Source organism: Ralstonia sp. UBA689, from assembly GCF_002298975.1.
Taxonomy (GTDB): domain Bacteria; phylum Pseudomonadota; class Gammaproteobacteria; order Burkholderiales; family Burkholderiaceae; genus Ralstonia.
This window is the reverse complement of record NZ_DBMV01000011.1, coordinates 170,452-228,122: the sequence shown is the minus strand read 5'-3', so window position 1 is coordinate 228,122 and position 57,671 is coordinate 170,452. Positions and strand designations below refer to the sequence as shown.

Genomic DNA, 57,671 nt, shown 5'->3' with positions numbered 1-57,671 from the left:
GTGTGGCCCAACACGGGCGATTTCCCGAGCCTCGACGCCATGGCTGTCGGCATCAAGCGGATGGCCGACGTCGTGGGCGTCGCGCACGTGGGCTTGGGGACCGACATGCTCGGCTTCATCAGGCCGCCGGTATTCACGAGCTATGCGCAACTGCCGGAGTTGGCTGCGGCCTTGCTGAAGGCGGGCTTTACTTCGGCCGAGGTCGGGCAGATTCTGGGTGGCAACTACCGGCGCGTGTTCGAGGCGACGGTAGGTTGACTCTCTACCAGGAGGACGAAAACGGTGCCGGGCGCGCTGGCCCAGCACCGAGTCCGCTTAGCGGTCGTACTCGACCGAGTTGGTGAAGTTCAGGTCAAACGGATCAGACCACGACAGGTTGGTGAAGGAGAAGTCCGAACTGCCCGTCCAGCCCGTCACCGCCGGGAAGGCCGTGCTCTGATCACCCGGTACGTTGACGGTGAGCGTGGTGCCGGGAGTTGCAGGCGTGGCGCGTGCCGTGCCGTTGACGAAGACGGCCTGGCTCTGGCCCGACGCCGTGGCGCGAATCTGCACGTTGGCCTTCTTGACGAAAGGCACACCGGCCTTCGTCGTCCAGGTGACCGGCAGGGTGGCGCCGCCCGCGAAGGTGGATGCCGTGCCCGGCGTGAGGATGTCGCGCGTGGCTTGCGACACGTCCTGCCACGTGTACTGGCGCAGCGCGTCTGGCGATGGCGACGGCGTGCGCAGTCTCACGGTGTAGGTCTTGGTGAGCGTCGATGGCACCGCTGGCGTCGCTGTCGGCTGGCCATTCTGGTAGATGTCGATCGTGTAGGCGCTGAACGGCGTGATGGTCGCCAGCTCCGACGCGGTCAGTTGCGGCTGGGCCCACGCGCTGTTGTTGGGCCAAGTGAAGGCGCTCTGGTTGGCCGGGTCCTGCGCCACACCGGCCAGACGGAAGTTGTTGCGGCAGGAACCCAGTTTGCTCAGCGCGGCGAGCTGCGCCACCGTCTGTCCCGAGGCGATCTGAGCGCGGATATTCAGCGTGTCGCACACGCCGGAAGAGGGTTGCAGAAACACCCCATTGCGCAGGCCGGGGCCACGGACGATCGCATAGTCGACCGGCGTGCCGCCGGCATCGACGGTACCCACCTGCATGTTGATCGAATCGACAAACGCATTGGTGCCGGTGGTTGGCTTGGCCGCGTTCAGCCAGTCCCACTTCTGCGAGTTGGCGTTGACCTTCGTGAGCACGTCACGCCGGTTGCCGACCACGCGCCAGCCGTTGTCTCCGCTGGCACGCGAGGCGGCCTGCACCGCAATGCGCACATGCTGCTGCATGCCGTCGCGGATGCCGTCGGTGCGGGTCCAGGCCAGCTTGATCCACAGCGTGTCACCGGTGCTCGACATCACGCGGATGATCTCCGGCAGGCTGAAGCTGGCGTTGTTCATCGCATCGTCAGCGAACATGCCGGGTGTGCCGCCCGACGTTGTGGCGAACTCCTGGTTGGCGTTCAACCCGTTGTTCAGGTAGCTCGCCGGCACGCCGCCGATTCGCGCACCGGCGGCCACGTCATCCACGAAAATCTGGGCGCAGGCAGGCACACTGCCGCCGATGCGCGCAGCACCCGTCGATCCGGCAAAGCACTGGTTGAGCGCGGTCTGCAGCGCGGCCAGGTCGGTGGCCGTTGGCACGTTGGAAACGGTGGTACCACCGATGGTCGCCGTGCTCGGCAGGTTGGATGCATCGCTGGCCTGCGGTGCGACGCCGGGGGAGAGCTGCAACTGCATCGGCGTGTCGCTCGATGCGCCCGCCACCGAACTGATTTGTACGCTGCCGTCCGGCAGCACATTGACCTTCACCTGATCGAGCAAGCGATCGAGCCCCGGCGCACCGGCCGTCAGCGGGCCGGAGATCAGGTCCACCCCCGTGTTGCCCGTGGAGGCCAGCAGGTTGGCCAGCGCGGCGGAATACGCTGCCACCGTGCTGGAGACGGCCTGCGCGGTCACCTTGCTCTGCAGCAGGCCCGTGTTGCCCAGGAGCTTGCCGGGGTTGTCGCCCACGATGGTGGCGGCGATGGCGTTGGTAATGGGTGTGATGTTGATCGTCTGCGTGCCGCCGGTGGCTGAGAGCGCGATCAGCGTGGCTTGCGAGTCGGCCACGTTGCCGGTGGCGGACAGTGCGAACGGCGCGGTCATGCCCGTCACCGTACATTGGAAGGCCCCCGTTGTGGCATTGGCCGGGCAACTGGCCGTTTGACCATTGGCATCCATCAACGTGACGGTGGCGCCTTGCATGGCGGCGCCGGTGGCCGCCACGCCGCTGACGGTCTGCGCCGCGGGCGTGCCGCCACCGCCGCCGGACGATGCGTTGCTGCTGCCGGAATCGCCGCCGCCGCAAGCCGACAAGGCAAGCGTGGTCAACGCAAGTGCAATTGGGGTGAGTTTCATGAGGTCCTCCGCTGGTTGTTGTTGTGGGCGTACCGTGCGTGCGGCCGCGAGTGTTGTGCGGAGATTCTGGAAGGGAGTCCTGCCGCGGGCATCCTCCATATGAGGGAAAAACCCGACGAATTGACGATACCCAGGAAAAAAATCGGGTGCTATTTTGGCGCACACAACATGTCCGAGCCGACCATCGAGGCGAGCGCGACGGGCGTCATGGCCAGACAGCCATCCTTCGGAGGAGGGGAGTGTGCTCAACGACCAGCTCATTGGTGATCTGTACGAAGCCGCCGTGACGCGGGACGGCTTTCTGGAGGTGTTCCACGACGTCACCGAGGCACTGGGTGCCAACGTGTTCCACATGTTCAGTTGGGACCCCATTCGCAACGCACCGCATCTTTCGACTTACTCCCCCGGGAGGGGGTGGGACGATGTGATTGCGCGCTACGACGCGTACTACGGCGCGCTCGATCCACGCCGCGGTTTTGTCGAGCGCGCGGGCCTGTGCGAATTCGCCTTCTGTCAGGACCATGTGTCCGACGCCTATGTCGAGCGCAGCGAGTTTTACCAGGACTACCAGATACCGTCGGGCTTCCGCTACCTGATGGGCGTGCGTCTTGCGCGTCCGGGCAGCAGCGACATCCTGCTGGGTATGTTGCGAGCCAATGGGCGCACGCCTTACTCGGACGAGGATCGCGCCAACGCGACCGGCATGGCGGGTCACCTGCAGCGCACGATCAACCTCTGGCAGGACACGCGGGCACTCCATCGCGACGCCGCCTTCGGCACGGAGCTGATGGAGCAGCTTGGCCTGGCCGTGTTTGCGCTGGGGCGTGACCAGCGTGTGCTGTTCGCCAACGCGCAGGCCGAGGCTTTGTTGCGTGCGTCGACGTGTCTGCGGTTGGAGCATGGTCGCCTGAGCGCCACGTTTGCCGCTGACAACGACGGCTTGCAGGCCGCGTTGGCGCGCGTGGCGAAATCCCGCAAGGGCGAGAGCTTTGCGGTGCGCCCCGCGCTGGGTGCCGCGCACGAGATCTTTCTTGGCATCTCGCTGCTGCCGGCCAATGCCGTGCAGGCGGCCTTTGGTGATGCTGCACTGATGGTCACGGCACGTCGGCGCGGCGCAGCCAGCCCTGTGACAGCGACCCAGTTGCGCCAGGCATTCGGCTTGTCGGCGGCGGAAGCCGCGGTGGCCGAGGCGTTGATCGCAGGCAAAACCCCCGACGAATACGCGGCTGGCGCCGGTGTTGCGCTGTCGACAGTGCGCTCGCAGTTGCGCGCCGTCTTCGAGAAGACGGCGACGCGCTCACAGGCGGAAGCCGTTGGGGCGATGCTGTGGGTGTTGTCGCAGCGCAAGTCCCAGGGTTAGGGGCGCAGCGGTATCGGGCCGTTCGCCGCGCCGTCGTTACGGTGCGGCGTGAGCGGGATGCTTGTGGTTGTCGGCGTCTTGCAGATGAAGCCACGGCCTCACTGTGCGCGCCATGGCGTTGCCCAGCGCAACGTGCTGGTCCGCATCCAGATGGATGCCGTCTACACGGCTGGCGTCTGTGGCGGTATTCGCATCAAACAACGCGCAACCCAACGCTTCGGCCACCTCCTGATACGCCTGCGTGAGGCCGGCAGCCTTGCCGGCAGCGCCCGCAAATTTCTGAGCCATCGCACGGGCCGGCATGCGAATGACCGGCGGCACCACGATCAACACAGGCGGTATGGACATGCCGGGTTCGATGGGTGCCTGGCGGATGGCTGTCACCAATTGCGCGACCCCTTGCGCGGCATCGCGGGCATCGTGTTGAAAGATCGCCTGAAAATCATTGGTGCCCAGCATCAGGATGACGAGGGCGAGCGGCGAATGCGTTTCGATGCGTTGCGCCAGGCCCTGCAGGCCGCTGCGCCCGGAGCGGCCCGGATCCTCCAGCGTTGTGGTGCGTCCGTTGAGGCAGTCTTCGATGATGCGCACGGCGTATCCCCGCGCCCGCAGCGCGGCTTCCATCACGCCCGCCCAGCGCTGGTCAAACGGTAGGCGCTGTCGCGAGCCGGGGACGATGCCCCACGAAAGCGAGTCGGAATAGAGCAGGACGTGCTGCATGCGCGTGGTCAGGCAAAGACCGGGCGGAAGAAGCTGCGTTCGTAGCTGACAAAGCAGCCGGTCTCGTCTGCATACTGGAAGGCGGCGATGCAATCGGCGTCGCTCTTCGAGCGCTCGCGATCAACCTCATAGGCCGCCAGGCTCGGGAATGAGAACAACGCCAGCGCGACGTTGTTGGCCCCTTCGGACGGCAGGAAGTAGCCGTGGTGCCTGCCGCCAAACTTCTCGACCAATGGAATCCACATCTTTCCGTAGGTCTCGAATTCCTGGAGTCTGGCTGTGTTGACGATGTAGCGGATCGTGCAGGTGATCATGTCGAGTGCGGGCAGATGTGTGAGCCAATGAGCCTAAACGCCTGCCCGCTAGCGGGTCAATCTCAGTAGTACCGCAGCTCCGTCGCCTTGCCGTGGAATACCTTGTACGAGTAGATGGTGTACGCCACGATGGTCGGCAGCACGATGGCCACGCCCACCAGCATGAATTCGAGCGACTCGGGCGCGCTGGCCGCTTGCCAGATGTCGAGCCGATCGACCACCAGATACGGGAACAAGCTGTACGCGAGGCCGTTGAAGGCCAACAGAAAGATCGCACCGGTGCCGACAAAGGGTGCCCAGATCAGGTGTTCATCGCCCTTGGCAATCTGCTGCGGCAGGCGGCGCAGTACCCAGTCGATCAGGCCGAACAGCACCACCGTCACCAGCGGCACGGGCGCCAGCAGGATGATGTTGGGCAACGCGAACCACTTGTCGAACACGCGCGTGCTGACCCACGGCGTGGCCAGCGACACGGCTGCCACGCCCAGCGCCGTGAACCACAGACTGCCGCGCGCCCACTGCACGGCGCGCAACTGCAGCGCGCCTTCGGTTTTCATGATGAGCCATGTGGCGCCCAGCAGCAGATAGCCTGCGATGAGTCCGCCCGCCGTGCAGATGGCGAACACCACGTTGGCCGTGTCGTACTGGAAGCCTGTGATGTACAGCCCCAGCATCAGGCCCTGCGCCGCCGTGGCGATGACCGAGCCCGCATAGAACGCGCGGTTCCACCACGGTTTGTGGTGAGCGCGCGCCTTGACGCGAAAGTCGAACGCCACGCCACGCAGAATCAGGCCGAACAGCATCAGTGCCACCGGAAAATACAGCGCGCCCAGGATCTCGCCATGCGCGGCCGGAAACGCCACCAGCAGCAAGCCGACGCCGAGCACCAGCCACGTCTCGTTTGCATCCCAGAACGGGCCGATGGACGCGATCATCGTGTCTTTCTCGGCGTCATCGGCGCGGCGCAGCAGGATGCCGACGCCGAGGTCATAGCCGTCCAGGACCACGTAGGCCAGCACGGCAATGCCCATCAGGGCCATGAAGACCACCGGCAGCCAGCCGGCGGGTTGGGTGAGGTCGGGAATGGCGTTCATGCTTGGCTCACGGCGGCGGAAAGTTGCGGGGCGGGAATGTCTGCGTCGGTCGGGTCGATGGCGCCGCCGGCCTTGCGGGCCAGGTAGAACACCACGCCGACATACGAGCCGATGAGGAAGGCGTACAGCGCCAGGTACATCGCCAGCGTGCTGCCGATCATCCTTGCGGGCACGGAGGACGCCGCCTGCGCGGTGGTCAGCACGCCATAGACCAGCCACGGCTGCCGGCCGATTTCCGTCACGTACCAGCCGGCGACCACGGCCACCCAGCCGGAGAACGTCATGGCGACCAGCGTACGGGCAAGCCAGCGCGGCAGCTCGCCATTCCGGCGCAGGCGCCACGCGCTCGCCCATGACACGGCCAGCATCAGCAGGCCCACGCCCACCATCAGGCGGAAGGCGAAGAACACCGGCAGCACGGGCGGATGCTTGTCGAACTGGTTCAACCCCTTCACTTCGCCATCGAGCGAGTGCGTGAGGTACAGCGAGGCCAGCTTGGGCACGGCAATCTCGAAGCGGTTGCTACGCGAGGCCTGGTCGGGAATGCCGAACAGCACGGCGGGCACGCCGCGCTCGGTCTGCCAGATGCCTTCCATGGCGGCCAGCTTGGCGGGCTGATGCTCCAGCACGTTCAGGCCGTGCGCATCGCCGGCGACGATCTGCAGCGGAATCAACATGGCGGCCAGCACCACGCCGGTCTTGAGCGTAGCGCGCACGTCGGCGCCGCGATCGTTGCGCAACCAGCGGTAGGCTGACAGCCCCGCCAGCAGGAAAGCCACCGTCAGCCCCGAGGCCAGCAGCATGTGCGTGAAGCGATAGGGGAACGACGGGTTGAAGATGATCGCCAGCCAGCTTGCCGGATGCGCGCGGCCGTCGATCATCACGTACCCGGCAGGCGTCTGCATCCACGAGTTCAGCGCGATGATCCAGAACACCGAGATGGTTGTGCCCAGCGCCACGAGGAAGGTGGCGAAGGTGTGGACACGCTGGCTCACTCGGCCCGTGCCGAACAGCATGATGCCGAGGAAGCTCGCCTCCAGAAAGAATGCGGTCAGCACCTCATAGGCCAGCAGCGGCCCGGCGATGTTGCCCACGGTATTCATATAGCCCGGCCAGTTGGTGCCGAACTGGAAGCTCATCGTGACACCGGACACCACGCCCAGCGCAAAGGTGAGCGCAAAGACTTTCACCCACAGGCGGTATGCGGCCATCCAAGCCTCGTCGCCGGTCTTGCGATAGCGAAGCTTGAAGAACAGCAGCACCCACGCCAGCGCGATGCTGATGGTAGGAAACAGGATATGGAACGTGATGTTGGCGCCAAACTGAATGCGCGCCAATACAACAGGATCGAGTGACATGGTTCTTCTCGGGGCGTGACTACTTGTTCTTGCCGCTGCCGCCGCCTACGACGACAGCAAGCTTGTTCTTCACTTCCAGCAGCTTGTGCACCTTGGCGCCCATCTTCATGAGCTGCTGCAGGGCGTCCACGTCCAGCTTCTGCACGTCGTCAAACCACGTGGTCATGAGCGTGATGAGCTGGTACATCTCTTTCATGCGCGCCTGGGCGTGGCGGTCGTCGGGGTCGGTGGGGGATTCGAGCATCACGTCGCGCAGCAGCGTGAGCGTGGGGTCGATCTCGCGCTTGCGGCGCTCTTCTGCCAGCGTGCGGAAGATGGTCCAGATGTCGTCGGGGGCGGAGAAGTATTCGCGCCGGTCCCCCGGCTTGTGCGAGAGCCGCACCAGCTTCCAGGACTCCAGCTCCTTGAGGCCGATGCTCACGTTCGAGCGCGAGAAGCCCAGCGCCTCGGCAATCTCGTCCGCGTTGATCGGCTCGCGCGCCGCGTAGAGCAGCGCGTAGATCTGTCCGACTGTGCGGTTGATGCCCCAGCGGCTGCCCATCTCGCCGAAATGCAGGACGAAGCGCTGTTTCAAGGGGGAGAGTTGCATTGTTTTGATTTTTCTCAATTTTTAGGAATTTTTGAAAGTTTAGTCCTGCCGTGCTGCAGTGCAATGCGGCGCGCTGTCGCGCCTCTGGCTGGCCTCAAGGTTCGAACGCTGCAGAACCTTGTTGCGGCAAGGGATTTTCACGACTATAGTTAGCCAAATGGATAACAATGGAATTGCGCTAGACGCGGTTTTTCACGCGCTTGCAGACCCCACGCGCAGGGCAGTTATTCAACGGCTCGGTAGCGGGCCTGCGACTGTGAGTGAACTGGCAGAACCATTCGACATGGCGCTGCCGTCGTTCATGAAACACGTGCGGGTACTGGAAGTGACTGGGCTGATCCGCTCGAAGAAGAGCGGTCGAATCCGGACGTGCACGCTCGAGCGCGCGAGGCTGGCGGCCGCCGAGCGCTGGTTTGAAGAGCAGAGCGCGATCTGGGCAAGTCGTTACAACAATCTGGACAACCTCTTAGAGAAGCTCCAAGGAGAAGACAATGAAAGCTAACCTTCGATTCGATTTCCTCGTCGACATGCAAAAGAACAGCATCACCGTGAGGAGAGAGTTCGCGGCGAAGCGCCAACTTGTGTGGGATTGCCATACGAAGCGCGAATTGCTCGATCAGTGGTTTGCGCCCAAGCCCCTGACCACCAAGACAAAACACATGGAGTTCAAGGACGGCGGCTATTGGCACTACGCCATGATCACCCCCGATGGGCAGGCATTCTGGAGCCGTCTGGACTATCAGACCATCAGCCCGATCGACGGCTACGCGGCCTTGGATGGCTTCTCCGACGAAAACGGCGCCGTGAATCCCGACTTGCCGCGGGCACGTTGGGACGTCGCCTTTACCGATGCGAAGGAACGGACCCTCGTGACGACCGTTGTTCAGTACAACTCGCCCGAGGATGTGCAGAAAGTCATCGACATGGGATTGAAGGACGGCATGGCCTCCACTCTCGAACGACTCGACGAACTGCTGTTGGCCATGGGCGTGTCCGAAGCCCAGGCATAAGGCATCGCTCAAGACTTTCCCGGCCAAGAGCGGCGCATTTCTGCGACCTTCCGCTCTTGGCTGAACGTCGACATACCGATTGGCTGCGCATTCCTGATTCTTAGTGGCGATCGTGGCGATGGTCGATATGGCGGATCGGATGATGGATGACCGCTGCGGATGTCGGCCCATCACCTCGATGCCGATGCCTTCCAGCAACCCGTGCCGTTGCTTGACCATCAGCGTCGCCACCGCCGGCCCCGTACTGTGAGCAACCGCTCAGACGCCGGTATTTCGCCCGTCTCGACCTGGATCGGGATGCGTGCTGCTTGCTCGTCTGGCACACGGACAGCGGACCTGAACCACCACGTTCCCCTGCCTGCTCTCGCGTGACCAGGCAACTTGCTCCAACAGCACGACGGCCCGGCAACCCGCCGGGCTGGTGGCAGGCTTTCCGGACACGCCACGCCCCTGGGGGGGATTCTCGTATGTGAAGAATATTGTCAAGCAAACGTGTGGTTACGTACTATTTTTGGTTGATTTTCCGGTAATGAAGCAAAAACTACCGCAAATGAGTGATTATCGTCGGAGCGGTTTCCAGATGACAGACGCTGCACTGTGTTGCAGGTAACGGAGCTGGCAGAGTTCCGCTCTGCGTATCGTGTTTCATTAGAGGAAAATCAATCTCGTCTGAAGGTGGCTTCGGTGCGATTTGCGGCGCTGGCCGTGCATCCCAGATCAAGACAGGGTTATCTCGTACTTAATAAATCCGGGTTTCTGCCGAAATTGTGTTTGCAAAGCAAATCATCAAGGAGAAGCCCCCGCAATGCGTGTCAACGAACCTGTTACCCAGCGCGAATACGAGTTCCCGGACAACGCCACGCTCATGTCGACCACTGACACACAGAGCTACATCGCCTATGCGAATGCGGCGTTCATCGAGGTCAGCGGTTTTTCGCGCGAAGAGATCGAAAAGCAGCCGCACAACATCGTGCGCCATCCAGACATGCCGCCCGAAGCGTTTGCCGATATGTGGGCGACGCTCAAGGCCGGGCAGCCTTGGACGGCGCTGGTCAAGAACCGCCGCAAGAACGGCGATCATTACTGGGTGCGGGCCAATGCCACACCGGTCGTACGCAACGGCCGGCCAACCGGCTATATGTCGGTGCGGACCAAGCCCACGCGTGAAGAAATCGCGGCCGCCGAGTCGCTTTACAAGGACTTCCGGACCGGCCAGGCCGGCACCCGCAAGTTTCACAAGGGGCTGATCGTGCGGACCGGGTTGATGGCCTGGCGCTCGGTGTTCCAGGTGATGCCGGTGCGCTGGCGCATTCGGCTGACCTTCCTGACGTTGCTGCCAACCCTGCTGGTGGCGGCGTGGGCGTGCGGCTTGTCCGGCGCGGCACTCGGTGGCTTTGCCGTTGCGGAGTTGGCCGCCCTGGCGCTCGCTTCATGGTCGCTGAAGGTGCAGATCGCCACGCCACTCGAAAGGCTGCAGGAGCAGGCCCTGAGCGTAGCCTCGGGCGAGAACCAGAAGGTCGCAATCGCGAACCGCGTCGACGAGATCGGCATGACGCTGCGCACGATCAGTCAGCTCGGTTTGATGTTCCGCTGGCTGATTGACGACGTGGCCGAACAGGTGATCAGCGTGCAATCGGCCAGCCAGGAGATCGCCAAGGGCAATGGCGACATCAACATGCGTACCGAGCAGGCCGCAGCCAGCCTGGAGGAGACTTCCAGCTCGATGACGCAGATGACGGCCACGGTGGCCAGCAATGCGGAAACCGCCGGGCAGGCCAACACGCTGTCCGGCGCGGCCACGCAGGCCGCGCTCAATGGCGGTCGCGCCATGGCCGAGGTGGTGGCCACGATGGGCACGATTACGCAGAGCGCCAAGCAGATTGCCGACATCATTGGCGTGATCGACAGCATCGCCTTCCAGACCAACATCCTGGCGCTCAACGCCGCCGTGGAGGCCGCGCGTGCAGGGGAGCAGGGCCGTGGCTTTGCCGTGGTGGCGGGCGAGGTGCGCGCCCTCGCGCAGCGCAGTGCCGGCGCGGCAAAGGAGATCAAGGAGCTGATCGGCGCGAGCGTCGACAAGGTGGAATCCGGCTCGCGGTTGGTCGACGAGGCCGGCAAGACCATGGACGACATCGTCGACCAGGTCAAAAAGGTCTCGGCCATGATCGCCGACATCAGCCTGGCCACCGCGCAGCAGACCGACGGCATTACGCAGGTCAGTCAGGCGGTCAACCATCTGGACCAGGTCACGCAGGAAAACGCCACGCTGGTGGGCCAGAGCGCGGCGGCGGCAGAGGGCTTGCGCATTCAGGCCTCGCGCCTGGTGGAGGCGGTGAACGTGTTCCGCTGAGCTGCACTGCAGCGGTGTGCACGCCGCTGCACGCAATTGCAAAAACCGCGTCTACCGCACACGGAGATTGTGCCGTCTTCGCCTACTATGCCTGTGCTGCAGTATTCCTCAGAACGCACATTTACAGGAGCATGGACATGGCCTCACACGGTTTGATTGCCTGGCTGATCATCGGCGCGGTGGCGGGTTGGCTGGCCGGCATGCTGGTCAAGGGCGGCGGCTTTGGGTTGTTCGTCGACATCGTCGTCGGCATCGTCGGTGCGTTCATCGGCGGGTGGCTGGCCGGTGTGCTGCACATCTCGTTGGGCGGTGGATGGATCGGCTCGATCATCACGGCGGTGATCGGGGCGGTGATCCTGCTGTTCTTGATCCGGCTCATCAAACGCGCGTAGCGCTGTTCATGGTCGGCCAGGGCCTCCGGCGGGCCCTGGCCGCCGTTATTCATCATCCGGATCGCCGGTTTCAAGCCTCACTCCATCACCTAGACTGGTTGGTACAAGGACAACCGAGCCACGCCACAAGCGCTGGCGCGGCACGCACACGCTATACCCGAGCGAGACCCACCATGTCTGACCAGCCATCCCCTCCCCAAGAGCTCTACGAAGGGTTCGAGATTCACGTGTCGCCCAGCCCAATTTGGGCCGACAGCGGGCGTTACACCTACACGGGCTATGTGTGCCACCCAGGCGCCAGTCCGCAACAACCCGGCCACGTGGTGTCATTCCATGCCGATGGCGACGACAGCTTTCGCAGCCCGGAAGATGCCATGGAGGAGGCCGTGCATGTGGCGCGCAGCATCATCGACGGCACACATCCGGATTTGTCCGTGCTGTCGATCGTGACGCACGGGTACTGAACCCTCCCGCCTTTCTTTCGACCGGCACGTCGCGTGATGTGCCGATCGTCTCCTGTCGGCATCGGCCGCGTTTGCTGTGCCGCACCATCTCGAATCGTGCGCGCACCGAAACCGTGCGACCGCGCGCCCACGGGTGAAGCACACGAGCGGTGCTCATTCCTGATAAACGGCGATAGATCAACGCTTTCCGGTCCTGGCACACCTGTTGCGTAGCACCATTGCGCGGGTCAATGGCGACTCGCTCTCTTCGTGGTGAAGGCCCTGGTGCTCAGGGCTACTTGGACAACGGCGTCCCGGATCCTGGCCAATGCGGCTGGGTTTTCGGACGCCTTTCTTTTTTTCGGAAGCGGGATTCGATATGACCGGCAAAGCCACCCGAATCGATCTGTTCAGCCTGCGCACGCCTCAGATGCGCGCCTTTCACCTGACGTGGCTGGCGTTCTTCGTCTGCTTCTATGCGTGGTTCGCCTGCGCGCCGCTCATGCCGGTGCTCAAGGGTGAGTTCCACCTCACGCCAGGGCAGATTGCCAACATCAACATCGCCGCGGTGGCGGTGACGATCCTGGTGCGGCTGATTGTCGGCCCGCTGTGCGACCGCTTCGGTCCGCGCAAGACCTATACCGGCCTGTTGGTGCTGGGTGCCATCCCCGTGCTGGGTGTGGCGCTGGCGCAGAGCTACGAAGCCTTCCTGTTCTTCCGCCTGGCGATCGGGGCGATTGGCGCGAGCTTCGTGATCACGCAGTACCACACGTCGGTCATGTTCGCGCCGAACGTGGTCGGTACGGCCAACGCGGCGGCGGCCGGCTGGGGCAACGCGGGCGGCGGTGTGGCACAGGGCACGATGCCGCTACTGCTGACCGCCATCGTGATGATGGGCGTGACGCAGGGCCTGGGCTGGCGCATTGCCATGGTGGTGCCGGGCGTGGCGATGCTGATCGTCGCAGCGCTGTACTGGCGCTATACGCAGGACTGCCCGGAAGGCAACTTCGATGCGCTGCGCGCGGCAGGCAAGACCATCGACAGCGGCAAGAAGGGTGGCTGGGGCAGCTTCGTGACGGCTGCCGGCAACTACCGCGTGTGGCTGCTGTTCATCACCTACGGCGCGTGCTTCGGTGTGGAGATCTTCATCCACAACATCGCCGCCACGTATTACGTTGACCACTTTGGCCTGTCGCTCTCGGCAGCGGGCATGGCGGCCGCGAGCTTCGGCCTGCTGGCACTGTTTGCCCGCGCATTGGGCGGCATCGTGTCGGACCGCGTAGCAGCCCGTCGCGGCTTGGACGCCCGTACCCAACTGCTGTGCGTGCTGATGCTGGGCGAGGGCCTGGGCCTGTTCGGCTTCGCGCATGCCGGCAGCATCACGGTGGCGGTGCTGGCCATGCTCGGCTTCGGGCTGTTCACCCACATGGCGTGCGGTGCGACCTACGCGCTGGTGCCGTTCATCGACCGCCGCGCGCTGGGCGGCGTGGCCGGCATCATCGGCGCCGGCGGCAATGCCGGCGCGGTGGCCGCGGGCTTCCTGATGAAGGGCCTGGGCGATACGCAAGCCACGCTGTCGATGCTGGGCGTGATGGTGGCGATCTCGGCCATCTGCGCCGTCGCCGTGCGCTTCTCGGCAGAACACAAGGCGCGCGAACAAGCGCTGTACGACAACACGCTGGCAGCGGCCGGCAACGCTTGAGCCAACACTAAGGAGATCGCCATGACCATGAAGATCGTCGTCATCGGCCACGGCATGGTGGGCCACAAGTTCCTGGAGAGCTTGCTGCATGCCCCGGGCCACGATTTGCACGTCACCGTGCTGTGCGAAGAACCGCGCCCGGCGTACGACCGCGTGCATCTGTCGGAATTCTTTACCGGCAAGACTGCGCAAGACCTCTCGCTGGTTGCGCCCGGCTTCTTCGACCGCGACGACGTAGTGCTCAAGCTCAACGCCCGCGCAGTCTCCATCGATGTGGCGGCCAAGCTGGTGACAGCCTCCACCGGCGAGGTGCTGCCGTACGACAAGCTGGTGATCGCCACCGGCTCCGCGCCGTTCGTGCCGCCGATCCCGGGCAAGGACCGCGAAGATTGCTTCGTCTACCGCACCATCGAAGACCTGGAGGCGATGGCCGAGTGCGGCCAGCGCGCCAAGACCGGCGTGGTGGTGGGCGGCGGCCTGCTGGGCCTGGAATGCGCCAAGGCCCTGCGCGACATGAATCTGCAGCAGACCCACGTGGTGGAGTTTGCCGGTCGCCTGATGGCCATGCAGGTGGACGACGGCGGTGGCCGCATGCTGCGCCGGAAGATCGAAGACCTGGGCGTGACGGTGCACACGCAAAAGAACACGGTGGAGATCGTCGATGGCGAGGATGGCAAGCACCGCATGAATTTTGCGGACGGCACGCATCTCGATGTCGACATGATCGTCTTCTCCGCCGGCATCCGCCCGCGCGACGAGCTGGCACGCCAATGCGGCCTGGAAGTGGGCGAGCGCGGCGGCATCGTGATCGACTCCGACTGCCGCACCTCGGTGCCGGACGTGTACGCGATTGGCGAATGCGCGCTGTGGGGCGGCAAGGTGTACGGCCTGGTCGCGCCGGGCTATGAGATGGCGCGCATCGTCGCCAAGCAGATCCTGGCGGCGGAGGAGGAAACGTCCTTCAACGGCGCCGACATGAGCACCAAGCTCAAGCTGATGGGCGTGGACGTGGCCAGCCTGGGCGACGCGCAAGGCATCACCCCCGGCAGCCGCAGCGTGCTGTTTACCGACGAGCGCAAGCAGATCTACAAGAAGCTGGTGCTGTCGTCCGACGGCAAGTACCTGCTGGGCGGCGTGCTGGTGGGCGATGCTTCCGAATACGGCACGCTGCTGCAGATGATGCTCAACCGCATCGAGTTGCCCGAGGCGCCGGAATTCCTGATCCTGCCGCAGGCCGATGGCAATGCACGTCCGGCGCTGGGCGTGGATGCGCTGCCCGACGGCGCACAGATCTGCTCGTGCAATGACGTGTCGAAGGGCGCGCTGTGCCAGGCCGTGTGCGCCGGCGCCACCACCGTGGGCGCGCTCAAGGACGCGACGAAAGCCGGCACCTCGTGCGGTGGCTGCGTGCCGCTGATGACACAGGTGATGAAGGCCGAAATGAAGAGGCAGGGTCTGGCCGTCAACAACCACATCTGCGAGCACTTCGCATACTCGCGTCAGGAGCTGTATCACCTGGTGCGCGTGGGCCGCTTCCAGACCTTCGAAGCGCTGCTGGAAGCGCACGGCCACGGCATGGGCTGCGACATCTGCAAGCCCGCCGTGGCAAGCATCCTGGCCTCGTGCTGGAACGATTTCGTGCTCAAGAAGGAGCACGCCGGCCTGCAGGATTCGAACGACTACTTCCTCGCCAACATCCAGAAGGACGGTACGTATTCGGTGGTGCCGCGCATGCCGGGCGGCGAGGTGACGGCGGATGGCCTGATCGCCGTCGGCCAGGTCGCCAAGAAGTACGGTCTGTACACCAAGATCACCGGTGGCCAGCGCGTGGACTTGTTCGGTGCGCGCCTGGAACAACTGCCGCTGATCTGGGAAGAGCTGATCGCCGCCGGCTTTGAGTCGGGCCATGCGTATGGCAAGTCGCTGCGCACGGTGAAGTCGTGTGTGGGATCGACGTGGTGCCGTTATGGCGTGGGCGATTCGGTGGGCTTTGCGATTGCGCTGGAGAACCGCTACAAGGGCCTGCGCTCGCCGCACAAGCTCAAGTTTGGCGTGTCGGGCTGCACGCGTGAATGCGCCGAGGCGCAGGGCAAGGACGTCGGCATCATCGCCACGGAAAAGGGCTGGAACCTCTACGTGTGCGGCAACGGCGGCATGAAGCCCCGCCATGCAGAACTGCTGGCCGCCGATCTGGATCAGGCCACGCTCATCAAGTACGTCGATCGTTTCCTGATGTTCTACGTGCGCACCGCCGACCGCCTGCAGCGCACCAGCACCTGGCGCGATAACCTCGAAGGTGGGCTCGACTACCTGAAGGACGTGATCGTGAACGACAAGCTGGGCATTGCCGCCGAGCTGGAAACCGAGATGCAGCACGTGGTCGACACCTATCAGGACGAGTGGAAGACCGCCGTGACCAACCCCGAGGTGCGCAAGCGCTTCCGCCACTTCGTCAACAGCGACGCGGCCGATGCCAACGTCGTGTTTGTCGAAGAGCGCGGGCAGATCCGCCCGGCTACGGTGGATGAGCGCAGCAAGACCCGCCCGGTGCGGATTCCCGTTGTTGCTGAGGCTGCCTGACCCAGAAGGAGATCACCATGCAAGCCAACCACTGGACCCCAATCTGTGCCCTGGACGACATCGTGCCCAACACCGGCGTCTGCGCGCTGGTGGGTGATGAGCAGGTGGCCGTATTTCATGTCGCCGGCAGCACACCGCAGCACGTCTACGCCATCAGCAACTACGACCCGAACTCCGATGCTGCAGTGCTCTCGCGCGGGCTGGTCGGCAACCTGGGGGAGCGCATTGTCGTGGCGTCGCCGATTTACAAGCAGCATTTCGACCTGAGCACGGGTGAGTGCCTGGAAGCGCCGGTCAATTCGGTGCATGCGTACGCGACCAAAGTTGAGAACGGCACCATCTGGGTAGGGGTGTAAGCATGACGTCCGCGCGCTCCAAGCTCGTCGTCATCGGCAACGGCATGGCCGGCATGCGCACGGTTGAGGAGTTGCTCAAGCTCGCGCCGGACCTGTACGACATCACCGTGTTCGGCGAGGAGCCGCACGGCAACTACAACCGCATCCTGCTCTCGCCGGTGCTGGCAGGCGAGAAGCGCGTGGATGACATCATGCTCAACACGCGCGAGTGGTACACGCAGAACCACATCACGCTGTACGCAGGCGACCCGGTGGTCGCCATTGACCGCCCGCGACGCACGGTGCGCTCGCGCGATGGTGTGGAAGTGCAGTACGACCGCCTGCTGATTGCGACCGGCTCGCGGCCGTTCATCCTGCCGGTGCCGGGGCACTTGCTGCCGGGCGTGATCGCCTTTCGCGACATCCAGGACGTGGAGACCATGCTGGAGGCGGCGCGCAACCACCGGCATGCGGTGGTCATCGGCGGGGGGCTGCTGGGGCTGGAAGCCGCCAACGGCCTGATGCGCCAGGGCATGGACGTGACCGTGGTGCACTTGCCCGATACGCTCATGGAGCGCCAGCTCGACAAGCCGGCTGCCCAACTGTTGCAGAAGGCGCTGGAGGCCAAAGGCCTGCGCTTCCTGCTGGGTGCTCACACGGCTGAACTGCTGGGTACAGACCGCGTGATCGCCGTGCGCTTCAAAGACGGCACGGAGATCCCCGCCGATCTCGTCGTCATGACGGCCGGCGTGCGGCCGAACACCGAACTGGCCCGCTCAGCAGGCCTGCATTGCGAGCGCGCCATCATCGTCGACGACACGCTGCAGACTTACGACCCGCGCATCTACGCCGTGGGCGAGTGCGTGCAGCACCGCAGCGCCACCTTCGGGCTGGTCGCACCCATCTGGGACCAGGCCCGCGTGTGCGCCGCACACCTGGCGGGTGCCGGTCACCGTCGCTACATCCAGCAAGCCACTGCGACCAAGCTGAAGGTGACGGGCGTCGATCTGTATTCGGCCGGTGACTTCATCGGCGGCGAAGGCACCGAAGACATCGTGCTGCGCGACCCGCGCCGCGGTGTCTACAAGCGCCTCGTGCTCAAGGACGACCGCGTTGTCGGCGCGGTGCTGTATGGCGACGTGGCTGACGGCCCGTGGTACTTCGACCTGATCCAGCGCGAGGTGCCCATCACATCGATCCGTCAGCGCTTGCTGTTTGGCCGCGCGTTGTGCGAAACCGAGGCTGCCTGATTTGCCTGATAGCGAAGGCCACTCTATGACGATGACGACCATCCCCATCCATCCAGTCACCGAGTCGGTGCGCACCACCTGCCCGTACTGCGGCGTCGGCTGCGGTGTGCTGGCGACCCCGCATGCGGATGGCAGCGTCGGCATCGAGGGCGATCCGGCGCACCCGTCCAACGCGGGGCGCCTGTGCGTGAAGGGCTCGGCGCTGGGGGAGACCGTCGGCCTCGATGGCCGTCTGCTGTACCCGGCCATCCGCGATCGCTCACACGATGTGGATGCCGCGCCTGCGCCTTTGCACCGCGTGTCATGGGACACCGCCCTCGATACCGTCGCGCAGGGCTTCCGCCGCATCGTCGATGAGCACGGCCCCGATGCGGTGGCGCTCTATGTTTCCGGCCAGTTGCTGACTGAGGATTACTACGTCGCCAACAAGCTGATGAAGGGCTTCATCGGCACCGCCAACATCGATACCAATTCGCGGCTGTGCATGTCGTCGGCGGTGGCGGGGCACAAGCGCGCGTTTGGCGAAGACCTCGTGCCCGTCTGCTACGACGACCTGGAAGAGGCCGACCTGATCGTGCTCGCGGGCTCAAACACCGCCTGGTGCCACCCGATCCTGTTCCAGCGCATCGTGCGCGCCAAGGAAGCGCGACCCGAGCTGAAGGTGGTGGTGGTCGACCCGCGCCACACGGCCACATGCGAACTGGCCGATCTGCATCTGCCCGTCAAGCCCGGCACCGACGTGTGGCTGTTCAACGGCTTGCTGTCATTTCTCGCGCGGCAGGGTGTGGTCGACCGGAGCTTTGTCGACCTGCATACCAGCGGCCTGGACGATGCACTGCGTGCCGCCGATGTCGACTGTGGCGATGTGGAAGCCGTCGCCCGCGCGTGCAAGCTCAAGCTGGACGACCTGCTGACCTTCTACAACTGGTTTGCCGACACGCAGCGCACCATCACCGCGTTCTCAATGGGCGTCAATCAGTCGACAGCGGGCACGGACAAGGTCAACGGCATCATCAATTGCCACCTGCTCACGGGCCGCATCGGCCGTGCGGGCATGGGGCCGTTTTCCATTACCGGCCAGCCGAATGCAATGGGCGGGCGCGAGGTGGGCGGTCTTGCCAACATGCTGGCCGCGCATCTGGAACTGAACGAGCCGACGCATCGCGCACTCGTGCAAAGGTTCTGGAACGCGCCGCGCATGGCTGACAAGGTGGGCCTGAAGGCGGTCGACCTGTTCAACGCCATTGAGGCCGGACGCGTGAAGGCGGTTTGGATCATGGGCACCAACCCCGTGGTCAGCCTGCCCGATGCCGACCAGGCGCGTCGTGCGCTGGCCAAGTGCGAACTCGTTGTCGCTTCCGACATCGTGGAGGCCACCGATACCACGTTGCTCGCCGACATCGTCCTGCCCGCACTCGGCTGGGGCGAGAAGGACGGCACGGTGACGAACTCCGAGCGGCGCATCTCGCGCCAGCGCGCCTTCCTGCCTGCACCCGGCGAGGCACGTGCGGACTGGCTCATCATCGCCGACGTGGCTCGCCGCATGGGCTACGACGGTTTCGATTTCAAGAGCCCGCGCGATGTGTTTGACGAGCACGCACGCCTGTCGGCCTACGCCAACGATGCACGCGGTGAGCGTCGCGCCTTCCACCTGGGCGGCCTGACCGGGCTCAATGCCGACGCCTATGACGGCATGGCACCCGTGCAGTGGCCCGTCACGCTGTCTGGCAATAGCGAAGTGCGTCTGTTCAGCGACGGCCGCTTCGCCCATGCAGACGGCCGCGCGCGTTTCGTGTCGACGCCGGCCCGCGCGCCCGTGCACGCCACCGATGGCGAATTCCCGCTCGTCCTCAACACCGGCCGCGTGCGCGACCAGTGGCACACCATGACGCGCACCGGCCGGGCCCCCAAGCTGGCGGACCACGTGCCCGAACCGTTTGTCGACCTGCACCCGCAGGATGCGCTGCTGGCCGGCGTGCGCGAGGGCAACCTGGCGCGCGTGTCGTCGCGCTGGGGCAGCGTGGTGGCGCGCGTGCGCATGAGCGGCGGCATCGCGCGCGGCAGTGTATTTGTGCCGATCCACTGGAACGGTCAGTTTGCGTCCGATGCGCGGGTGGGCGCGGTGGTCAACCCGGTGGTCGATCCGGTCTCGGGCGAGCCCGAGTTCAAGCACACGCCGGTGATGGTCGAGCCGTTTGACGTGGCGTGGCACGGCTTCGTGCTTTCACGCCGCGCACTCGACGTTGACAACGCAACATGGTGGACGCGCATCCAGGGCAGGCAGTTCGTGCGCTACGAACTGGCCGGGCGCCAGCAACTGGGTGGATTGCACGACTGGGCGCGCAAGCTGCTCGGCGTGAGCGACCCGCATGCCGACTGGCTCGAATACGAAGACACCACCGCGCGTGTCTACCGTGCCGTGCACGTGGTGGACGATCGCATCGAGGCCTGCGTGTTCCTCTCGCCGCGTCCGGATCTACCGTCTCGCAACTGGCTGGCGGGGCTGTTTGCACAGGAGCGCCTGGAAGACCTCGACCGCTCGGGCGTCCTGCTCGGTCAGCCGATCGAGGCAGGGGCGGACGTGGGGCCGACCGTGTGCTCGTGCTTTGGCGTAGGCCGCAACACCATCTGCGACGCCATCCGCACCAAGGGCCTGCAGTCCACGGGCGAAATCACGGCCTGCCTGAAGGCTGGCGGCAACTGCGGCTCGTGCGTGCCGGAACTCAAGCGTCTGCTGGTGGAAACGCGCATGCCGGTGGAAGAAGCTGCCTGACGCCTCGTCTGACGCACCATTGATTGGATTGCCCCGGGCAATATTGTGGTTCTAATTTAACCCGGGTAGAATTGGCTCCTTGTTTTCCCGGAGCCTCTTCATGCATCCCGCATCGGTTGTGACCTGCACGGCATTTGCCGGCGTGCAGCGTATCGCCGCCGGCCCGTTGCGCGAGGTTGCGCAGGCGGTCAAAGCCTACGTCGACCGCCATGCCGATGCCGCTGTGCTCGTCTTTGACGATGCCACCAGCAATGTGGTCGAACTCGACCTGCGCGGCACGGCCAAAGATGTGCTGGCCCGGCTTCCCTCCCAGTCTGTTCCCGAAACGCCAGAAGAACCCGCGCCGCCGCGGGGCCCCGGCCGCCCCAAGCTGGGCGTGATCGCGCGCGAGGTCACATTGCTGCCGCGGCATTGGGAATGGTTGGCCTCGCAACCGGGCGGGGCATCGGTGACACTGCGCAAGCTTGTGGAGGCCGCGCGCCGTGCCACCGAGGCACGCGATCGCCAGCGTGCCGCCACCGACGTGGCCTATGGCTTTCTGTCGACCATGGCCGGCAACGCGCCGGCCTATGAAGACACCTTGCGCGCCCTGTTTGCTGGCGACGCTGAGCGCTTCCATACCTGTACCGAGACTTGGCCGGCCGATGTGCGTGACCACGCGCGTTGGCTGGCCCAGCGCGCCTTTGAGGCCTTTGACGCAGCGGCGCATTCCATACCAGAAGAAGGACAACAAACTGTATGAGCGCTTCCCAATCCAATGCCGATGTCGCCGCCCCCGTGGCAGCGGCGCCGCGTCCGCTGTGGCGCACCTTCGTGGCCTTTCTCGGGCCGCTGATTCTCGCCAACATCCTGCAATCGTTGTCGGGCACGCTCAACAACGTCTACGTCGGGCACATGCTGGGCGTGAAGGCGCTGGCCGCGGTGTCGGCGTTCTTCCCGATTCTGTTCTTCTTTATCGCCTTCATCATCGGGCTGGGCTCGGGAGCGGCGGTGCTGATCGGGCAGGCGTGGGGCGCCAAGAAACCCGAGGCAGTGAAGACGGTGGCGGGCACCACGCTGTCGGTTAGCTTGATTGCAGGCCTAGCGGTGGCGCTGCTGGGCGGGCCGTTTGCGCAGGCGCTGCTGCGCTGGCTCGGCACGCCGGCCGACATCCTGCATGACGCGACGGTCTACGCCAGCGTGATGCTCTACGCCATGCCGGGTCTGTTTGTCTTCCTGCTCGCCACGGCGATGATGCGCGGCGTGGGCGACACGCGTACCCCGCTGCGCACGCTGATGCTCTCTACGTCGGTCGGGCTGGTGCTCACGCCATCGTTCATCCGCGGCTGGTTTGGCTTGCCACAACTCGGTGTGGCCAGCGGCGCCGCTGCGACAACGATTGCGTTCCTGATCGCCTTGGCATGGCTGGCGTTCTTCCTGCGCCGCCGGAACCATCCGCTCGCACCCGATGCCGTGCTGGCGCGACACCTGTGGGTCGACTTTGGCGTGCTCCGGACGGTGCTCAAGATTGGCGTGCCGACCGGCATCCAGCTTGTGGTGATCTCGATTGCAGAACTGGCACTGCTGTCGTTCGTCAACGGCTTCGGTTCGGACGCCACCGCCGCCTACGGCGCCGGCACGCAGATCATCAGCTACGTGCAGTTTCCCGCCATGTCGATCGCCATCACCGCATCGATCCTGGGTGCGCAGGCCATCGGCGCGGGCAATACCGACCGGCTCGATGCCATCACGCGCACCGGGCTGATGCTCAACGTGGCCATCACGGGAGTGCTGGTGGTGCTGGCGCTGCTGTTCTCGCGCGCGGTGATCGGCTGGTTCACGACCAGCACCGAAGTGATGAGCCTCGCGCAGAGCTTGCTGCACATCTCGCTGTGGAGCTCGGTCATCTTCGGCATGGCGGGCGTGTTCTCGGGCGTGATGCGCTCCAGCGGCACGGTGATGGCGCCCACGGCCATTTCCATCCTCGCCATTGCGGCAGTGGAAGTGCCGGTGGCATGGATGCTAAGCCGGCGTATCGGCACGGATGGTATCTGGGCTGCTTACCCGGCTGCGTTCATCGCCATGTTCGTGATGCAGGGTCTCTACTACACCTTCGTGTGGCGCCGCCGCGCGCAGCGCTTCGGCATCCGTCGCATGGTGTGATGGCGTGCCTGCCAGGTACCGCCCAAGGATGGCGTGCAAAACGCGCACAGGCGAAGCCATTCAAAGGAGTGGTTTGCGAAACGGCACAACATGCGCGCCGGACACCGCAGGGCTTGCTCCGCATCGGCCTTGCGTGGCCCGCAGGCCTAGATGACCTCATCTTGTGTCCAGTCATCAATAGCGCTTCGCGCTTGGCTTGCGGGCTTGTTGCTTCCGGGGCGCAGCGATGGCACCAGACTCAGTTCCAGATCGGGTTTTCTTGCTGCATGTGTGCCTTGGTCACCGCGCTCCAGTACGCGCCGATTTGCCGTTCAGTCACGTAGCCCCGCTTTCTGGCGTCGATTTCATTGAAGTGTTTATAGACTTGCGGCATACCAGCCTCCGCTTCTTCGCGCGTCAGCTTGCCGTCGTGGTTGGTATCGGCAACAACGAAACGCTTGTGAATCATGGCGCGAGCCTCTTTAAAACTGCCAGGAATGTCGGGCACAGGCTGCGCCTTGGCAGCCACGCTCGCCATTGCCATCAGCAAGGCCAAACTGATCGCATGGTGACGAAATTTCATACGTCCTCCTTCAGATAGGAACAGATACACACGAGAAAACTGGCTTGAACGATGAGGCTGGATTCCAGGCCATACGGTGTCTAGGCAGGTGCTCCTCGCCGGTGAATCACCAGTAGAAAACTATCTAGATCACGGCAAACGCTCGCGCAAGGCTTTCTTGTTGATTTTGCCGACGCTCGTCTTCGGGATCTCGGTCACGAAGGCAATGCGGTCCAGTTCCGGCACGGCGTATTTGCTGATGCGCTTGGCCTCGGCGTGCATCAGCAGGCAATCGCGGATGGTCTCGGCCGTCAGCCGGGCCCCCGACTTGCCGACAACGAATGCCATCGGCCGCTCGCCCCACCTTGCGTCGCGCACGCCGATCACAGCGCTTTCCAGCACGCCGGGCACCTCGGCAATCAGGCTTTCCACCTCGATCGATGACACCCACTCGCCGCCGGTTTTGATCACGTCCTTGATGCGATCGACGATCTGCACAAAGCCATCGGGCGTCATCACGGCAATGTCCTGTGTATGCAGGTAGCCGCCAGCCCACAGTTCTTCGGAGGCCTCCGGTTTCTTGAAATAGCCCTGCGTGAGATAAGGCGCGCGTAGCACGATCTCGCCCTGGCTTCTGCCATCGTGGGGTACGTCGTGCAGGTTCTCATCGACGATGCGCAAATCGGCCAGCGGCACAGGACGCCCCGTGGCGCAGCGCATGCGGATTTCTTCCTGCCGGTTTGCCGGCTTGAGGCCTGGCGGCAATTGCGCAAGCGAGACGACCGGGCCGGTTTCCGACATGCCATAGCCGGCAAACACGTCAATGCCACGCTCAAGCGCCGCGTCGCAGAGCGCCGGAGACAGCGCGGAGCCGCCGATCAGGACTTTCCAGCCCGACAGGTCAACCATGCCGCCTTGCGAGGCCTGCAGCAGCATTTGCAGAATGGTCGGCACGCAATGGGAGAAGGTGACCTTCTCCGTGTCATGCAGCTTGAGCAGGAGGTCCGGCACATAGCGGCCCGGCAGCACAATCTTGAGGCCCAGCATGACGGCGATGTACGGCATGCCCCAGGCCAGCACGTGGAACATCGGCGTGATTGGCATGTACACGTCTTCGCGGTGCAGGCGTTGGCCTTCGCGCGGCGCGCACAGCGTCGTGGCGGTGGCCATGGTGTGCAGCACGATATCGCGGTGGCTGTAGCTCACGCCCTTCGGGTCGCCGGTGGTGCCGGTTGTATAGAAGGTGGCGGCCTTGGTGCGTTCGTCAAAGTCGGCAAACACGAAGTCGGGCGAGGCCTGCGCGAGCAGTGCCTCGTATTCGCCCGCCACTGGCAGGCCGCCCTGCGGCATGGGTGCGTTGTCGGCCAGCACGACAACCTGGCGCACGCTGGTCAACTGCGCCCAGATTTCTTCCAGCAGCGGAATGAAGTCGGCATGCACCAGCACGATCTCGGCCTGTGCATCGTTGAGCGTGTAGAGAATCTGCTGGGCTGACAGGCGTACGTTCACAGTGAACAGCGTCGCGCCCATCATCGGCACGCCGAAGTAGCACTCCAGATAGCGATGGCTGTCCCAGTCCATGACGGCCACGGTCGAGCCATGCCGGATGCCAAGCGCGCCCAACGCCGAGGCTAGCCGCCCGATGCGCTGCCGAAACTCGCGAAAGCTGTAGCGCAGGGCACCGCGATAGGTGATTTCCTGCTCGCCATAGAGGCATTGCGCATTGGTTAGCAATTGCTTGACGAGCAGCGGGTACGGATAAGCCGAAGGTGTCGGTGCGATCAGGTTGTCTTGCATGATGAGGGTTGCCTTGGTACAGGCATAGGTTTTCGTTGGGCGTGATGTGTCAGGCGTCGTCCAGTTGCACGACGACCTGGCCGTCCAGTTCCTGGACGGCGTATGTCTTCAGGCACAGGCCGCCTGCACCCGGTGTGCAACCGGTGGTGAGATCGAAGCGCAGGCCATGTGCCGGGCATTGCAGCACGCTGCCATCGAGGCGGCCGCCGGCCAGCGACGCACCGTTGTGCGGACAACTGTTCTCGACGGCATGCAGGGTGCCGGCAACGTTGAATACCACGATGCTGCGGCCGTCGACAAAGGCCAGCTTGCGTTGACCCGGCGGCAGTGCATCGGCGGACGCGACGGTAATGCGGCGTGACATACGGGTTCCTTCAGGCCGGTAGCGGGATCGACTGCAACATGGCGTCCAGCAGCGCGCCCGGTGGGTGTGCGCCGGAGACGGCCATCGCCGAGTTGAAGACGAAATAAGGCACCGCCCGTACCTCCGCGCTCAGGGGCGGCGGCTTTTGGACGTCGACAAAGCCGTTTGCCGGTGCGTTGTGTTGCGCTTCGCTGTCCGACGCGAGGCGCTGCAGCACCGCTTCGTTGCCAATGTCTTCGCCTTCCAGGAAATACGCGCTGAACAACCTGTCGATGAGCGGAGCGGGCTGCCCGCCGGCGCCATGTTTGCAGAGCGCGTTGATCAGGCCGTGCGCAGCGCGGGTGTTGGGTAGCACGCTGATCCGTGCGAAATCGAAATCGATGCCTGCGGCCAGGCCGGCGCGCTGCACCTGCTCACGCCGCATTGCAACGGCCGTGGGGCTGCTCAGGCGGCTCAGGTAGAACGCCTGGTAGGGCAAGCCTTCGGCGGGGGTTTCCGGCAGCAGCGGATACGAGCGCCATTGCACTTTGGCTTTCACGTCCGGCCGCAGGGTTGCCAACGAGTTCAGTGCGCTCGCCAGATGGCGCGTGCCGATCCAACACCATGGGCAGATGAGATCGAAGAACACGTCGATCGTGAGCCAGATGCGCCGGGGGTGCGGGCCGGCATGGCGGGCGGAACTGCGCGGGTTAAACGAGTTCATGGATCAACGATTCCGCCAGCGGCCATGGGCCGAACCCCGATGCGGGGTTCAGGTGCCCGACTTCCCCCAGGTCCACCAGCCGGCTGCCCCACGTGGCAGCCATGTCCGCCACGCGCTCGAACGACGCCAGCGGGTCATTGCGGCTGGCCGCAACAATGCTCGGAAACGGCAGCGGCCGGCGGGGGCAGGGCAGCCAGCCGTTTTTCTGCAGCACGTCGCGTGTGGGGTAACCCGATGGCAGCGGCGTGTCGAGGTCGGCCGGTGTGGCCAGCAGCGCGCCGTGAATCTTGCGCGCGTGCCGCCTGGCCCAATGCACGGTGATCATCACGCCGGCACTGTGCGCCACCAGGATCACCGGACCCTCAATGGCGCTGATGGCCTCGTCCAAAGCCGCTACGCGTGCCGCGCAGCTCAGCTTGTCGATCTCCAGCGGCGGGACGGAGGCAGCCACGTGCCCCTTTGCCTGCAGCTTGGCTTCCAGCAGCGTTTGCCAGTGTTCGGCCACGTGGTCGCGCAGGCCCGGCACCATGAGGATCGTGGGAGCGGTTTTGGATAAGGTCATGACGAAGAACAGCTTGGAAAAAAACGAGGAGGTCGCCCTCCTCGAATGCCGGCCGGGGAGACGGCGGAGCCCGCCTCCCGTGGTGCGGGCCGCCTAGAACTTGTGACGAATGCCGATGGCCGCGCCAAGCATGCTGGTCTTGCCGGCAGCCAGGCCGTAGCCGGTGGCGTTGAGGTCCACCGAAGCCTGGTCCAGCGCCAGGCCGGCATTGCGGGCGTAGGCGGTAGTCAGGTACAGGTCGGTGCGCTTGGAAAGGGAGTAGTCGGCAATGAACGCCACCTGCCACGGATTGGGCTGTGTGGAGGGCGCGCTGTTGATGGTCTTGATCTTCTGGTACGAGTATTCGAGCGAGAGCATCAGTGCGGTTGTCGCCTGGTAGTTCACGCCGGCCCAGTAGTAGTCATCGCGCAGCGCCACGGTGTCGTTGGCGTTCTTGTTCTGGCCCCAGCGATAGCCGCCCATGATCTTGATCACGTTGCCGAACAGATAGCTGCCGGCCACCGCCGCCTTGCGCACCGTGCCTGAACTGAACGCGCCGCCACCCAGCGGAGTGCTCGGGTTGTACTGGTCAAAGGCCAGTGTGGCCCCGATCGGGCCGGCCGAATACGCCACGCCTGCGCCGTAGCCGCTGTCGCGCCGGCCTTGGCCCGGCACCTCGCCGCTGCCGCCGCCGGTGGGGTTGGCGCTTGGTGCGCCGGTGCCGAACGAGTAGTGCGCCTGGGCTGTCACCGGGCCAAAGTTGCCCGTGTACATGGCCGTGTTGTCCGAGCGGAAGTTCACGCCGGTCTGCACCGTGGCCGGTTCGTACTGCGTGGAATACGCCATCGGCTCGAAGTTGGCCAGCAATTGGAACAGCGTCGTGTACTGCCGGCCGAGGGTGAGCTGGCCCGCCGTGTTGCTCTTCACGCCCACGTAAGCTTGGCGCCCGAACAGGCGGCCACCTTGCTGCGATTGGCCGGTGTCGCTCGCAAAGCCGCTCTCCAGCACGAACAGCGCGCTCAAGCCCCCGCCCAGGTCTTCCACGCCGCGCAAGCCCCAGCGCGACCCCGACAGGCCGCCGCTCTGCATCGCAACGCGGTTGCCGGAGCTGCCCGGCGTCGAGCCCGGCAGGTTGGTGGCGTATTCGAGGTTGGTATCGATCACGCCGTACAGCGTCACGCTCGATTGCGCCCAGGCGGTGCTGGCGCAGGCCAACAGTGCTGCGGGGGCGATGTACTTGTTCTTCATGCTGCAGGGTCTCCTTTTGGTGTGGTTGCCGCCGGGTGCGGTGTGTGCCCCGGTGGTCGTTAGAACGGCGTGCTGCCGATGATCCCGGCCCGTTCCATCTTGCGATGGCACGGCGGGTAATCCATGACCGCGTAGTGCTGCGTGGCGGTGTTGTCCCAGATGGCGACGCTGTTGGGCTTCCAACGCCAGCGCACCTGGTATTCAGGAATGTAGGCCTGGCTGATGAGGTAGCGCAGCAGATCGGCGGCGCCTGGGTTGGCGTCCTGGCCGTAGCGCACGCGCGCAGGCGTGTGGTAGTTCGTGAAGTGCGTGGTGAAGCCATTCACGTACAGCACCTTCTCGTCAGTCTCGGGGTGCGTGCGCACCACGGGGTGTTCCGGATCGGGGTACTGGGCTTTCAGGGCGAGGCGCTTCTCGATCGGCATGACCGCGCCAAAGCTGGCTTCAATGCTGTGGCGAGCGCGCAGGCCGGCAATCTCCGCCTTGACGTGTTCCGGCAGCCGTTCGTAGGCCAGCACCATGTTGGCCCACATGGTGTCGCCGCCCACGGGCGGGCATTCCACGCAGCGCAGCACGGCGCCAAACTGCGGGGCTTCGCGCCATGTGGTGTCGGCATGCCAGCAGTTTTCGTAGCGGTCGTTCGGCTGGTCGGGCGTCTTGTAGATGCGCACGAGGCCGGGGTGGTCTGGGTCGCTGCCGGCCACGGGGTGGTCTTCCAAGTCGCCGAAGCGGCGCGCGAAGGCGACATGCTGCGCGCGGGTCAAGTCCTGATCGCGCAGGAAGATCACACGGTGCTTGAGCAGCGCCGTGCGGATTTCGCCGAACAGGCCATCGTCTTCGATGGCGTCAGCCAGTTGCACGCCGGTCAGTTCGGCACCCAGGGCGTTGTTCAGTTGTTCGATACGCATGGTGGTGCCTCAGATGACGAAGACCGACGAACCGGTCGTCTTGCGCGCTTCCAGATCGCGGTGTGCCTGCACGGCGTCTTGCAGTGCATAGCGCTGGTGGATCTCGATGCGGATACGGCCGGCTGCGACGTGGTCGAACAGCTCGCCGGCCAGCTCGGCCTTCTCGGCCGGATCGGCGATGTAGTCGGCCAGGGCCGGGCGCGTCAGGTAGAGCGAGCCCTTCATCGCCAGCAGTTGCGGGTTGAACGGCGGGATCGGGCCCGACGCCGTGCCCACGCACACCATCAGCCCGCGCCGCTTGAGCGAGTCGAGCGACGCTTCAAAGGTGGCCTTGCCCACGCTGTCGAACACCACGTTCACGCCCACGCCGTTGGTCAGCTCGCGCACGCGCTTGGCGACGTCTTCGTGCGCGTAGTTGATGACGTGGTCACAGCCGTGCGCGCGCGCGACGTCGGCCTTGGCTTTGCTCGATACTGTGCCGATCACGGTCAGCCCGAGCAGCTTGGCCCATTGCGAGACGATCAGCCCGACGCCACCGGCAGCCGCGTGCAGCAGGAGGGTATCGCCGGGCTTGAAGTTGTAGATGCGGCGCAGCAGGTAGGCCGAGGTCAGGCCGCGCATGGTCATGGCGGCAGCGGTTTCGCAGGCGATGGTATCCGGCAGTTTGATGAGCGGCGCAGCCGGGATCAGCCGCTCGGTGCTGTAGGCGCCCAGCGTGTTGATGAAGCCGGTATAGGTCACGCGGTCACCCACGGCGACGTTGGTCACGCCCTCGCCCACTGCATCGACCACACCCGCCGCTTCGACACCCATGCCGGCAGGCAGTGGCACCGGATACAGGCCGGAGCGGAAGTACGTGTCGGCAAAGTTCAGGCCGACGGCTTCGTGGCGCAGGCGCACTTGGCCGGGGCCGGGCTGGGCGATCTCGACGGTCTCGCAGCGCAAGACTTCGGGGCCGCCGGTTTCGTGAAAGCGGACTGCGGTTGCCATGGGTTTCTCCGATGTTTCAGCAAGATTCAGGGTGCGCGCCGCCTGCGCTGCTCGCTTGGCGAGTCGCGGTCAAAGCGGAGATGGGATGGGGTGCCTTGGGTGGCGGCGCGCAGTTAAAGGGGGCCAAGGGGTCATGCAGACGCCACGGCGGATGGGCTGGCAGCCGGCTCGGCGTCCATGGGCACGGTGGCCACGCGCTTGAGTTCCGTCTCGTAGCTGCGCGCGGCCAGCAGGAAGCAACCCGCCGCAACCACGCCAAAGAGCGGCATCACCGCCAGCGCTGTCTGCAAGCCCCACGCATCGGACATCGCACCGCCCACGAACGGCCCGATCGCCAGACCGAAGAGGTTCTGGAACAGCGAGAGCAGCGCCGCTCCGGTCGAACGCACACCCGGATGGATCACATCGAACACCACGCTCGACGCCGGGGCCACCGTGCACGTCATCAGAAAGCCGCCAATGGCGATGAGCAGGAACTGCTGGTTGGGCGGCATGGCTGTGCCGAAGGCGGTCATGAACACCAGCAGGGCGACGATGGCCAGCATGGCGACCGCGATCAGCCGGTTGCGCTGGCGGCGTGCCGCCACCACATCTGCCACCACGCCCCACACGAAAGCACCCAGCGCGCCGCACAGCACCACCAGTGCCGCCTGCATGGCCGCACGGTCCGGCGGCGTGCCGTGGTAGCGGTTCAGGTAGCTCGGCAGCCATGACCACAGCGTCGACACGACGATCAACTGGAACGCCGCACCCAGACACGTCCACCACAATGTGCGCGAACTGGTGAGTGCCGTCACCACGCGCTGCAAGAGCGTGCCAACGGATTGCTGCGCTTGTGCGCCGCCCGGCGCCATCGCCACCGTTTTGTAATCCGGTACGAACAGGTAGAGCAGCGCCAGCAGCAAGCCCGGCAGGCCGACCACGCCAAAGGCCGCCTGCCAGCCCCAGTGCGTGGAAATCACGCCGCCCAGCAGCACGCCAAGGACCGCGCCGATCGATCCAGCGGCAAAGAAGGCACCCATCAGCGTCGCACGCAGGCGCTTGGGAAAGAGGCTGGCAATGAGCGCCGCACCTACCGAACCGTAGCCGGTTTCGCCCACGCCCACGATGGCGCGCGCGGCGAAGAGCTGCCCATAGCTGCGCGCAAACATGCACGAGATGGTGGCCAGGCTCCACACCGTCGCCATCACGACGATGCTCTTGACGCGGCTGAAGCGGTCGGCCAGCAGCGCCACCGGCAGCCCGCCCACCGCCACCACGATCGAGATGACCGAGACGAGTGCGCCGAGTTGCTTGTCCGACAGCGCCCAGGCTGTCTTCAGGTGAGGGAACAGCGAGACGATGACTTGCCGGTCGATGTAGTCGAACAGCATCAGCGCAAAGGTCATCGCAAACGCAAACCACGCTTGGGGCCGGCTGACGAGGTAGCCGTCGTGGTCGCCATCGTGCCCACCCTTGCGTGGGTCGGCGGCATGCAGATTCATGGGGTGTCTCCGAGTGGCGGCGCTTGCGTTGAGCGCCGCCTGTGTTGGGCCCGGGTGTTGGTGTGCTTTCTAACCTTCTAGTTTAGGCAGCGCGCAGCGGAAGGTTCCTCACGTTCGGCTCGCGATTGGGCGCCATGCCGTTCTTCGCCAGCGTCTCTTCCACGCTGTCGTACTGCACACCGATGCGGTAGATGGCGCGCGCCTCCTTGCCGCTGGCGATCTCGCGGCCCAGCTCGTGCGCCACGCGCACGCATTGCTCGATCTGCTGCACCGAGGTCATGCGGTTGCCGTGCTGGTCAATGATCGTGTCTTCAATGCCGCAGCGCGGGTGCAGGCCCATTGCCATGGCCATCATGTTGAACGGCAGCACGTTCTTGAGCAGCGATTCGGCCGTCAGCGTGCAGCCGTCCGGCGCGCGGTGGATGAAGTTGAAGAAGTTGAACGGGTTGGGGCCGTCGAAGCCGCCGCCGATGCCGATCCACGTGAGGTTGAGCGGGCCCTTGTAGACGCCCTTGCGGACCACGCGCTCCAGCGTTTCCAGCGCGTGGATGCCGGTCAACTGGAAGTGCGGTTGCACACCGGAGGCCTGCAGGCGGCGCAGGTGCTCCTCCAGCCAGGCGGGGCCGGCGGGCACGGTCATTTCCGCATAGGCTGCGGCCAGCGCGGGATTGGCCAGCGACGTGCCTTCCAGGTACGCCGGATACAGCAACTCCATGATGTTCATCTGCGTGGTGTTGACCGCCACCGTCACCTGGTCCGGCGCCGGGGTCAGGTCGGCCAGCATGTGGCGCGTGTCGTCCGACAGCCACTTGGCGGCTTGCCCTTCATCTTCCGGCGCAAACGAGATCGAGCCGCCCACCTGGATGATCATGTCGGGCACCGCCGCACGCACGCCCGCAATCAACTCGTTGAACTTCGACAGCCGCTTGGAGCCCTTGCCGTCCAACTCGCGTACGTGCAGGTGCAGCACCGTGGCACCGGCGTTGTAGCAGTCCACGGCTTTCTGCACCTGTTCCTCCATCGTCACCGGAATGTCTTCCGGAAAGTCTTCCGGCATCCATTCCGGGCCATATGGCGCTACGGTAATGACGACCTTGTCCTGGTTTTCGGGATGGAGGGAATCGTCGAGGAACTGCATCACTGTCTCCTGTAGGGGATATTTTTGATGGACTCCACTATAGGGAAGCGGTACGGTTCTATTTCTCATTTGGCGCCAAGTTTTTCTCATTTGACGCCATTCGGTGTAAACACCAACAAGGCGGAATACTGGCGGAATCCCATGGAAACGATGGTGCGCGTGCGATCGCTCAACGGCTATTTCCAAGTCGTGCGGCGGCTCGGTTTCAACCCGCAGGAGGCGCTGCGGCAGGCGGGTCTGGAGCCCGCCAAGCTGGCCGACCCCGAGCAACTCGTGCCGCTGGTGGCGACGTGCCGGTTGATGGAAGTCACCGCCAACAACGCGCCGTGCCCAACGCTCGGCCTGCAGATGGCGGAGGCGCGGCAGGAACTGGACTTCGGCGTGCTCGGGCTGCTGCTTGGCCACAAGCGCACATTGCGCGAGGCACTGCAGGCCATCATCCAGTACCGGCACATGCTGAACGAGGCGCTGGCGATCTATCTGGAATCGGATGGCGACATGGTTGTGATTCGCGAAGAGGTCATCACCGAGACGCCGGTGCCGCTGCGCCAGGCCAACGAGCTGGCGGTGGGCGTGCTGGCCCGCACGTGCAGCGCGTTGCTGGGCGTGCATTGGAAGCCGCGCAGCGTTCACTTCACACACGCCGCGCCGGCCGATGTGAGTCTGCATCGGCGCGTGTTCGGCTGCCCGGTGGTGTTCGACAGCGATTTCAACGGCATCGTCTGTGCCGCAGCCGATCTGGAGACGCCCAACCCGGCTGCCGATCCGGCGCTGGTGCGTTACGCGGAAAGCCTGGCCGAGCCGCTCAACATGTCGGGGCCCGCCGCGGTGGTGCAGGAGGTACGGCGTGCGGTGTATCTGCTGCTGCCGCTGGAGCGCACGTCGGTGGAGGAGGTGGCGGAGCACCTGCACCTGAGCGTGCGCACGCTGCAGCGCCAGTTGGAGTCGGCTGGCGCAACGTTTTCCGAGTTGGTAGAGGAGGTGCGCCACAATCTCGCCATCCGCTACATGGCGAACCCGAGTTACCGCATCGGGCGTGTGGCGGCGCTTCTGGGCTATACGCGGCAGGCGTCGTTCACGCGCTGGTTCGTCGCACACTTCGGCATGACGCCGCGCGCCTGGCGCGGTACGCAGTCACAGTCGCAGCCTCAGTAGCGTCAGGCCGGTTTGAGCGCAGTGCCGCTGTCGTCTGTCTGCGGTTGACGCGCGAGCCGCACCGCCGGCGATTGCAGGATGCACAACAATTGCAGCGCAAAACCCGCCAGTGCCACCAGCAGGCATGCACCCATGCCTGCCTGTGCCGCCAGCCACGCGGCCAGCGCGGCGCCCACCGGTCGCGCACCGTATGACATCACGTTCACCGCCGATACGCGTGCCAGCAGTGCTGGCGGCGTCACCGTCTGCCGCAGCGTGGTCGTGCTCACCACCCATAGGATCGGCCCGCAGCCCAGCAGAAAGAACCCCGCGTGCGCCAGCGCTGGCCACGGTTGCCAGAGCGTTGCCGCCAGCAGCACGCCGCCCGCCAACCCGCATACCGGCCCCGTCGCCACCACATGCCCGAAGCGCCAGCGCGCCAGGATGCGCGCGGCCAGCAGCGCACCGATCACCATGCCCGCGCCGTACATTCCGAGCGTCAACCCGATGCCTTGCGCCGACAGCCCGAGACGATGCGCGGCATACGGAACAAAAATGGCGAACACCATGAAGATGGCCATGGTGAAGACGAACTGCGTGACGAACACCGGACGCAGCAACGGATGATGAAACACGAAACGCGCCCCTTCTGCGATGTCGCGCAGCGGATGCGTCGCGCGTCGTGCCGTCGGTGCAGACGACGGCACGCCTGCCAGCAACGCTGCTGCCACTGCCGATAGTGCCGCTGCCAAAACGAATGCCGCCATGGCCCCCGTCCAGCCGATCAGCGCACCGCCAATGGCCGGGCCGCAGGCAAAGGCGACGGTGCGCGCCAGTTCGATGCGGCCGTTGGCACGCGCGAGCATCGTCGCCGGCACGAGCGCAGGCACCAGCGCCGGCGCCGCCACGCTGAACATCACCGTGCCGCAGACGGCCACGAAGCCCAGCCCGCCCAGTGCCGTCAGGTTCAGGTGGCCGGCCGCCAGCAGCCCCGCCACGACCAACAGCGCCGCTGCGCGCATCGCCTCCGCACCCGCCATCAGCGTGCGTTTGGGCCACCGGTCCGCCAGCATGCCGATGGGAATCGCAAACAGCACGAACGGCAGCGTGAGCGCCACCTGCAGCCAGCTCGCCGTGCTGGCATCGGCATGCAGCGAGAGCACGGCCACCATGGGCATGGCCGCCAGTGCAATCTGCTCGGCCGACTGCGCGGCCAGGTTGGAGCCCGCCAGCCGGTTGAAGCCGGACGGCAGGCGGCGAGTCATCGCATCAAGGGGATCGGGCATCGCGCATCTCCTGAAGATATTGGGCTTCAGGTTAGGGATGGCGATGCCGCGGCGCGCTCCGCTTCTTGCGGGCGAATTTCGGCGATTGCGGCGAGCTGTTACAGGATCGGGGCGAACAGTTTGGCCACGTGCATGATCACCCGACGCAGCGGGTGCGCGTGCTCGTATTCATCGCGGCCAATGCGTGTCGCTTCGGCAAAATCGGCTTCGAGCATCTTCGCGACGTCATTGGCGAAACGTTGGTCGGCGGTCATGACCATCAACTCGAAGTTCAGCCGGAACGAGCGGTTGTCGAGGTTGGCGCTGCCCACGGCGGCGGCCTCTTCGTCGATCAGCACGACCTTCTGGTGCAGGAAGCCGGGCAGGTAGCGGTAGATTTTCACGCCTGCACGAATGGCCTGGTACGCATACAGCGTTGATGCCAGGAACACCACGCGATGGTCCGGCCGCGACGGAATAAGGATGCGCACGTCCACGCCACGGAGCACGGCCAGGCGCAGCGCGGCAAACACCGCTTCGTCGGGGATGAAATACGGCGAGGTGATCCACAGCCGCTTGCGCGCCGACTGGATGGTCTCCATGAAGAACAGCGAGCAGGTCTCCTGTTTGTCGGCGGGGCCGCTAGCGACCACTTGGCAGACCATGTCGTGTTCAGGGCGCAGCTGGGGCACGATCAGTTGCGGGACTTCGCGCGCGGCCCAGTACCAGTCTTCGGCAAAAGTGAGTTGCAGGTCCATCACCGCCGCGCCGGTAATCTCGATATGCGTATCGCGCCACGGCGAGAGCGGCGGCTTCTCGCCCAGGTATTCGTTGCCGACGTTGTGGCCGCCCACATAGGCGCGCTCGCCGTCCACCACCACCAGCTTGCGATGGTTGCGGAAGTTGAGCTGGAAGCGGTTGACGAAGCCTGCGTGCGTGGAAAACGGCTTTGCCTGCACGCCCCCGTCGGCCAGGCGCTGGATGTAGTGGCGCGGCAGGGCATGGCAGCCGATGCTGTCGAACAGGAAATACACCCGGACGCCGGCACGCGCACGTTCGAGCAGGAGTTCGGCCAGACGGCGGCCAAGCGTGTCGTCGTGCACGATGAAGAACTGCACGATCAGCACATGCTGCGCCTGCGCGATGGCCGCGAAGATGGCCTCGAAGGTTTCGGCGCCGTTCACGAGCAGGCGCACGCGATTGCGCGACAGGCACGGCATGCCCGTCAGGCGCGGCAGAGCCTGCATGCAAGCCTGCCGTGGTTCGACCACGCTCGATTCATGGTCGCGCAGGCGGCGCCAGTCGTCGGAGAGGGTGATCTCGCGCAGGCGGGCGTTGTGAAAGCGCCGCGCATCCACGTAGCCGGCAAAGGTGCTGCGCCCGAAGATCAGGTACGGGATCAGCGTGAACTCTGGCAGTGTGACCAGCGAGATGGCCCAGGCAATGGCGCCCTGCGAGGTGCGCACGGTCAGCACGGCGTGCATGGCGGCAAGCACGCCCACGCAGTGCACAAGAAAGAGGAGGCCCGCAAAAAACGCGGTGGTACTGGTCGGCATCGAAAAAGGGGGGGGAAGCAGCCCCGGCACACGACGACTGAGCATTTTGACACGCCTGAGTGGCGTCGGATAAACACGCGTGCAGTTGTGTCGCGCAATCGGCATCGTCTGGCCAGAGCCGGGCGACGTGGTACGTGGCACGCGGCGTGCTGGAGTGCGGTTGAAGTCCTGTCGACCCACGGCAGCAAGACACGACAAACGATCATGCAGCGCTCCCCGCATATCCTCCCGAGTACGCACCTTCGCACATGGCTGGCCAGCTTGGCTCCAGTGCTGCTGGCCGCCTGCGCCGGTTTACCCGAACATGTGGAGCGGCCGGTCACGACGGCGCTGCCTATCTCAGAAGCGGCAGAGGCCGCCACTTCGCTTGGGCGCCTGGCGCGGTCGAATGCACCGTCCGGCGAGGTTTCCGGCTTCCGGCTGATCCCCTCGGGCGCTGAGGCCTATGCCACCTTGCTCACGCTGGCCGACCGCGCAGAGCGCACGCTCGACCTGCAGTATTTCATCATCGGGAGCGACAACGCCGTGCGTGAGCTGATGCGCCACGTGCGCGCCGCCGCAGAGCGCGGCGTACGTGTGCGCGTGCTGGTTGACGACCTGCACAGCGACGCGCGTGACCTGGCGTTTCTCAGGTTCGCGTCGCACAAGAACATCGACGTGCGGCTGTTCAATCCGTTTCCGGGAGGGCGCATGTCGAACCTGACGCGCTACCTGAGCGGTGCCGCCGAGTTCCGCCGCGTCAACCGGCGCATGCACAACAAGGCGTTCATCGCCGACAACGCGCTGGCCGTCACCGGTGGTCGCAACCTGGGCGCGGAATACTTCACGCAGGACAAGACCACCAACTTTGTCGATCTGGACGTGCTGACGGCAGGGCCCGCGGTGCGGCAACTGTCGGCGGCGTTCGATACGTACTGGAACAGCGAGTTCGCCTATCCCGTCCAGGCGCTGGCACCCGAACCCAGCCGCGCGCATCCGCCTGAGCAGAAGGAGGGCAACTATCCGCCGCCAGTGGCGCCGCCGGGTCGCCCGGCAGAGCCGCCCCAGCATATCGAGGTGCCCACACAGCCCATCGACATGGCTGCGGCATCGAGCTCGCAGGAGCCCGAGCACAAGCTGACCGATCAGGCCGCTCCCACCCCGATAGACCCGTTACCTTTGCGCCCCGCCGCACGCGACTGGTTTCTGGCGGATCAGATTGCCCGCAACCGCCTGCAGCTCGAGTGGGCACCGGCGCGCGTGATCGTCGACCGCCCGGCCAAGGTTTCCGGCGACGACGTGGCACCCGGCGGAGAGCGCGTCGCCCGCACGTTGCTGCACGAGATCGAGCAGTCTCAGCGCGAGGTCATCCTGATCTCGCCGTACTTCGTGCCGGGGCAGCGCGGCATGGCGGTGGTCAAGGGCTTGCAGGAGCGGGGTGTGCGCCTGCGCGTGCTGACCAACTCGCTGGCGGCCACCGATGCGCCCATCGTGCACGTTGGCTATGCCAAATACCGCAGTGCGCTGCTGGACGACGGCGTCGAGCTGTATGAACTGCGCCCTACCTTGGGTGATCGGCCGAAGATGTTCGGCACGTTCCGCTCGGCGCAGGCGAGCCTGCATGTGAAGGCGATCATCATCGATCGGAGCACGCTGTTTGTCGGCTCGATGAACGTGGACCCGCGTTCGGTCGGGCTGAATACCGAAACTGGGCTGATCATTCGCAGCGCGGCCCTGTCCCAGGCGGTGGCGCGGCTGTTTGACGACTCGATCTGGAGCGGCACCTATCACGTCACCAAGACGGACGGCCAACTGCGGTGGACTACGTACGAGAACGGCAAGGCGGTCGTCGTTAACCACGAGCCGGACGTGAACCTGGGCCGGCGCGTATGGATCCAGATGCTGGCGCCGTTCACGCCCGAAGAGCTGCTGTAGCTTGCCCCACAAAGAAAGAACGCCGCAGGGCGCGGCGTTTTTCAAATCAGTCTGGGCAATCGCCCAAACCATGCCTGCATTACATCTTCTGCTTGGTGTTATCGGCAGCGTTTTCCAGCTTCTGGCCACCGGACTGGATGTCCTTGCCCATGCCTGCCATCGTGTTGCAACCGGCCAGGACAACGCAGCCCAGGGCCAACAGTGCAATCAGTTTCTTCATTTCGGTTCCCTTGAGAGCAGTGCGGTATTCCGCACGGTTTTGCTTGATTACCCACCAGAAGCGGTGGCGTAAATCACATTTTAGTGCCACGCCGCGCACGCGGGGGGCGGCTGTGCATTGGGCGCCTTTGCGCAGTCTTGCACATCACTTGCGGTGGATTCCAGACATTCGTGGGGTGGGCCTCTACTTCGGCCGCACTCTGCCGTTAGCACCTTTTGGGAGAAAAACGGATGCCGGATGAGCGGGGCGCTCAAGCAAATACAGAGTGCCAGACGGCCAACCATACTGGGGAAGGATCTATGTGGAAGTGGATGGATACGAGCATTCGGACGCGGCTGACGGTTCTGGTCGCGGCGTTTGCCGTGATGATCGCGGTGGTGGGGGCGGCGGGCATCGTCACCGGCCGTGCGACGAATGCCGATTTGCGCGCGGTATACCTCGAAGATGCCAAGGGGCTGGACCTGCTGGCGAAGGACACCATCAACCTGCTGTGGGCGCGCATTCACCTGACCAATTTCGATTCGGTGTCATCGCCGGAAGAACTCAAGAAGCTGCTGGCGGATGCGCACACCATGGTCAACACGGCCAATGACGCGTGGGCCCAGTTCATGAAGTTGCCGATTCCCGAGGCCGATCGCGTGCAGTTGCAGGCCGCCGATGCCGCTCGCACCAAGTTCGTCAAGACGGCGCTGGAGCCGGCCATTGCCGCGCTCGAGCGCAGCGACCTGACCACCTACCGTGACCTGAACACGACCCAGGTGCCGAAGCTTTTTGTCGACTACGACACCGCGCTCGGGCCGCTGGTCGGGTCACGCTTCAAATACGGGCAGGCGCGCTTCGACAATTCGCAATCGCGCTACGCCATGAGCATCTGGATCACGGGTGGCCTGCTGGCCGCCGCGCTGGTGCTGTCGGTGGTGGCGCGCGGCGTGCTCGGCCGCACCGTGGTCAAGCCGCTGGAGCGCGCCATCCAGGTGTTCGAGCGCATGGCATCGGGCGATCTCGCAACGCGCATGGAAGGGCGCACCGCCGCTGGCCGCCGTGATGAAACCGCGCGCCTCATGCATGCCGTGGCATCGATGCAGGCGAGCCTGCAGCGGATCATTGGCCAGGTGCGCACGGGGTCGGATTCGATCGCCAGCGCCACCAAGCAGATTGCCGCCGGCAATGCGGATCTGTCTCAGCGTACGGAGCAGCAAGCCAGCTCGCTGGAAGAGACCGCGTCGAGCATGGAAGAGCTGACCAGCATCGTGAAGCAGAACGCCGACAACGCGCGTCAGGCCAGCACGCTGGCGGTCAACGCGTCGGACATTGCCGTCAAGGGCGGAGAAGTTGTGGGCCGCGTGGTGGAGACCATGGCCGGCATCAACGAGAGCAGCCGCAAGATTGCCGACATCATCGGTGTGATCGAGGGCATAGCCTTCCAGACCAACATCCTGGCGCTCAACGCCGCCGTGGAAGCCGCTCGCGCCGGCGAGCAAGGCCGTGGCTTTGCCGTGGTGGCGGGCGAGGTGCGCAGCCTGGCGCAACGTTCGGCCACGGCGGCCAAGGAGATCAAGGAGTTGATCGGCGATTCGGTGGGCCGGGTGCAGAACGGCTCGACGCTGGTGGCGGAAGCCGGCTCCGTGATCGAGGAAGTGGTGGTTGCCGTCAAGCGCGTGACTGACATCATGGGCGAGATCAGCGCCGCGTCGGAAGAGCAGAGCAGCGGCATCGAGCAGGTCAACCAGGCCGTCACGCAGATGGACCAGGTGACGCAGCAGAACGCCGCGCTGGTCGAGCAGGCCGCAGCCGCGGCGGAATCGCTGGAGGAGCAGGCCGAGGCGCTGCGCGGCGCGGTGGCGGTGTTCCGGGTCGAACACGCATAAGCGATACGCACATCGACAACAACGCCCTTCCGTTCGCGCGGAAGGGCGTTGTCGCTGTCTTGGCGTTCAAGGCATCAGGTCGCGTGCGCGTTCGGCAATCACGCCTTGTGTGTCGTCGATCCAGCGCACGGGAAAAGGCTGCGACAGCAGGTAGCCCTGGATCACGTCGCAGCGGCATGCGCGCAGCGCCTGAAGCTGGGCGGCAGTTTCCACGCGCGTGGCCGTGACCGGTACACCGGCGGCATGTGCGGCGGTCACCAGGCGTTGCAGCGTGCCCCGATCATGCGTGTCGGCCACGGCACTGACCACGCCCTGATCGAGCTTGACCTGATCGGGGCGGAACGTCTCCAGGTAATCGAGGCTGTATGGGGTGGCGCCAAAATCTTCCACTGCCACGCGTGCGCCGCACGCATGCAGCGCCTCTACGGCTGGCTGCCCCGCACTATCGGCACGATGCAGCGTGTGCTCCGAGATTTCGAACACCAGGCGGTCGGTCGGCACCGCATGGCGTGCGGCAATGTCGCGTACGACGTCGCTCAAGCGTGGGTCGAGCAGTTGCGTGATCGACAGATTGACCGCCGCATGCACGCCGGATTGACGTCGGGCGTCGCCGCGTCCTGCACGTTCGGATTCTTCGCGCTGCAGGCCGGCCAGCATCTGCGCAGCGTTGTCGAGCACCCAGCGGCCCACCTCGCGGATGTCGCCGGTCTGCTCCAGGATCGGCAGGAAATCGGCCGGCGCCACACCGCCCAGTTCGGGCGAAATCCAGCGCAGCAGGAATTCATAGCCGACGATCCTGCCATCGGCCAGGCTCAGTTGCGGCTGCAGGTTCAGGCTGAACTGGCGGCGCGCCAGCGCGTGGCGCAACTGGGCCGCCAGGCGCGGGTGTTCGGCCACGGGATCGTTTGCCGTGGCAGCCGGCGCGTACAGCGCGGGGCTTGGCTCGCGGCCGTGCTGGACGTGGTAGAGCGCGCGGTCGGCCTGTTCGATCAGCCGCGCGGCTTCGGCCGGCGTGTTCTCGAACAAGGTCATGCCGATGCTGCAGGAGCAGACCAGCTCATAGCCTTGCGCGATGAAGGGGCGCGTGAGCGCGGTGGAGATTCGCCGTGCCAGGTCGTGCACTGCCTGTGCGGAGGCGAATTCAGCCGAGGCAATCGCAAAAGTTTCCTGGCCCACCCGTCCGATGATGGGGGCGACGCCTTGCGTGTCGGGCGCGCACAGCGCCTTGAGCCGCGTCGCACATTCGACAAGGACCGCACTTGCGGCCAACGGCCCCAGCGTGGTGGTCGCCTCGGCAAAATGATCGAAGCCGATCAGCAGCAACGCGCCAGTGCCGCCCGATCGGGCAGGGGGCGGCATCGCTGCCAGCAGATGGACGAATCGTTCACGGTCCGGCAATCCAGAAATGGGGTCTAGACCCGGTGGCGCGACAGATGTTGCGCGACTCATCAATGGAGATCGTCCTGCAAATAGCTTTGAAACGGAAATGCGTCGGCTCGCTTGTGTCATCGATTGTGTCGATTTGTCACGCGGAGCCTGTGGGCATCATAAGCCGAAACTCCGCCCGGGTGGCCGATTCTCGGTGCGCTGTCGCGGGAATCGTACGGGTGTTTTTTGAATTCGGATCTGATTAAGTCAGATAAAAAAGTAATTCATATTGATTGCGCAGTTTTCAGGTGCTCAACTGCCGGTGTGGCGTCATGGCCTACACCATACGTTGACCGCCCCACAGCAATTGCTCGTAGATGAAGCACTGCAGCAGCATCTTCTGTGCGGCTACCAGTTCGATGAACTCCACACCGTATTGGTAAGTGTTGGGCAGGTCGGCCGGCTTCTCGCTGCGGATGAGCGCTGCGGCCACCAGTTCCGAGTGGTAGTCGCGTGTCTTTACGCGAAAACGCAGGCGTGCGGGTGCACCGCTGACCTTCAGCCGGTGCGAGCAGCGGAACGATGCCCCGGAGGTGCTGATGTCGGAGATGTGGATCATGCGTGGCGGCTCGCCGCTCACCAGCATCTTGCCGACCACATTGGTGCGTACGCGCAGCGATTTGCGCAGCGTGCGGCTCTTGATCCTGCGCGGCGGCGACAGCACGACGTATTCAAACGGCAAGCGGCACACGGCCATCACCGTGCATTCGAAACTGGCAATGCCTTCGCCCGAGAACGCGTGGATTTCCAGCAGCTCGTCCTTGACCGGCATGACCGAGCGGCCGCTGTCGTTGGGCATGGTGATGAGCAGGTGGCGCTGTGGGCTGTAGCCGATCACGCGAGCGGCGCCCTTGCTCTGGCCCGCGCCGGCGGTCAGGCGCACGGTGAGCGTGCCGCCCGGGCGCAAGCCCAGCAACTCCATGGCGATGGAGCGCTCGCCTTCTTGCTCGTCACCCGTGTCGGGCAACTGCGTATTCGGGAACTGCGTGTTGGCGAAGGCGGGCGTGGTAGCTGGCGCACCGTCGGTCTGGCGATGCGGCCGGTGCAGGGCGAACAGCAGATCGATCTCCTCCGGCGAGTGGATGACATCGCCCTTGGGGATGAGCAGTTGCCCGTCGGCGTCCAGCATTGGCCACGGCAGGGGGATTGCAAGCGGAATATCGAGAGGTTGAAGTTCGAGCATGGCAATGGGGCCCCCGCACCCGCGCGTGGCTTCACGTCTTTATACGGCTAAATGTCACACAACTTTAAGAAGTTCTGTCGGGGCGCGGCTGGCACGGCCATTGCGCATGTTGCAGCGATGGCCCGGTGCGAGTTTGGATGAAGTTTGGATTCACCAAGGCAGGCGTAGTGTGAGAACCCATCCCAAAAGGCGCTTCTGGGCGCTGGCAGACCAGTTTGCGCGCTATGTCGTGATTGGCAGTGGCGCCACGCTCGCGCACTATGCTGTGTTGTTCGGGCTGGTGCAGGTGGGGGTGTCGCCGTGGCGTGCGTCGGTGGCTGGCAGCGTGATTGGCGCCACGCTCAACTACTTCATCAGCCGGCAGGCCGTGTTCAACAGCACACGCGGGCACCTCGGCGCGATGGTGCGTTTTGGCGTGGTGGCGTTCCTGGCGCTGGGGTGCAACGCAACCATCATGGCCATCGGCTTGGCGCTCGGGCTGTACTACCTGGTTGCGCAGATGTTCGCCTCGGCCACGACAGCCATGTTCAACTTCCTGGTGCACCGGCGTTGGACCTTCCGCGATGCGGCGTCCCTGGGGGCGCGCAATGGCTGACGCCTGGGCTAGTGTCGGCTGACCGAGCGGCGCAGGCCGGGCGTGGTTTCGCCGGAGAAGGTCATATCGCCGATGTTGTCGGTGGGCGGCGTCGGGCTGCCATCGCGCAGGCGCTCGACGACCAGCCGCACGTCGATGATATCGGCCATGCCGGCGGCCTCCAGCGAGACAAGTGCGGCAAGCTGCGCAATCGCAAACGTATCCGCAAGCAGCGGCGTGTCGTCGTGCAGGTCGCCCGCAACGCGCGTGGGCGGGGTAGCGTTTGCCGCACGTGACGGATGCTGCGCTGCAACGCGCGCGCGGTAGGCGAAGTAGGCGTCGGCAAAGTGCACGCGGTGCGCGTCAAACACACGCAGGGCAGCGGTCAGGGCGTCGTCGATCCAGACCGGATCGATCGGCTCGTTGCCTTCAGGCAGTTCGGGCAGGCCCGTCAACTTCAGGGCATAGCGGTGCGTTTGCGTGCCGGGGGCGATAAAACTCAATTCCATGCGACCTCCCACTTGCCGCGTGCGCCCGCGCGGACGCACGGCGGTTCGCCGTGTTGATTCGCCCCCCCGAAGCGATATTCAAGAATAGTAATGGAGCCCGGCCCTGACTGGTGCGTTTCTCGATCTTCTGGATGATCGCGCAAAGGTGGTTCGGGGGTCGGGTATCCACAACGTGCAGATATCCGTTTGTGCATCAGGCAAACGTATGCGCTTCATGCCGCATCCTTTTGACCTAGCCGAATGGTTAGCTGCCGGGGTGCAGACACAGGTGTACAGTTGCCCGATGTCCAGCGAGGCTGGGCGGCTGCCGACAATCGGCAGCGACAAACGCTGACGGGAATGACGCGGGGCGCGTTTCCTTCGCGTCGACTTCGAGCGGGAGGGGGCCGAGGGAGCATCCGGTCCGTGTCCCCTCGCGGGAAGGGATTGCCCCGTTAACCAGCGGCTTCTATAGTCCGCCTCGATTCGTGCGCATGCAACGCGCACGGCCCAGTCTGCCGTGCTGCTGCCGGCCCACTGTCAGTCGAGCGGCAGACCACAAGACCGGTTACGGGGACACACGCCGACCGCCCTCCCACCCAACGCAAACCATTGCGCCGTTGGGCACCTGGGGAGAGATGGCCGTCACCACACCAGCCACCCCTCCCCGGGACTGCCGCGTTCGCGAAACTGCATCGCCATGCTTGAGGACCACCACTTGTACAAGGCTGCGATCGAACATTCGCCGATAGGGATCGGCCTGTGCGCGCCGGAGGGTCGCTTCCTTGATGTGAACCGTGCGCTGTGCGCGCTGACGGGGCACGAAGCGCAGGCGTTGCGTGCACGCGGTCTCTTCGACCTTTGTCACCCCGATCACACTAAACGCGCGCGCGATGGCGTCGACGCGCTGCTCGCAGGCGAGCGCGAAGCGCTGTCGCTGGAAACGCGGTTCGTGCGTCAGGATGGCAGCACCGTGTGGGTACAGGCCGACCTGGCCTTGGCGCATGAAGACAGCGGTGAGCACAAGCACCTCATCGTGCAGGTGCAGGACGTAACGGCGCGACGCCTTGCGCTCGAATCACTGCGCGCGTCGGAGCAGCGGCTGGCCTACGTGCTGGATGGCGCGGGGCTCGGCACCTTCGATTGGTCGACGCGCGCGCGGCACGTGTCGTTCAACCGCCGCACGGCCGACATGCTCGGCTATCAGCCTGACGACTTGTCCAACGACCCGGATGCGTGGTTTGCCATGGTGCACCCGCAGGATGCCGCAGTGAGCGCCCGCCGTATCTACCGCCACCTGCGCGGCGATGTCGACAGCTTCGAGGTCGAACAGCGCATGCGTGCGCGCCATGGCCAGTGGATCTGGATTGCCGCGCGCGGCCGCGTGACCGAGCGCGATGCTTTCGGCGTGGCCACGCGCGTGAGCGGTACGCTGCTCGACGTGACCAAGCGGCGCGCCATGCTTGACCAGGCGCATCACCTCGCGCTGCATGACCCGCTGACCGACCTGCCCAACGCGCGCCTGCTGCGCGACCGCCTGTTCATTGCCATTCAGGCTGCTCGGCGTGCGCGCAGCCAGGTGGCCGTCGTCTTCATCGATCTCGATCGCTTCAAGCCTGTTAACGACGAATACGGTCATGCGGTGGGCGACCTCGTTCTCAAGGCCACGGCCATGCGTCTGCGCAGCGGCTTGCGCGCATCCGACACGGTGGCGCGTCTGGGTGGCGATGAGTTTGTTGCCGTGCTCACGCACTGTGCTACGCGCGCAGACGTGGAGCAGACCATCGAGCGCCTGATCGATCAGCTACAGACCCCGTTCCGTGTGGAGGGCCATGTGCTCTCGATGGGCGTGAGCGCGGGCGTGGCACTGTACCCCGCCGACGGGCGAGACGCCCAGACGCTGATCCGCAATGCGGATGCCGCCATGTACGAAGTCAAGCGCGCCGGCGGCAACGGCTTCGGCTTTCATGCCTCGCTCAACTACGAGCGGCTGATGAGCATGCGCTCGCGTGACCGCGATCTCGACGGCGAAGCCGACGCGCGCTGAACCGGCGCCGATCGGGGCACCAAACAAAACGGCCCGCCGCAAGGGCAGGCCGTCTGGCTGAGAAGCTGGAACGTTCAGAACGTATAGCGGAGGTACAGCTCGTTCAGGTCCGTACCCGGGTTCGGGCGCTTGATCGATGCGTTCGACACGTGTTCGAAGCGGTAGCCGACCTGGAACTGCTGCTTGCTGCCGAAGGCCACGCCTACACCGACCATGTCGGAGAACTGGAAGGCTGTGCTGAAGTTATGCTCATCCGACGTGCGGGTGTGCGACAGCAGGCGCGGGCCGATGCCGACTTCCACGAACGGTACCCAGGAGCTACCGCGCTTTTCGATGCGGAACAGCGGCGTCACGCCGAATTCGGTCAGGTTCTGGCGGTTGGTGCCCGAGGTCGAGCGCCACTGGCCCAGCGCCACTTCCCAATCGAGGTTCACGAACCAGCCTTCCGGGTTGCCCCAGTGGAAGCCGGAATCGAAATCGAGATCCACGCCGTACTTGTCAATGCCGTGTTTGCCATCACGGCCGTAGATGACGCGGACGGACGGATCGGCTTGAGCGGGCAAGGCGGCGAAGAGCGCAGCGGCACCCAGTGTGGCGGCCAGCAGCTTGGCGGAACGGGGGAACGCGGATCGGATCATCAGAGAGAGGCTGAATCAGTTGGGCAGCGCGCGCGATTCACGGCATCAACGGCGGCCGGCCACGCGCGCGGCGGACATGGCGGCAAACAAACAGACGGTCGGGATGGCGCCGGGCGGTGGCTTGCGAGGCATCCTCCTGCGCAAGTTGCGCGCCTGGGCGATCAGGGCAGCCTGAGACAAATTCCGTCGATTATAGGGGGAACGATCGGACTGCGTGCGGCCATACGCGCAAGGCGGCATTGCCGGCGGCGAAATGTCAGGCGCCGGCAAGACTGCGGCTATTGCACGGAAGGAGCGGACGTCGGTTGCTGCGCAGCCTGGCTGGCCACTGGGCCCACCACCGGCACCTCGCCGTGCCAGCCACCGCCCAGTGCCTTGACCAGCAGCACCGCTGCCGAATATTGCTTACCCTGCAGCGTGAGCAGCGTGCGCTCGGCGGTGTAGGCCGTCGCCTGCGCGGTGATCACTTCCAGGAAGCTGATCGTGCCCGCGCGGTAGCGGTTCAGATCGAGCTGCGCGGCTTCCTGGGCGGCCTTGACGGCGTCGGCTTGCACATCGAATTCTTTTGACTGCCAACGCAGGGCGGCAAGGTTGTCCTCGACATCCTGGAAGGCGCCGAGCACCGTTTGCCGATACGTGGCGACCGACGCATCGTAGGCGGCACCAGCCTTGTCCACGGCCGCCGATCGCGCGCCACCGTCGAACAGCGTGGCGGCGAGCGTCGGGCCAATCGACCAGATGCGGCTGGGCAGCGTCGCCAGGTGCGAGAGCGTGTTGGCCGTCAGCCCAACCGAGGCGCCCAGCGTGAAGGTCGGGAAGTACGCGGCCTTGGCCACGCCGATCTGTGCGTTGGTGGCGGCCATGCGGCGCTCGGCGGCGGCCACGTCGGGGCGGCGTTCCAGCACCGACGACGGAATCCCCAGCGGGATGTCCGGCAGCGTCGGCAGTTCGTACACATTGGACGCCGTCGTCGGCGCGATGGAGAACTCTGCCGGCGGCTTGCCGATCAGCACCGCGATGGCATGTTCGAGCTGGGCTCGCGTGACCTCGGTGTCCAGTAGCTGTGCCTGCGCCTGCTTGAGCTGCGTTTGCGCAGTCAGCACGTCGGAGCGCTGCGCCACCCCCACCGCGTACTGGTTCTCGGTGAGTTTCAGGAAGCGCTCGTAGTCGGCCACCGTGCGTTGCAGAACGGCCTTCTGGGTATCCGTGACCAGCAACTGAAAATAATCCTGCGCAAGCGTCGCCTGGGCCGAGAGCAGCGCCGAGGCCAGATCGCGCGCACTGGCCTCGGCGCTGGCCTTGTTGGACTCCACGTTGCGGCGGATGCCGCCCCACAGGTCCAGCTCCCAGCTTGCGTCGAGCGACAGGCTCTGCGCGTTGGTCAGGCTGGGGTTGCCGACCGACAGGCTGCCATCGGGGTTGACGGTGGTGCGCACCGAGCGGCTGCGCGTGGCCGAGGCATTGGCGCCCAGCGTCGGAAAGAACTGCGCACGCGCCGATTGCACCAGCGCCTGCGCCTGGCGGTACTGTGCCTCGGCCACCAGGATGTTCTGGTTGGCGGCGGCCACCTGGTCTTCCAGCGCGTTGAGTTGCGGATCGTTGAAGATCTCCCACCACTTGCCGCGGGCCATGGCATCGCTGGGGTTGGCGACCTTCCAGTCGCCGGCTTCCTTGTACTGCTGCGGCACTTCGGTGGCGGGGCGTTTGTAGTTGGGGCCGACCGCGCAGGCGGTGACGAGCGCGCAGGCCGCCAGCGCGAGCAGGCTCGGCAGCAGACGTTGAATGCGAGGGGCTTGGGCGCCTCTTTTCATATCAGGTTCCTTGCGAATCCAAAGCGGAGTCCAACGGAGGTAAGGGCGTGTCCTTGCTGCGGCCAGCACGACGCAGGCGCAGGCGGTCGAGCGCCAGGTAGACCACCGGCGTGGTGTAGAGCGTCAGGATCTGGCTGACCAGCAGCCCGCCGACGATGGATATGCCCAGTGGCGTGCGCAGCTCGGCGCCGTCGCCACGGCCGAGCGCCAGGGGCAGGGCGCCCAGCAGCGCTGCCATCGTCGTCATCAGGATCGGCCGGAAGCGCAGCACGCAAGCGTGGAAGATCGCATCCGCCGGGCTCATGCCCTGGCTACGCTCGGCCTCCAGCGCGAAGTCGATCATCATGATCGCGTTCTTCTTGACGATGCCGATCAGCAGGATCACGCCGATCAGCGCGATGATCGAGAAGTCCGTGTCCGTGATGATCAGCGCCAGCAGCGCCCCGACACCCGCCGACGGCAGCGTCGACAGGATCGTGATCGGGTGCACATAGCTCTCATACAGCACGCCCAGCACGATGTAGATGGTGATGAGCGCGAAGAGGATCAGCACCGGTTGGCTGGAGAGCGAATCCTGGAACGCCTTGGCCGTGCCCTGGAAGGCGCCGTGCACGCTGGTCGGCACGCCAATGCGGTTCATGGCGTCCTGGATGTCTCGCGTGGCGCCCGACAGCGACGCGCCCGGTGCAAGGTTGAACGAGATCGTGCTCGCTGCGAACTGGCCCTGATGATTGACCGCCAGCGCCGTGTTGGTCGGCTCGTAGTGCGAGAACGTGGACAGCGGCACCTGCGCACCGGCCGATGTGACGACGTAGATGTCGCGTAGGCCCTCTGGGTTCTGCCAATACTGCGGCGCGGCTTCCATCACCACCCGATACTGGTTGAGCGGGTTGTAGATGGTCGACACCTGGCGCTGGCCGAAGGCGTTATTGAGCGCGTTGTCGATGTCGGCCGGGTTGATGCCCAGCGACTTGGCCTTGTCGCGGTCGAATACGAGCGAGGTCTGCAGGCCCTTGTCCTGCGCGTCGGTGTTGACGTCCACCAGTGACTTTACCTGCGTGAGCGCCTGCTTGATCTTGGGCTCCCAGGCGCGCAGTTCATCCAGGTTGTCGGCCTGCAGCGTGTACTGGTATTGCGCGTTGCTGGCGCGGCCGCCCACACGGATGTCCTGCACCGACTGCAGGAACAGGCTCGCGCCCGGCTCCTGTACCAGCTTGCCGCGCAGCCGGTTGATGACCTGGTCGGCTGAGAGCTTGCGTTGGGCCAGCGGTTTGAGCTGGATGAACATGAAGCCACTGTTGCGCTGGCTGCCGCCCGTGAAGCCGACCACGTTCTCCACAGCCGGATCCTGCTGGATGATATGGATGAAGTCCGTCAGCTTGGTGCGCATGGCCTGGAAGGAGATGGCCTGGTCTGCCTGGATGTTGCCGATTACGCGGCCGGTGTCCTGCTGCGGGAAGAAGCCCTTGGGCACCACCGCATAGAGATAGACGTTCAGGCAGATCGTGGCAAACAAGATCAGCATCGTCAGCCAGCTATGCCGCAATGCCCAAGCCAGCGAATAGCGGTAGCCATCGAGCAGCCAGTTGAAGAAGCCCTCGGTCTTGCGGTGGAACCAGCTGTGCTCCTCTTCGGCGGCGGGCTTGAGCAGGCGCGCGCACATCATCGGCGTGGTGGTGAGCGACACCACCAGCGACACCAGGATGGCCACCGACAGCGTCACCGCAAACTCGCGGAACAGCCGCCCGACGATGCCGCCCATCATCAGCAGCGGAATAAATACCGCAATGAGCGAGAAGCTCATCGACACCACCGTGAAGCCCACCTCGCGTGCGCCCTTGAGCGCCGCCTGCATCGGGCGCATGCCATTCTCGATGTGGCGCGAGACGTTTTCCAGCACCACGATGGCATCGTCGACCACGAAGCCGGTGGCAACGGTCAGTGCCATCAGAGAAAGGTTGTCGAGGCTGTAGCCGCACAGGTACATCACCCCGAACGTGCCGATGAGCGACACCGGCACCGCCACGCTGGGGATGAGCGTGGCCCGCACGTTGCGCAGGAACAGGAACACCACCATGATCACCAGCGCGATGGACAGCACCAGCGTGCGCTCCACATCTTTGAGCGACGCACGAATGGTGGGCGTGCGGTCCATCATCACGTCCAGGTTGATCTGGGCGGGAATGGTGTTGCGCAGGTAGGGCAGGACGTCGTTGATGCGGTCGACGGTGTCGATGATGTTGGCGCCCGGCTGCCGGCTGATGATCAGCAGCACTGAGGCCTTGCCGTTGGCCGAACCGTAATTGCGGATGTCCTGCACGCCGTCGGTGACTTCCGCCACATCGGACAGCCGCACCGGCGCCCCGTTGCGCCAGGCGATGATGAGCGGTTTGTACTCCAGCGCCTTCTTGGCCTGGTCGTTGGCGTAGATGGTCCACACGCGGTCGCCGGATTCCAGCATGCCCTTGGGCTTGTTGGCGTTGGTGGCGGTGATCACGCCGCGCACGGTCTCCATCGAGATGCCGTACTTGTTCAGCGCTGTCGGGTTCAGTTCGACGCGCACGGCCGGCAGCGACGCGCCGCCAATGTTCACCTGACCCACCCCCGAGATCTGCGACAGCTTTTGCGCGAGGATGGTCGACGCGGCGTCGTACAGCTCGCCACGTGACATGGTGTCGGAGGTGAGCCCCAGGATCATGATCGGGGCATCTGCCGGGTTCACCTTGCGGTAGGTCGGGTTGCTCGGCAGGCCCGACGGCAGCAGGCTGCGCGAGGCGTTGATGGCGGCCTGCACATCGCGCGCCGCGCCGTCGATGTCGCGCGACAGATCAAACTGCAGCGTGATGCGCGACGAGCCCAGCGAGCTGGACGACGTCATCTCCGTGATGCCCGCAATGCGGCCAAGCGAGCGCTCCAGCGGCGTGGCCACGGTCGCCGCCATGGTCTCGGGGCTGGCGCCGGGCAGCGAGGCGCTGACCGAGATGGTCGGAAAGTCCACCTGCGGCAGCGGCGACACCGGCAGCAGGCGGAATGCCGCCATGCCTGCCAGCGCTACGCCAATGGTCAGCAGCGCCGTGGCAACCGGCCGCGCGATGAAGGTGGCTGACAGGTTCATGGCTGGTTGCCGGGTTGGTCTGCACCCGGGGTGCCGTGGCCCCGTCTGCCAGCACGGCGCGCGCGCCAGTCACGCAGGCGATAGCCCAGGCGGTCGAAGGCCAGATAGATGACCGGCGTAGTGAATAACGTCAGCACCTGGCTGACCAGCAGGCCGCCTACCATCGTGATCCCCAGCGGCTGGCGCAGCTCCGAGCCCACGCCCGTGCCGAGCATCAGCGGCAACGCACCCAGCAGCGCCGCCATGGTCGTCATCAGGATCGGGCGAAGGCGCAGCAGGCACGCCTGATAGATGGCGTCGCGCGGGGCCATGCCTTGTTCGCGCTCGGCCTCCAGCGCGAAGTCGATCATCATGATCGCGTTCTTCTTGACGATGCCGATCAGCAGGATGATCCCGATGATAGCAATGATGCCCATGTCCTTGCCCGAGACCAGCAGCGACAGCAGTGCGCCCACACCAGCCGAAGGCAGCGTGGAAAGGATCGTCACCGGGTGGATGGTGCTTTCATACAGCACGCCCAGCACGATGTACATCGTGATGACAGCGGCCAGGATCAGCCACAACTGATTGGAGAGCGACGCGCGGAAGGCCAGTGCCGCGCCCTGGAAACTGGTCTGCATGCTGGCGGGCAGGCCGATCTCCTGCTCGACCGCGTTGATGGTGTCGACCGCCGCACCCAACGACGCGCCGGGCGCCAGGTTGAATGAGATGGTTGAGGCCGGGAATTGCCCCTGATGAATCACCACCAGCGAGCCCGGTCGCTCGACGATCGTTGCAAAGGCGCCCAGCGGCACCTGCTGGCCGCTGCTGGAGGCCACGTGCAGGTCGTACAGCGAATGGGGGCCGAGCTGCATTTTCGGGTCGGTCTCCAGCACCACGCGATACTGATTCGACTGCGTGAAGATGGTCGACACCAGGCGCTGACCGTAGGCGCTGTACAGCGCGCTGTCGACCGCCGCCATGGTGATGCCATACACGGCGGCTTTGTCGCGATCGACCTGCACGTAGGCGCGCAGACCGTTGTCTTGCAGATCGCTGGCCACGTCGCGCAGTTCGTTGGTCTGCTGCAGGCGTTCTACCAGCCTTGGCACCCACTTCGATAGATTGTTCGGGTCCGGGTCTTCCACCGTGAACTGATACTGCGTGCGGCTGACGCGGTCTTCAATCGTCAGGTCCTGTACCGGCTGCATGTATAGCGAGATGCCGGCCACCTTGGCCAGTTCCGGCTGCAGGCGGCGGATGATCTCGGTGGCATCGGCGTCGCGCTGGTCCTTCGGCTTGAGGTTGATCAGCATGCGGCCGCTGTTGAGCGTGGTGTTTGTCCCATCCACGCCAATGAATGACGACAGGCTCACCACCGCCGGGTCTTTCAGCACCACCTCGGCCAACTTCTGCTGGCGCTCGGCCATGGCCGAGAACGAGATCGACTGCGATGCATCGGAAATCCCCTGGATCACGCCCGTGTCCTGCACCGGGAAGAAGCCCTTGGGCACAACCACGTACAGCAGGCCAGTCAGCACCAGCGTGCCGATGGCCACCAGCAGCGTGCTCTTCTGGCGGTCGAGCACCCACTGCAGCATGCGGCCGTAGTGCGCGATGACGTTGTCGAAGAACGCGCCCGCGGCGTGATAGAAGCGCGTCTGCTCCGCTTCGGGGATGTGCCGGAGCAGGCGTGCGCACATCATCGGGGTGAGCGTGAGCGACACCACCGCCGAGATCAGGATCGACACCGCCAGCGTGATCGCGAACTCACGGAAGAGGCGCCCCACCACGTCGCCCATGAACAGCAGCGGGATCAGCACGGCAATCAGCGAGAACGTGAGCGAGATGATGGTGAAGCCGATCTGCTTGGAGCCCTTGAGCGCCGCCTCCATGGGCGGATCGCCGTCTTCGATGTAGCGGGCGATGTTCTCGATCATGACGATGGCGTCGTCCACCACGAAGCCGGTGGCGATGGTCAGCGCCATCAGCGTCAGGTTGTTGATCGAGAATCCGGCCATGTACATCACGCCGAAGGTGCCCACGAGCGATAGCGGCACCGCCACGGCTGGAATGACGGTGGCCGGCACATTGCGCAGGAACAGGAAGATCACCATCACCACCAGCGCCACGGCCAGCATCAGTTCGAACTGCACGTCGGACACGGATGCGCGGATGGTGGTGGTGCGGTCGGTCAGCAGCGCTACGTCGACGTTGCCGGGCAGGGTGTCCTTCAGTTGCGGCAGCAGTGCCTTGGCACGGTCCACCACCTCGATCACGTTGGCGCCCGGCTGGCGCTGCACGTTCAGGATGATGGCGGGCGTGGTATTGGCCCAGGCGGCCAGCTTGCTGTTCTCGGCGCCGTCGACGATCTGCGCCACGTCGCTCAGGCGGATGGGCGCGCCGTTCTTGTAGGCGACGATCATCTTGCTGTATTCGGCGGCGGAGCGAAGCTGGTCGTTGGCGTCGATGGTGGACGCGCGCATCGGGCCGTCGAAGCTGCCCTTGGCACCGTTCACGTTGGCCGTGCCGATGGCGGTGCGGATATCGTCGATCGACAGCCCCAGCGCCGCCAGTGCCGAAGTGTTGGCCTGGATGCGCACGGCCGGCCGCTGCCCACCGCTGATGCTTACCAGGCCGATGCCCGGCAGTTGGGAAAGCTTTTGCGCGATGCGCGTATCGACCAGATCTTCCAGCTTGGGCAATGGCATCGTCTTGGACGTGATCGCCAGCGTCAGGATCGGCGCGTCGGCCGGATTGACCTTGCTGTAGATCGGCGGCATCGGCAGGTCGGTCGGCAGCAGGTTGCCGGCCGCGTTGATGGCCGCCTGCACTTCCTGCTCGGCAATGTCGAGCGACAGCGACAGATCGAACTGCAGCGTGATCACCGAAGCGCCGCCCGAGCTGGACGACGTCATCTGCTTCAGGCCCGGCATCTGGCCGAACTGGCGTTCCAGCGGCGCGGTGATGGACGACGTCATCACGTCCGGGCTGGCGCCCGGGTACAGCGTGGTCACCTGGATGGTCGGGTAGTCGACCTCGGGCAGCGCAGAGAGCGGCAGCATCCGGTACGCCACCAGGCCCGAGAGCAGGATGGCGACCATCAGCAGGGCGGTCGCCACGGGCCGGAGGATGAAGATTCGGGAGGGATTCATGCCAGCTCGGAACGGAAGACGTCGTCAGGCGGGTGCGCGCCGTAGGGGGCTCGGGGTTTACGGCTTGGCGGCGGCCGCGCTTGCAGCGGGCGCCGAGGCGCCGCCCTGGCCTTGGCGACGATGCTGCCCTTGGCCGCCTCGTTTACTCCCGCCCTGGGCTCCGGCGGCGGGTGCGCTTGCTGGACCTGCGCCGGGCTGAATCACCTCCACCGGGGAGCCGTCGCGCAGCTTATCGGCGCCGTCGATGACCACGCGCTCGCCGGGTTGCAGGCCCTGTGCCACCGAGACGCGGTCGCCCTCGGTCACGCCCAGCTTGACCACGCGCAGCATCACCTTGCTGTCCTCACCCACGATGTAGACGAACGTGCCTTGCGTGCCGCGCTGGATAGCGGCGCCCGGCACGATCACCACGTCTTGCATGGTATCCACGCGCATACGCACGTTGACGAACTGGTTGGGGAACAGCGCGGCGTTCTGGTTCGGGAACTGCGCGCGCAGTTTGACTGTGCCCGTGGTGTTGTCGATGGTGTTGTCCACCGTCATGAGCACGCCGTGCGCGAGCACCACGGTCTGAGCGCGGTCCCACGCTTCCACCGGCAGCCTGTCGCCGGATTTCAGGCCAGCCTGCAGCCGCGGCATGACCTTGGGCAGGTTGTCTTCGGGGATGGAGTAGATGACCGTGATCGGGTCGATCTGCGTGATGACAACGATGCCATTGGTGTCCGACGCATGCACGATGTTGCCCGGATCTACCTGGCGCAGGCCGACACGGCCCGACACCGGCGCCGTGATGCGCGTGTACGAGAGCTGTACGCGTGCGTTGTCGACGTTGCCCTGATCCAGCTTGACCGTGCCTTCATATTGACGCACCAGCGAGGCCTGCGTATCCACCTGCTGCTTGGCGATCGAATCCTGTGACAGCAGCGTCTGGTAGCGCTGCAGATCCAGCTTTGCGTTCTGTAGCAGTGCGGTGTCCCGTGCAAGCTGGCCTTCGGCCTGAGCGAGTTGGGCCTGGTACGTGCGTGGGTCGATCTCGGCCAGCAGGTCGCCGGCCTTGACGGTCTGGCCCTCGGTAAAGGCCAGGCGCACGAGCTGGCCATCCACGCGTGTCTTGACGGTCACGTTGTTGACCGGCGTCACGTTGCCCAGTGCCGAGAGCACCACGTTGATGTCGCCCCTGGCGGCGGTGGCCACCATTACCGGCATCGGTTTGCTGGCCATGGCTGCGCCGCGTCCGCCTGGGCCGCTACGGCTGGCACCGGGGCCACCGCTGTTGCGGTGCATTGCGTGGTAGATCGCATAGCCGATCAGCGCCAGGATCACGATCACCATCCAGAGGCCCCAGCGCCGGCGTTTGCCGCCTTCGCGCGGGGGCGGCAGCAGCGTCGGCGAGACCCCGTCGTCTGTCTCGTGCGCGTCGCGTCCGGCATAGGAGTGGCCGGGCTTCTGGTCCTTGGGATCGGACATGTCGTGCGTTCCTGTTTGAATCAATATGGGGACGAGCGCACATCATACCGGGCGCCTGTTCCAGTCAGACCGCAGCTTAAAGGCATCGTCTTTGCGCAGAATTAGTCGCGTGGCGGGTTGTATTACGCCAGATTACAAACCCATCGTGCTGTTACTGCGAGAAACAATATGGTGTCGGCGAGCAGGTAGCGCGCCGGCGACAGTCGCTATCATGAGCACACCTTTAAGCGTCTCCCCTGACTCATGAGCGGCACCAAGATCCTGGTCGTCGATGACGACGTCGAATTGCGCGATCTGCTGCGCGAATACCTGACCCAGCAGGGCTTTGCCGTGTCCGTGCTGCACGACGGCGACGGACTGGCTGCTCGGCTCGAACGCGAGCGCCCCGCGATGGTCGTGCTCGACCTGATGATGCCGAAGGTGGACGGCCTGTCTGCCTTGCGTGACCTTCGCGCCCGCAACGACGACGTGCCCGTCATCCTGCTCACTGCCCGCAGCGACGAGATCGACCGGATCATCGGCCTGGAAATCGGCGCGGACGATTACCTCGGCAAGCCGTTCTCGCCGCGCGAGCTGCTTGCCCGCATCAACGCCGTGCTGCGCCGCCGCCAGGCGGTGCCGGCCTCCGCGCCGGAAGACCGCGACAGCTTCGCCTTTGGCCCGTTCAAGCTCAACTTCCGCATGCGCACGCTGTTTCGAGGCGACCATGCACTGTCCATCAGCGATACCGAGTTCGCGCTGCTCAAGCTGCTGATCGCGCATGCCATGCAGGTGCTCACGCGCGAGCACATCGTCGAGCTGATGTATGGGCCGGGAAGCGGCGTGTCCGATCGTGGTATCGACGTGCAGATCTGGCGCCTGCGCCGCGTGCTGGAGGAAGATTCCCAGCGCCCGCGCTATATCCAGACGGTACGCGGCCGCGGCTACACCTTTGTGCCTGACGAGCGGGAAGAGCGCGATGAAGTTCAAAGCGAGGTTTGACACGCTCTTCGGCCGGCTGGCCGCACTGATCGTGGTTGTGCTGGTGCTGAGCCATTTCTCGTGGCTCGGCGTGCTGCGCGCGGAGCGGCGCGAGCGGCAGTTCCAGGCGTCGGTTGATCAGATGGCGTTTCAGTTGCAGGCCTTCCAGGCGGTGATGGATGGTCACCTGAACGTGAAGCTGCCCGATCTGGTGACCGAAACCAATGAGGTGCCCACCGGCGATGCCCTGTCGGCATCCGACAAATCCGCCGAGCTGGCGCGGCAGCTTGCGCGCCGCCTGCCGGCCGGTGCGGAG

48 protein-coding genes (2 of these 48 only partly in view) are annotated in these 57,671 nt (G+C 65.0%); 21 read left to right on the top strand and 27 right to left on the bottom strand.

From position 1 onward, the window contains the following. On the top strand, nt 1-258 hold the end of the coding sequence (locus B4F51_RS06610; RefSeq protein WP_296224289.1) for a dipeptidase. It extends 270 nt beyond the left edge of the window; 258 of the gene's 528 nt are visible here — the last part of the coding sequence; its start codon lies beyond the left edge, outside the window; the stop codon is at nt 256-258. A gap of 57 nt (nt 259-315) precedes the next feature. On the opposite strand, the gene B4F51_RS06605 is transcribed toward B4F51_RS06610, so the two are convergent. Then, nucleotides 316-2,427 (bottom strand): hypothetical protein, encoded by a 2,112-nt coding sequence (locus B4F51_RS06605; RefSeq protein ID WP_296224288.1) that lies wholly within the window; start codon nt 2,425-2,427, stop codon nt 316-318. A gap of 241 nt (nt 2,428-2,668) precedes the next feature. Here B4F51_RS06605 and B4F51_RS06600 point away from each other — a divergent pair, with 241 nt between their 5' ends. Then, nucleotides 2,669-3,787 carry a helix-turn-helix transcriptional regulator gene (locus B4F51_RS06600; RefSeq protein ID WP_296224287.1) on the top strand — a complete coding sequence of 373 codons (1,119 nt, stop codon included), beginning with the start codon at nt 2,669-2,671 and terminating at the stop codon, nt 3,785-3,787. Between the two features lie 36 nt (nt 3,788-3,823). Here B4F51_RS06600 and B4F51_RS06595 read toward each other — a convergent pair whose 3' ends face one another. From B4F51_RS06595 to B4F51_RS06575, 5 genes are all read right to left on the bottom strand, one after another. Beyond that, nucleotides 3,824-4,507, bottom strand: a complete 684-nt coding sequence (locus B4F51_RS06595) for an SGNH/GDSL hydrolase family protein (RefSeq protein ID WP_296224286.1) — start codon at nt 4,505-4,507, stop codon at nt 3,824-3,826. Nucleotides 4,508-4,515: 8 nt separating this feature from the next. Beyond that, nucleotides 4,516-4,821, bottom strand: coding sequence for an NIPSNAP family protein (locus B4F51_RS06590; RefSeq protein WP_296224285.1), 306 nt, complete (start codon nt 4,819-4,821; stop codon nt 4,516-4,518). Between the two features lie 62 nt (nt 4,822-4,883). Then, nucleotides 4,884-5,915 carry a cytochrome d ubiquinol oxidase subunit II gene (locus B4F51_RS06585; protein ID WP_296224284.1) on the bottom strand — a complete coding sequence of 344 codons (1,032 nt, stop codon included), beginning with the start codon at nt 5,913-5,915 and terminating at the stop codon, nt 4,884-4,886. Beyond that, complete coding sequence (locus B4F51_RS06580; protein ID WP_296224283.1) at nt 5,912-7,273, bottom strand: cytochrome ubiquinol oxidase subunit I; 1,362 nt, start codon at nt 7,271-7,273, stop codon at nt 5,912-5,914. The genes B4F51_RS06585 and B4F51_RS06580 overlap by 4 nt, the downstream gene beginning before the upstream one ends. 19 nt (nt 7,274-7,292) lie before the next feature. Then, the gene (locus B4F51_RS06575; RefSeq protein WP_296224282.1) at nt 7,293-7,862 is read right to left on the bottom strand and encodes a GbsR/MarR family transcriptional regulator; all 570 of its coding nucleotides are present in this window, start codon (nt 7,860-7,862) and stop codon (nt 7,293-7,295) included. A 157-nt stretch (nt 7,863-8,019) separates the two neighbouring features. On the opposite strand from B4F51_RS06575, the gene B4F51_RS06570 reads away from it, so the two are divergent. From B4F51_RS06570 to B4F51_RS06515, 12 genes are all read left to right on the top strand, one after another. After that, on the top strand, nt 8,020-8,364 hold the full coding sequence (locus B4F51_RS06570; RefSeq protein ID WP_296224281.1) for an ArsR/SmtB family transcription factor: 345 nt from the start codon (nt 8,020-8,022) through the stop codon (nt 8,362-8,364). Then, a complete protein-coding gene (locus B4F51_RS06565; RefSeq protein WP_296224280.1) occupies nt 8,354-8,872 on the top strand; it encodes an SRPBCC family protein in 519 nt (172 codons plus the stop codon). Before B4F51_RS06570 ends, B4F51_RS06565 begins: the two co-directional genes overlap by 11 nt. Nucleotides 8,873-9,677: 805 nt before the next feature. Beyond that, the gene (locus tag B4F51_RS06560) at nt 9,678-11,222 is read left to right on the top strand and encodes a methyl-accepting chemotaxis protein (protein ID WP_296224279.1); all 1,545 of its coding nucleotides are present in this window, start codon (nt 9,678-9,680) and stop codon (nt 11,220-11,222) included. Between the two features lie 137 nt (nt 11,223-11,359). Next, nucleotides 11,360-11,614, top strand: a complete 255-nt coding sequence (locus B4F51_RS06555; protein WP_296224278.1) for a GlsB/YeaQ/YmgE family stress response membrane protein — start codon at nt 11,360-11,362, stop codon at nt 11,612-11,614. Between the two features lie 173 nt (nt 11,615-11,787). Then, nucleotides 11,788-12,078, top strand: coding sequence for a hypothetical protein (locus tag B4F51_RS06550; RefSeq protein WP_296224277.1), 291 nt, complete (start codon nt 11,788-11,790; stop codon nt 12,076-12,078). A gap of 358 nt (nt 12,079-12,436) precedes the next feature. Beyond that, nucleotides 12,437-13,759: an MFS transporter gene (locus B4F51_RS06545; protein WP_296224276.1), complete on the top strand. Its 1,323-nt coding sequence runs from the start codon at nt 12,437-12,439 to the stop codon at nt 13,757-13,759. A 21-nt stretch (nt 13,760-13,780) separates the two neighbouring features. Further along, a complete protein-coding gene (gene nirB, locus B4F51_RS06540; RefSeq protein WP_296224275.1) occupies nt 13,781-16,339 on the top strand; it encodes a nitrite reductase large subunit NirB in 2,559 nt (852 codons plus the stop codon). A 17-nt stretch (nt 16,340-16,356) separates the two neighbouring features. Continuing rightward, nucleotides 16,357-16,695 (top strand): nitrite reductase small subunit NirD, encoded by a 339-nt coding sequence (nirD, locus tag B4F51_RS06535; RefSeq protein WP_296224274.1) that lies wholly within the window; start codon nt 16,357-16,359, stop codon nt 16,693-16,695. A 2-nt stretch (nt 16,696-16,697) separates the two neighbouring features. Then, nucleotides 16,698-17,924, top strand: a complete 1,227-nt coding sequence (locus B4F51_RS06530) for an NAD(P)/FAD-dependent oxidoreductase (RefSeq protein WP_296224273.1) — start codon at nt 16,698-16,700, stop codon at nt 17,922-17,924. Between the two features lie 25 nt (nt 17,925-17,949). Next, nucleotides 17,950-20,697: a nitrate reductase gene (locus tag B4F51_RS06525; RefSeq protein ID WP_296224272.1), complete on the top strand. Its 2,748-nt coding sequence runs from the start codon at nt 17,950-17,952 to the stop codon at nt 20,695-20,697. Nucleotides 20,698-20,797: 100 nt separating this feature from the next. Beyond that, nucleotides 20,798-21,439, top strand: a complete 642-nt coding sequence (locus B4F51_RS06520) for a DUF2239 family protein (RefSeq protein ID WP_296224271.1) — start codon at nt 20,798-20,800, stop codon at nt 21,437-21,439. Nucleotides 21,440-21,474: 35 nt separating this feature from the next. Continuing rightward, entirely contained in the window at nt 21,475-22,839 is a 1,365-nt protein-coding gene (locus B4F51_RS06515) for an MATE family efflux transporter (RefSeq protein ID WP_414706705.1), read from the top strand. 238 nt (nt 22,840-23,077) lie between these two features. Here B4F51_RS06515 and B4F51_RS06510 read toward each other — a convergent pair whose 3' ends face one another. From B4F51_RS06510 to B4F51_RS06465, 10 genes are all read right to left on the bottom strand, one after another. After that, nucleotides 23,078-23,401, bottom strand: a complete 324-nt coding sequence (locus B4F51_RS06510; protein ID WP_296224269.1) for an EF-hand domain-containing protein — start codon at nt 23,399-23,401, stop codon at nt 23,078-23,080. A gap of 129 nt (nt 23,402-23,530) precedes the next feature. Beyond that, nucleotides 23,531-25,177, bottom strand: a complete 1,647-nt coding sequence (locus B4F51_RS06505) for a fatty acid--CoA ligase (protein ID WP_296224268.1) — start codon at nt 25,175-25,177, stop codon at nt 23,531-23,533. A 49-nt stretch (nt 25,178-25,226) separates the two neighbouring features. After that, nucleotides 25,227-25,541, bottom strand: coding sequence for a Rieske (2Fe-2S) protein (locus B4F51_RS06500; RefSeq protein ID WP_296224267.1), 315 nt, complete (start codon nt 25,539-25,541; stop codon nt 25,227-25,229). A gap of 10 nt (nt 25,542-25,551) precedes the next feature. Continuing rightward, on the bottom strand, nt 25,552-26,244 hold the full coding sequence (locus B4F51_RS06495) for a DsbA family oxidoreductase (RefSeq protein WP_296224266.1): 693 nt from the start codon (nt 26,242-26,244) through the stop codon (nt 25,552-25,554). Next, nucleotides 26,231-26,806 carry an RBBP9/YdeN family alpha/beta hydrolase gene (locus tag B4F51_RS06490; protein WP_296224265.1) on the bottom strand — a complete coding sequence of 192 codons (576 nt, stop codon included), beginning with the start codon at nt 26,804-26,806 and terminating at the stop codon, nt 26,231-26,233. Before B4F51_RS06490 ends, B4F51_RS06495 begins: the two co-directional genes overlap by 14 nt. A gap of 93 nt (nt 26,807-26,899) precedes the next feature. Continuing rightward, on the bottom strand, nt 26,900-28,033 hold the full coding sequence (locus B4F51_RS06485; RefSeq protein ID WP_296224264.1) for a porin: 1,134 nt from the start codon (nt 28,031-28,033) through the stop codon (nt 26,900-26,902). 59 nt (nt 28,034-28,092) lie between these two features. Beyond that, nucleotides 28,093-28,941 (bottom strand): TauD/TfdA dioxygenase family protein, encoded by an 849-nt coding sequence (locus B4F51_RS06480; protein WP_296224263.1) that lies wholly within the window; start codon nt 28,939-28,941, stop codon nt 28,093-28,095. Nucleotides 28,942-28,950: 9 nt separating this feature from the next. Further along, nucleotides 28,951-29,931 carry a quinone oxidoreductase family protein gene (locus B4F51_RS06475; protein ID WP_296224262.1) on the bottom strand — a complete coding sequence of 327 codons (981 nt, stop codon included), beginning with the start codon at nt 29,929-29,931 and terminating at the stop codon, nt 28,951-28,953. 131 nt (nt 29,932-30,062) lie between these two features. Further along, the gene (locus B4F51_RS06470) at nt 30,063-31,415 is read right to left on the bottom strand and encodes an MFS transporter (protein WP_296224261.1); all 1,353 of its coding nucleotides are present in this window, start codon (nt 31,413-31,415) and stop codon (nt 30,063-30,065) included. A gap of 82 nt (nt 31,416-31,497) precedes the next feature. Beyond that, nucleotides 31,498-32,553 (bottom strand): 3-keto-5-aminohexanoate cleavage protein, encoded by a 1,056-nt coding sequence (locus B4F51_RS06465; protein ID WP_296224260.1) that lies wholly within the window; start codon nt 32,551-32,553, stop codon nt 31,498-31,500. Nucleotides 32,554-32,694: 141 nt separating this feature from the next. On the opposite strand from B4F51_RS06465, the gene B4F51_RS06460 reads away from it, so the two are divergent. Then, nucleotides 32,695-33,708 (top strand): AraC family transcriptional regulator, encoded by a 1,014-nt coding sequence (locus tag B4F51_RS06460; RefSeq protein ID WP_296224259.1) that lies wholly within the window; start codon nt 32,695-32,697, stop codon nt 33,706-33,708. Between the two features lie 2 nt (nt 33,709-33,710). On the opposite strand, the gene B4F51_RS06455 is transcribed toward B4F51_RS06460, so the two are convergent. Next, nucleotides 33,711-34,973 carry an MFS transporter gene (locus B4F51_RS06455; protein WP_296224258.1) on the bottom strand — a complete coding sequence of 421 codons (1,263 nt, stop codon included), beginning with the start codon at nt 34,971-34,973 and terminating at the stop codon, nt 33,711-33,713. A 98-nt stretch (nt 34,974-35,071) separates the two neighbouring features. Next, nucleotides 35,072-36,508: a cardiolipin synthase gene (cls, locus tag B4F51_RS06450; protein ID WP_296224257.1), complete on the bottom strand. Its 1,437-nt coding sequence runs from the start codon at nt 36,506-36,508 to the stop codon at nt 35,072-35,074. A gap of 204 nt (nt 36,509-36,712) precedes the next feature. Here cls and B4F51_RS06445 point away from each other — a divergent pair, with 204 nt between their 5' ends. Further along, nucleotides 36,713-38,422, top strand: coding sequence for a phospholipase D family protein (locus tag B4F51_RS06445; protein WP_296224256.1), 1,710 nt, complete (start codon nt 36,713-36,715; stop codon nt 38,420-38,422). Between the two features lie 79 nt (nt 38,423-38,501). Here B4F51_RS06445 and B4F51_RS06440 read toward each other — a convergent pair whose 3' ends face one another. Next, a complete protein-coding gene (locus B4F51_RS06440; protein ID WP_296224255.1) occupies nt 38,502-38,642 on the bottom strand; it encodes an entericidin A/B family lipoprotein in 141 nt (46 codons plus the stop codon). Between the two features lie 299 nt (nt 38,643-38,941). Between B4F51_RS06440 and B4F51_RS06435 the strand changes: the two genes are divergently transcribed. After that, entirely contained in the window at nt 38,942-40,510 is a 1,569-nt protein-coding gene (locus B4F51_RS06435) for a methyl-accepting chemotaxis protein (RefSeq protein WP_349676274.1), read from the top strand. Nucleotides 40,511-40,576: 66 nt separating this feature from the next. Here the strand turns inward: B4F51_RS06435 and B4F51_RS06430 are convergent, their stop codons facing one another. Next, nucleotides 40,577-41,959 (bottom strand): bifunctional diguanylate cyclase/phosphodiesterase, encoded by a 1,383-nt coding sequence (locus B4F51_RS06430; RefSeq protein ID WP_296224253.1) that lies wholly within the window; start codon nt 41,957-41,959, stop codon nt 40,577-40,579. 256 nt (nt 41,960-42,215) lie between these two features. Further along, the gene (locus B4F51_RS06425; RefSeq protein ID WP_349676273.1) at nt 42,216-43,121 is read right to left on the bottom strand and encodes a flagellar brake protein; all 906 of its coding nucleotides are present in this window, start codon (nt 43,119-43,121) and stop codon (nt 42,216-42,218) included. Nucleotides 43,122-43,290: 169 nt separating this feature from the next. Here B4F51_RS06425 and B4F51_RS06420 point away from each other — a divergent pair, with 169 nt between their 5' ends. Then, nucleotides 43,291-43,716, top strand: coding sequence for a GtrA family protein (locus tag B4F51_RS06420; protein ID WP_296224251.1), 426 nt, complete (start codon nt 43,291-43,293; stop codon nt 43,714-43,716). Between the two features lie 8 nt (nt 43,717-43,724). Here the strand turns inward: B4F51_RS06420 and B4F51_RS06415 are convergent, their stop codons facing one another. Continuing rightward, nucleotides 43,725-44,204, bottom strand: coding sequence for a hypothetical protein (locus B4F51_RS06415; protein ID WP_296224250.1), 480 nt, complete (start codon nt 44,202-44,204; stop codon nt 43,725-43,727). A 679-nt stretch (nt 44,205-44,883) separates the two neighbouring features. Here B4F51_RS06415 and B4F51_RS06410 point away from each other — a divergent pair. Beyond that, a complete protein-coding gene (locus B4F51_RS06410; RefSeq protein ID WP_349676272.1) occupies nt 44,884-46,230 on the top strand; it encodes a diguanylate cyclase domain-containing protein in 1,347 nt (448 codons plus the stop codon). A gap of 74 nt (nt 46,231-46,304) precedes the next feature. Here B4F51_RS06410 and B4F51_RS06405 read toward each other — a convergent pair whose 3' ends face one another. From B4F51_RS06405 to B4F51_RS06385, 5 genes are all read right to left on the bottom strand, one after another. Beyond that, on the bottom strand, nt 46,305-46,868 hold the full coding sequence (locus tag B4F51_RS06405) for an acyloxyacyl hydrolase (protein ID WP_296224248.1): 564 nt from the start codon (nt 46,866-46,868) through the stop codon (nt 46,305-46,307). Between the two features lie 278 nt (nt 46,869-47,146). Further along, on the bottom strand, nt 47,147-48,679 hold the full coding sequence (locus B4F51_RS06400) for an AdeC/AdeK/OprM family multidrug efflux complex outer membrane factor (protein WP_296224247.1): 1,533 nt from the start codon (nt 48,677-48,679) through the stop codon (nt 47,147-47,149). A 1-nt stretch (nt 48,680) separates the two neighbouring features. Continuing rightward, on the bottom strand, nt 48,681-51,794 hold the full coding sequence (locus tag B4F51_RS06395; protein ID WP_296224246.1) for a multidrug efflux RND transporter permease subunit: 3,114 nt from the start codon (nt 51,792-51,794) through the stop codon (nt 48,681-48,683). Next, nucleotides 51,791-54,928 carry an MdtB/MuxB family multidrug efflux RND transporter permease subunit gene (locus B4F51_RS06390; RefSeq protein ID WP_296224245.1) on the bottom strand — a complete coding sequence of 1,046 codons (3,138 nt, stop codon included), beginning with the start codon at nt 54,926-54,928 and terminating at the stop codon, nt 51,791-51,793. Before B4F51_RS06390 ends, B4F51_RS06395 begins: the two co-directional genes overlap by 4 nt. Before the next feature lie 57 nt (nt 54,929-54,985). Next, nucleotides 54,986-56,395, bottom strand: coding sequence for an MdtA/MuxA family multidrug efflux RND transporter periplasmic adaptor subunit (locus tag B4F51_RS06385; protein WP_296224244.1), 1,410 nt, complete (start codon nt 56,393-56,395; stop codon nt 54,986-54,988). Between the two features lie 243 nt (nt 56,396-56,638). On the opposite strand from B4F51_RS06385, the gene B4F51_RS06380 reads away from it, so the two are divergent. Beyond that, entirely contained in the window at nt 56,639-57,376 is a 738-nt protein-coding gene (locus B4F51_RS06380) for a response regulator (RefSeq protein WP_296224243.1), read from the top strand. Further along, a protein-coding gene (locus B4F51_RS06375; RefSeq protein ID WP_296224242.1) for an ATP-binding protein crosses the window boundary here: on the top strand, nt 57,354-57,671 show its 5' portion. It continues 969 nt past the right edge of the window; 318 of the gene's 1,287 nt are visible here — the first part of the coding sequence; the start codon lies at nt 57,354-57,356; its stop codon lies off the right edge, out of view. The genes B4F51_RS06380 and B4F51_RS06375 overlap by 23 nt, the downstream gene beginning before the upstream one ends.

Coding starts and splice junctions, on each gene's coding strand:
- B4F51_RS06605 (WP_296224288.1), bottom strand. CDS start 2,427: ATGAAACTCACCCCAATTGCACTTGCGTTGACCACGCTTGCCTTGTCG.
- B4F51_RS06595 (WP_296224286.1), bottom strand. CDS start 4,507: ATGCAGCACGTCCTGCTCTATTCCGACTCGCTTTCGTGGGGCATCGTC.
- B4F51_RS06590 (WP_296224285.1), bottom strand. CDS start 4,821: ATGATCACCTGCACGATCCGCTACATCGTCAACACAGCCAGACTCCAG.
- B4F51_RS06585 (WP_296224284.1), bottom strand. CDS start 5,915: ATGAACGCCATTCCCGACCTCACCCAACCCGCCGGCTGGCTGCCGGTG.
- B4F51_RS06580 (WP_296224283.1), bottom strand. CDS start 7,273: ATGTCACTCGATCCTGTTGTATTGGCGCGCATTCAGTTTGGCGCCAAC.
- B4F51_RS06575 (WP_296224282.1), bottom strand. CDS start 7,862: ATGCAACTCTCCCCCTTGAAACAGCGCTTCGTCCTGCATTTCGGCGAG.
- B4F51_RS06570 (WP_296224281.1), top strand. CDS start 8,020: ATGGATAACAATGGAATTGCGCTAGACGCGGTTTTTCACGCGCTTGCA.
- B4F51_RS06565 (WP_296224280.1), top strand. CDS start 8,354: ATGAAAGCTAACCTTCGATTCGATTTCCTCGTCGACATGCAAAAGAAC.
- B4F51_RS06560 (WP_296224279.1), top strand. CDS start 9,678: ATGCGTGTCAACGAACCTGTTACCCAGCGCGAATACGAGTTCCCGGAC.
- B4F51_RS06555 (WP_296224278.1), top strand. CDS start 11,360: ATGGCCTCACACGGTTTGATTGCCTGGCTGATCATCGGCGCGGTGGCG.
- B4F51_RS06550 (WP_296224277.1), top strand. CDS start 11,788: ATGTCTGACCAGCCATCCCCTCCCCAAGAGCTCTACGAAGGGTTCGAG.
- B4F51_RS06545 (WP_296224276.1), top strand. CDS start 12,437: ATGACCGGCAAAGCCACCCGAATCGATCTGTTCAGCCTGCGCACGCCT.
- nirB (WP_296224275.1), top strand. CDS start 13,781: ATGACCATGAAGATCGTCGTCATCGGCCACGGCATGGTGGGCCACAAG.
- nirD (WP_296224274.1), top strand. CDS start 16,357: ATGCAAGCCAACCACTGGACCCCAATCTGTGCCCTGGACGACATCGTG.
- B4F51_RS06530 (WP_296224273.1), top strand. CDS start 16,698: ATGACGTCCGCGCGCTCCAAGCTCGTCGTCATCGGCAACGGCATGGCC.
- B4F51_RS06525 (WP_296224272.1), top strand. CDS start 17,950: ATGACGATGACGACCATCCCCATCCATCCAGTCACCGAGTCGGTGCGC.
- B4F51_RS06520 (WP_296224271.1), top strand. CDS start 20,798: ATGCATCCCGCATCGGTTGTGACCTGCACGGCATTTGCCGGCGTGCAG.
- B4F51_RS06510 (WP_296224269.1), bottom strand. CDS start 23,401: ATGAAATTTCGTCACCATGCGATCAGTTTGGCCTTGCTGATGGCAATG.
- B4F51_RS06505 (WP_296224268.1), bottom strand. CDS start 25,177: ATGCAAGACAACCTGATCGCACCGACACCTTCGGCTTATCCGTACCCG.
- B4F51_RS06500 (WP_296224267.1), bottom strand. CDS start 25,541: ATGTCACGCCGCATTACCGTCGCGTCCGCCGATGCACTGCCGCCGGGT.
- B4F51_RS06495 (WP_296224266.1), bottom strand. CDS start 26,244: ATGAACTCGTTTAACCCGCGCAGTTCCGCCCGCCATGCCGGCCCGCAC.
- B4F51_RS06490 (WP_296224265.1), bottom strand. CDS start 26,806: ATGACCTTATCCAAAACCGCTCCCACGATCCTCATGGTGCCGGGCCTG.
- B4F51_RS06485 (WP_296224264.1), bottom strand. CDS start 28,033: ATGAAGAACAAGTACATCGCCCCCGCAGCACTGTTGGCCTGCGCCAGC.
- B4F51_RS06480 (WP_296224263.1), bottom strand. CDS start 28,941: ATGCGTATCGAACAACTGAACAACGCCCTGGGTGCCGAACTGACCGGC.
- B4F51_RS06475 (WP_296224262.1), bottom strand. CDS start 29,931: ATGGCAACCGCAGTCCGCTTTCACGAAACCGGCGGCCCCGAAGTCTTG.
- B4F51_RS06470 (WP_296224261.1), bottom strand. CDS start 31,415: ATGAATCTGCATGCCGCCGACCCACGCAAGGGTGGGCACGATGGCGAC.
- B4F51_RS06465 (WP_296224260.1), bottom strand. CDS start 32,553: ATGCAGTTCCTCGACGATTCCCTCCATCCCGAAAACCAGGACAAGGTC.
- B4F51_RS06460 (WP_296224259.1), top strand. CDS start 32,695: ATGGAAACGATGGTGCGCGTGCGATCGCTCAACGGCTATTTCCAAGTC.
- B4F51_RS06455 (WP_296224258.1), bottom strand. CDS start 34,973: ATGCCCGATCCCCTTGATGCGATGACTCGCCGCCTGCCGTCCGGCTTC.
- cls (WP_296224257.1), bottom strand. CDS start 36,508: ATGCCGACCAGTACCACCGCGTTTTTTGCGGGCCTCCTCTTTCTTGTG.
- B4F51_RS06445 (WP_296224256.1), top strand. CDS start 36,713: ATGCAGCGCTCCCCGCATATCCTCCCGAGTACGCACCTTCGCACATGG.
- B4F51_RS06440 (WP_296224255.1), bottom strand. CDS start 38,642: ATGAAGAAACTGATTGCACTGTTGGCCCTGGGCTGCGTTGTCCTGGCC.
- B4F51_RS06435 (WP_349676274.1), top strand. CDS start 38,942: ATGTGGAAGTGGATGGATACGAGCATTCGGACGCGGCTGACGGTTCTG.
- B4F51_RS06430 (WP_296224253.1), bottom strand. CDS start 41,959: ATGAGTCGCGCAACATCTGTCGCGCCACCGGGTCTAGACCCCATTTCT.
- B4F51_RS06425 (WP_349676273.1), bottom strand. CDS start 43,121: ATGCTCGAACTTCAACCTCTCGATATTCCGCTTGCAATCCCCCTGCCG.
- B4F51_RS06415 (WP_296224250.1), bottom strand. CDS start 44,204: ATGGAATTGAGTTTTATCGCCCCCGGCACGCAAACGCACCGCTATGCC.
- B4F51_RS06410 (WP_349676272.1), top strand. CDS start 44,884: ATGCTTGAGGACCACCACTTGTACAAGGCTGCGATCGAACATTCGCCG.
- B4F51_RS06405 (WP_296224248.1), bottom strand. CDS start 46,868: ATGATCCGATCCGCGTTCCCCCGTTCCGCCAAGCTGCTGGCCGCCACA.
- B4F51_RS06400 (WP_296224247.1), bottom strand. CDS start 48,679: ATGAAAAGAGGCGCCCAAGCCCCTCGCATTCAACGTCTGCTGCCGAGC.
- B4F51_RS06395 (WP_296224246.1), bottom strand. CDS start 51,794: ATGAACCTGTCAGCCACCTTCATCGCGCGGCCGGTTGCCACGGCGCTG.
- B4F51_RS06390 (WP_296224245.1), bottom strand. CDS start 54,928: ATGAATCCCTCCCGAATCTTCATCCTCCGGCCCGTGGCGACCGCCCTG.
- B4F51_RS06385 (WP_296224244.1), bottom strand. CDS start 56,395: ATGTCCGATCCCAAGGACCAGAAGCCCGGCCACTCCTATGCCGGACGC.
- B4F51_RS06380 (WP_296224243.1), top strand. CDS start 56,639: ATGAGCGGCACCAAGATCCTGGTCGTCGATGACGACGTCGAATTGCGC.